Annotated in this window: 53 protein-coding genes (2 of these 53 only partly in view); 34 read left to right on the top strand and 19 right to left on the bottom strand. The window is 32.7% G+C overall.

Annotated features, from left to right (window positions below; all coding sequences use genetic code 11):
- A protein-coding gene (locus tag AC1Q5Z_RS01175) for a PhzF family phenazine biosynthesis protein (protein WP_492443455.1) crosses the window boundary here: on the bottom strand, positions 1 to 155 show its beginning. The gene continues 709 nt to the left of window position 1, outside the view; 155 of the gene's 864 nt are visible here — the first part of the coding sequence; it begins with the start codon at positions 153 to 155; its stop codon lies off the left edge, out of view.
- A gap of 92 nt (positions 156 to 247) precedes the next feature.
- Positions 248 to 3,262 (bottom strand): tetratricopeptide repeat protein, encoded by a 3,015-nt coding sequence (locus tag AC1Q5Z_RS01170; protein ID WP_492443453.1) that lies wholly within the window; start codon positions 3,260 to 3,262, stop codon positions 248 to 250.
- Between the two features lie 330 nt (positions 3,263 to 3,592).
- Here AC1Q5Z_RS01170 and AC1Q5Z_RS01165 point away from each other — a divergent pair, with 330 nt between their 5' ends.
- The gene (locus AC1Q5Z_RS01165; RefSeq protein ID WP_198857229.1) at positions 3,593 to 4,276 is read left to right on the top strand and encodes a cell division ATP-binding protein FtsE; all 684 of its coding nucleotides are present in this window, start codon (positions 3,593 to 3,595) and stop codon (positions 4,274 to 4,276) included.
- A gap of 1 nt (position 4,277) precedes the next feature.
- Here AC1Q5Z_RS01165 and AC1Q5Z_RS01160 read toward each other — a convergent pair whose 3' ends face one another.
- The gene (locus tag AC1Q5Z_RS01160; RefSeq protein WP_492443451.1) at positions 4,278 to 5,120 is read right to left on the bottom strand and encodes a class I SAM-dependent methyltransferase; all 843 of its coding nucleotides are present in this window, start codon (positions 5,118 to 5,120) and stop codon (positions 4,278 to 4,280) included.
- Positions 5,121 to 5,212: 92 nt separating this feature from the next.
- Between AC1Q5Z_RS01160 and AC1Q5Z_RS01155 the strand changes: the two genes are divergently transcribed.
- Positions 5,213 to 6,094, top strand: a complete 882-nt coding sequence (locus AC1Q5Z_RS01155; RefSeq protein WP_492443449.1) for a glycosyltransferase family 2 protein — start codon at positions 5,213 to 5,215, stop codon at positions 6,092 to 6,094.
- Here AC1Q5Z_RS01155 and AC1Q5Z_RS01150 read toward each other — a convergent pair.
- Both AC1Q5Z_RS01150 and AC1Q5Z_RS01145 read right to left on the bottom strand, forming a co-directional pair.
- A complete protein-coding gene (locus AC1Q5Z_RS01150) occupies positions 6,081 to 7,169 on the bottom strand; it encodes a glycosyltransferase (protein WP_343588468.1) in 1,089 nt (362 codons plus the stop codon). The genes AC1Q5Z_RS01155 and AC1Q5Z_RS01150 overlap by 14 nt on opposite strands.
- Positions 7,166 to 7,573, bottom strand: coding sequence for a sugar 3,4-ketoisomerase (locus AC1Q5Z_RS01145; RefSeq protein ID WP_198856883.1), 408 nt, complete (start codon positions 7,571 to 7,573; stop codon positions 7,166 to 7,168). Before AC1Q5Z_RS01145 ends, AC1Q5Z_RS01150 begins: the two co-directional genes overlap by 4 nt.
- Positions 7,574 to 7,677: 104 nt before the next feature.
- Here AC1Q5Z_RS01145 and AC1Q5Z_RS01140 point away from each other — a divergent pair, with 104 nt between their 5' ends.
- Positions 7,678 to 8,817, top strand: a complete 1,140-nt coding sequence (locus AC1Q5Z_RS01140) for a glycosyltransferase (protein ID WP_198856882.1) — start codon at positions 7,678 to 7,680, stop codon at positions 8,815 to 8,817.
- Positions 8,818 to 8,856: 39 nt separating this feature from the next.
- Here AC1Q5Z_RS01140 and AC1Q5Z_RS01135 read toward each other — a convergent pair whose 3' ends face one another.
- From AC1Q5Z_RS01135 to AC1Q5Z_RS01110, 6 genes are all read right to left on the bottom strand, one after another.
- Positions 8,857 to 10,134, bottom strand: a complete 1,278-nt coding sequence (locus AC1Q5Z_RS01135) for an O-antigen translocase (protein ID WP_343588470.1) — start codon at positions 10,132 to 10,134, stop codon at positions 8,857 to 8,859.
- A gap of 1 nt (position 10,135) precedes the next feature.
- Positions 10,136 to 11,236: a DegT/DnrJ/EryC1/StrS family aminotransferase gene (locus AC1Q5Z_RS01130; protein WP_492443445.1), complete on the bottom strand. Its 1,101-nt coding sequence runs from the start codon at positions 11,234 to 11,236 to the stop codon at positions 10,136 to 10,138.
- Between the two features lie 13 nt (positions 11,237 to 11,249).
- Positions 11,250 to 12,227: a GNAT family N-acetyltransferase gene (locus tag AC1Q5Z_RS01125; protein ID WP_343588472.1), complete on the bottom strand. Its 978-nt coding sequence runs from the start codon at positions 12,225 to 12,227 to the stop codon at positions 11,250 to 11,252.
- Positions 12,228 to 12,233: 6 nt separating this feature from the next.
- A complete protein-coding gene (locus tag AC1Q5Z_RS01120; protein ID WP_198856879.1) occupies positions 12,234 to 12,836 on the bottom strand; it encodes a trimeric intracellular cation channel family protein in 603 nt (200 codons plus the stop codon).
- Positions 12,837 to 12,922: 86 nt separating this feature from the next.
- Entirely contained in the window at positions 12,923 to 13,777 is an 855-nt protein-coding gene (locus tag AC1Q5Z_RS01115) for a hypothetical protein (protein ID WP_343588473.1), read from the bottom strand.
- 108 nt (positions 13,778 to 13,885) lie between these two features.
- Positions 13,886 to 14,629, bottom strand: coding sequence for an RDD family protein (locus tag AC1Q5Z_RS01110; RefSeq protein WP_343588474.1), 744 nt, complete (start codon positions 14,627 to 14,629; stop codon positions 13,886 to 13,888).
- 20 nt (positions 14,630 to 14,649) lie between these two features.
- Here AC1Q5Z_RS01110 and AC1Q5Z_RS01105 point away from each other — a divergent pair, with 20 nt between their 5' ends.
- From AC1Q5Z_RS01105 to AC1Q5Z_RS01010, 20 genes are all read left to right on the top strand, one after another.
- Positions 14,650 to 15,627 carry a stage II sporulation protein M gene (locus AC1Q5Z_RS01105; protein ID WP_343588475.1) on the top strand — a complete coding sequence of 326 codons (978 nt, stop codon included), beginning with the start codon at positions 14,650 to 14,652 and terminating at the stop codon, positions 15,625 to 15,627.
- The gene (locus AC1Q5Z_RS01100; protein ID WP_492443441.1) at positions 15,627 to 16,583 is read left to right on the top strand and encodes a hypothetical protein; all 957 of its coding nucleotides are present in this window, start codon (positions 15,627 to 15,629) and stop codon (positions 16,581 to 16,583) included. Before AC1Q5Z_RS01105 ends, AC1Q5Z_RS01100 begins: the two co-directional genes overlap by 1 nt.
- A complete protein-coding gene (locus AC1Q5Z_RS01095; protein WP_492443439.1) occupies positions 16,576 to 17,349 on the top strand; it encodes a DUF4129 domain-containing protein in 774 nt (257 codons plus the stop codon). Before AC1Q5Z_RS01100 ends, AC1Q5Z_RS01095 begins: the two co-directional genes overlap by 8 nt.
- Entirely contained in the window at positions 17,342 to 18,544 is a 1,203-nt protein-coding gene (locus tag AC1Q5Z_RS01090; protein ID WP_492443437.1) for a DUF4350 domain-containing protein, read from the top strand. Before AC1Q5Z_RS01095 ends, AC1Q5Z_RS01090 begins: the two co-directional genes overlap by 8 nt.
- A 97-nt stretch (positions 18,545 to 18,641) precedes the next feature.
- The gene (locus AC1Q5Z_RS01085) at positions 18,642 to 19,655 is read left to right on the top strand and encodes an AAA family ATPase (protein WP_198856872.1); all 1,014 of its coding nucleotides are present in this window, start codon (positions 18,642 to 18,644) and stop codon (positions 19,653 to 19,655) included.
- A gap of 119 nt (positions 19,656 to 19,774) precedes the next feature.
- Positions 19,775 to 21,106 (top strand): DUF58 domain-containing protein, encoded by a 1,332-nt coding sequence (locus AC1Q5Z_RS01080; protein ID WP_492443435.1) that lies wholly within the window; start codon positions 19,775 to 19,777, stop codon positions 21,104 to 21,106.
- Positions 21,107 to 21,153: 47 nt separating this feature from the next.
- A complete protein-coding gene (locus AC1Q5Z_RS01075; RefSeq protein ID WP_492443433.1) occupies positions 21,154 to 22,023 on the top strand; it encodes a transglutaminase domain-containing protein in 870 nt (289 codons plus the stop codon).
- Positions 22,007 to 22,300 carry a hypothetical protein gene (locus AC1Q5Z_RS01070; RefSeq protein WP_492443431.1) on the top strand — a complete coding sequence of 98 codons (294 nt, stop codon included), beginning with the start codon at positions 22,007 to 22,009 and terminating at the stop codon, positions 22,298 to 22,300. The genes AC1Q5Z_RS01075 and AC1Q5Z_RS01070 overlap by 17 nt, the downstream gene beginning before the upstream one ends.
- A gap of 190 nt (positions 22,301 to 22,490) precedes the next feature.
- On the top strand, positions 22,491 to 23,588 hold the full coding sequence (locus AC1Q5Z_RS01065; protein WP_492443429.1) for a phosphoglyceromutase: 1,098 nt from the start codon (positions 22,491 to 22,493) through the stop codon (positions 23,586 to 23,588).
- 29 nt (positions 23,589 to 23,617) lie between these two features.
- Entirely contained in the window at positions 23,618 to 24,547 is a 930-nt protein-coding gene (locus tag AC1Q5Z_RS01060) for a DUF2167 domain-containing protein (RefSeq protein ID WP_492443427.1), read from the top strand.
- A 183-nt stretch (positions 24,548 to 24,730) separates the two neighbouring features.
- On the top strand, positions 24,731 to 25,519 hold the full coding sequence (locus AC1Q5Z_RS01055; RefSeq protein WP_492443425.1) for a TrmH family RNA methyltransferase: 789 nt from the start codon (positions 24,731 to 24,733) through the stop codon (positions 25,517 to 25,519).
- A gap of 245 nt (positions 25,520 to 25,764) precedes the next feature.
- The gene (locus tag AC1Q5Z_RS01050; RefSeq protein ID WP_198856867.1) at positions 25,765 to 27,984 is read left to right on the top strand and encodes a RelA/SpoT family protein; all 2,220 of its coding nucleotides are present in this window, start codon (positions 25,765 to 25,767) and stop codon (positions 27,982 to 27,984) included.
- 20 nt (positions 27,985 to 28,004) lie between these two features.
- On the top strand, positions 28,005 to 28,547 hold the full coding sequence (locus tag AC1Q5Z_RS01045) for a hypothetical protein (protein ID WP_198856866.1): 543 nt from the start codon (positions 28,005 to 28,007) through the stop codon (positions 28,545 to 28,547).
- A gap of 183 nt (positions 28,548 to 28,730) precedes the next feature.
- Positions 28,731 to 29,195 carry a Fur family transcriptional regulator gene (locus tag AC1Q5Z_RS01040; protein ID WP_008462215.1) on the top strand — a complete coding sequence of 155 codons (465 nt, stop codon included), beginning with the start codon at positions 28,731 to 28,733 and terminating at the stop codon, positions 29,193 to 29,195.
- Positions 29,196 to 29,292: 97 nt separating this feature from the next.
- Complete coding sequence (locus AC1Q5Z_RS01035) at positions 29,293 to 30,564, top strand: adenylosuccinate synthase (protein WP_198856865.1); 1,272 nt, start codon at positions 29,293 to 29,295, stop codon at positions 30,562 to 30,564.
- Between the two features lie 52 nt (positions 30,565 to 30,616).
- Positions 30,617 to 31,201, top strand: coding sequence for an NUDIX domain-containing protein (locus AC1Q5Z_RS01030; RefSeq protein WP_492443421.1), 585 nt, complete (start codon positions 30,617 to 30,619; stop codon positions 31,199 to 31,201).
- Between the two features lie 39 nt (positions 31,202 to 31,240).
- On the top strand, positions 31,241 to 32,734 hold the full coding sequence (locus tag AC1Q5Z_RS01025; protein WP_492443419.1) for a S41 family peptidase: 1,494 nt from the start codon (positions 31,241 to 31,243) through the stop codon (positions 32,732 to 32,734).
- A gap of 112 nt (positions 32,735 to 32,846) precedes the next feature.
- Positions 32,847 to 33,731: a L,D-transpeptidase gene (locus AC1Q5Z_RS01020; RefSeq protein WP_492443417.1), complete on the top strand. Its 885-nt coding sequence runs from the start codon at positions 32,847 to 32,849 to the stop codon at positions 33,729 to 33,731.
- Between the two features lie 304 nt (positions 33,732 to 34,035).
- Entirely contained in the window at positions 34,036 to 34,626 is a 591-nt protein-coding gene (locus AC1Q5Z_RS01015) for a TetR/AcrR family transcriptional regulator (protein ID WP_492443415.1), read from the top strand.
- 64 nt (positions 34,627 to 34,690) lie between these two features.
- A complete protein-coding gene (locus AC1Q5Z_RS01010) occupies positions 34,691 to 35,833 on the top strand; it encodes an FAD-dependent oxidoreductase (RefSeq protein WP_492443413.1) in 1,143 nt (380 codons plus the stop codon).
- Between the two features lie 311 nt (positions 35,834 to 36,144).
- Here AC1Q5Z_RS01010 and guaB read toward each other — a convergent pair whose 3' ends face one another.
- From guaB to AC1Q5Z_RS00990, 4 genes are all read right to left on the bottom strand, one after another.
- Positions 36,145 to 37,617 (bottom strand): IMP dehydrogenase, encoded by a 1,473-nt coding sequence (gene guaB / locus AC1Q5Z_RS01005; protein WP_198856859.1) that lies wholly within the window; start codon positions 37,615 to 37,617, stop codon positions 36,145 to 36,147.
- Positions 37,618 to 37,815: 198 nt separating this feature from the next.
- Complete coding sequence (locus AC1Q5Z_RS01000; protein ID WP_343589279.1) at positions 37,816 to 39,144, bottom strand: DUF5723 family protein; 1,329 nt, start codon at positions 39,142 to 39,144, stop codon at positions 37,816 to 37,818.
- A gap of 62 nt (positions 39,145 to 39,206) precedes the next feature.
- The gene (locus AC1Q5Z_RS00995; protein ID WP_343589281.1) at positions 39,207 to 39,758 is read right to left on the bottom strand and encodes a hypothetical protein; all 552 of its coding nucleotides are present in this window, start codon (positions 39,756 to 39,758) and stop codon (positions 39,207 to 39,209) included.
- A 78-nt stretch (positions 39,759 to 39,836) separates the two neighbouring features.
- Entirely contained in the window at positions 39,837 to 40,703 is an 867-nt protein-coding gene (locus AC1Q5Z_RS00990; RefSeq protein ID WP_198856856.1) for a hydroxymethylglutaryl-CoA lyase-like TIM-barrel protein, read from the bottom strand.
- Positions 40,704 to 40,913: 210 nt separating this feature from the next.
- Between AC1Q5Z_RS00990 and AC1Q5Z_RS00985 the strand changes: the two genes are divergently transcribed.
- Together AC1Q5Z_RS00985 and AC1Q5Z_RS00980 are read left to right on the top strand one after the other, a co-directional pair.
- Entirely contained in the window at positions 40,914 to 41,528 is a 615-nt protein-coding gene (locus tag AC1Q5Z_RS00985; protein ID WP_492443409.1) for a hypothetical protein, read from the top strand.
- A complete protein-coding gene (locus AC1Q5Z_RS00980) occupies positions 41,525 to 42,241 on the top strand; it encodes a DUF3307 domain-containing protein (protein ID WP_343589286.1) in 717 nt (238 codons plus the stop codon). Before AC1Q5Z_RS00985 ends, AC1Q5Z_RS00980 begins: the two co-directional genes overlap by 4 nt.
- On the opposite strand, the gene AC1Q5Z_RS00975 is transcribed toward AC1Q5Z_RS00980, so the two are convergent.
- A complete protein-coding gene (locus AC1Q5Z_RS00975; RefSeq protein WP_492443407.1) occupies positions 42,227 to 43,261 on the bottom strand; it encodes a quinone-dependent dihydroorotate dehydrogenase in 1,035 nt (344 codons plus the stop codon). The genes AC1Q5Z_RS00980 and AC1Q5Z_RS00975 overlap by 15 nt on opposite strands.
- Positions 43,262 to 43,640: 379 nt before the next feature.
- On the opposite strand from AC1Q5Z_RS00975, the gene AC1Q5Z_RS00970 reads away from it, so the two are divergent.
- The 7 genes from AC1Q5Z_RS00970 (at position 43,641) to AC1Q5Z_RS00940 (ending at position 52,330) form a co-directional block, all read left to right on the top strand.
- Positions 43,641 to 46,079: an arylsulfatase gene (locus tag AC1Q5Z_RS00970; RefSeq protein ID WP_492443405.1), complete on the top strand. Its 2,439-nt coding sequence runs from the start codon at positions 43,641 to 43,643 to the stop codon at positions 46,077 to 46,079.
- A 120-nt stretch (positions 46,080 to 46,199) separates the two neighbouring features.
- The gene (locus tag AC1Q5Z_RS00965) at positions 46,200 to 46,784 is read left to right on the top strand and encodes a hypothetical protein (RefSeq protein WP_492443403.1); all 585 of its coding nucleotides are present in this window, start codon (positions 46,200 to 46,202) and stop codon (positions 46,782 to 46,784) included.
- 22 nt (positions 46,785 to 46,806) lie between these two features.
- Positions 46,807 to 48,027 carry an OprO/OprP family phosphate-selective porin gene (locus AC1Q5Z_RS00960; RefSeq protein ID WP_343589294.1) on the top strand — a complete coding sequence of 407 codons (1,221 nt, stop codon included), beginning with the start codon at positions 46,807 to 46,809 and terminating at the stop codon, positions 48,025 to 48,027.
- Positions 48,028 to 48,099: 72 nt separating this feature from the next.
- Positions 48,100 to 49,107, top strand: coding sequence for a DUF6515 family protein (locus AC1Q5Z_RS00955; protein WP_492443400.1), 1,008 nt, complete (start codon positions 48,100 to 48,102; stop codon positions 49,105 to 49,107).
- A 104-nt stretch (positions 49,108 to 49,211) separates the two neighbouring features.
- Complete coding sequence (locus AC1Q5Z_RS00950) at positions 49,212 to 50,345, top strand: formylglycine-generating enzyme family protein (protein ID WP_492443398.1); 1,134 nt, start codon at positions 49,212 to 49,214, stop codon at positions 50,343 to 50,345.
- A 118-nt stretch (positions 50,346 to 50,463) separates the two neighbouring features.
- The gene (gene pepT / locus AC1Q5Z_RS00945) at positions 50,464 to 51,741 is read left to right on the top strand and encodes a peptidase T (RefSeq protein WP_198856847.1); all 1,278 of its coding nucleotides are present in this window, start codon (positions 50,464 to 50,466) and stop codon (positions 51,739 to 51,741) included.
- A 1-nt stretch (position 51,742) separates the two neighbouring features.
- The gene (locus tag AC1Q5Z_RS00940; RefSeq protein WP_492443396.1) at positions 51,743 to 52,330 is read left to right on the top strand and encodes a YdeI/OmpD-associated family protein; all 588 of its coding nucleotides are present in this window, start codon (positions 51,743 to 51,745) and stop codon (positions 52,328 to 52,330) included.
- A gap of 332 nt (positions 52,331 to 52,662) precedes the next feature.
- Here AC1Q5Z_RS00940 and yajC read toward each other — a convergent pair whose 3' ends face one another.
- The 3 genes from yajC to AC1Q5Z_RS00925 form a co-directional block, all read right to left on the bottom strand.
- A complete protein-coding gene (gene yajC, locus AC1Q5Z_RS00935) occupies positions 52,663 to 52,938 on the bottom strand; it encodes a preprotein translocase subunit YajC (RefSeq protein WP_012024270.1) in 276 nt (91 codons plus the stop codon).
- A 113-nt stretch (positions 52,939 to 53,051) separates the two neighbouring features.
- Positions 53,052 to 53,963: a transcription antitermination factor NusB gene (nusB, locus tag AC1Q5Z_RS00930; RefSeq protein WP_198856845.1), complete on the bottom strand. Its 912-nt coding sequence runs from the start codon at positions 53,961 to 53,963 to the stop codon at positions 53,052 to 53,054.
- A gap of 236 nt (positions 53,964 to 54,199) precedes the next feature.
- Positions 54,200 to 55,306 carry a Glu/Leu/Phe/Val family dehydrogenase gene (locus AC1Q5Z_RS00925; RefSeq protein WP_492443393.1) on the bottom strand — a complete coding sequence of 369 codons (1,107 nt, stop codon included), beginning with the start codon at positions 55,304 to 55,306 and terminating at the stop codon, positions 54,200 to 54,202.
- 204 nt (positions 55,307 to 55,510) lie between these two features.
- On the opposite strand from AC1Q5Z_RS00925, the gene AC1Q5Z_RS00920 reads away from it, so the two are divergent.
- Positions 55,511 to 57,289 carry an ABC transporter ATP-binding protein gene (locus tag AC1Q5Z_RS00920; protein ID WP_492443391.1) on the top strand — a complete coding sequence of 593 codons (1,779 nt, stop codon included), beginning with the start codon at positions 55,511 to 55,513 and terminating at the stop codon, positions 57,287 to 57,289.
- Positions 57,290 to 57,357: 68 nt separating this feature from the next.
- A protein-coding gene (locus AC1Q5Z_RS00915) for a PUR family DNA/RNA-binding protein (RefSeq protein ID WP_095931384.1) crosses the window boundary here: on the top strand, positions 57,358 to 57,671 show its 5' portion. 55 nt of this gene lie beyond the right edge of the window; the window shows 314 of its 369 coding nt (coding positions 1-314); its start codon is at positions 57,358 to 57,360; the stop codon falls past the right edge of the window.

Genomic DNA, 57,671 nt, shown 5'->3' with positions numbered 1-57,671 from the left:
TTGGTTACAAATGTGCTTTCTGCAAAATTAATCTCGCGTGCAATTTGTTGCATTTGTTCTGTGCTTAGATTTTCTGCATCCATAAAAACCGCCAGCTGATTTCCAGCATATTTTTTATCGGCAAAAACATCAACTATATAAAAAGGTAAACTCATTATTTTTTCTTGTAAAATGTGATTTGTGAGATGTAAAATGTTTTTCGTTATTTTCTATTTCACAAAAAACATTTCACTTTTCACTATTTAAACTATCTATTAATCGACGAATTTGTTTTTGATTCTTCCGATTTAATTGCTGCTAATTCTTTTTTCGCTTCTTCCACAACATCTGGATAATCTGTAAAGTTGTTAATTACGTTATCCAAAATATAAGTTGCTTGATAGCTGTCTTTCAATCCGTAGAAATTTTTCGCCATTAACACCAAACCTTTCGCTCCATAATATTTATAAGCAGAATAGCTTTTTGCCAGTTTTTGAACTGCCGTATTTGAAGCTTCATATTTCCCCTCTTTTGTTTTGAAATACGCATCATAATACAAAGCTTCTGCTGCTAATTCTCCTTTTGAAGTAGCTGAAAGTTTTGCATAAGCCGCTTTTGCTTTATCTTCATTTCCTGTTTGCATTGCTGCACGCGCTACAATAATTTGTGCATCTGCTTTTACGCCTGCATCCGATTTCGGATTTTCTAATACTTTTTCAGCTGCAACTACAGAACGATCATAATCTTTTTTGTCGTAATAACATTTCATTAAGTTGGCTTGCGCAAAAGTTTTATTCTGAGGGTAATCGGCTTCACTTTCTAATCTTGTTAGAACCGGAATTGCTTTATCACAATCTTTGGTTTTCAAATAAATCTGAGCCAATCTGTTTAAAGCTTGCTCTGTAAACTCGTTTCTAGGCTGATCAATTACAAACTGATAATTTGCAATAGATTTCGTTTCAGAACCCTCTGCATAAGTAAGCTGAGCTAAATAGAAATTAGCTTCCAGCGCGTGCATTCCGTTCGGGAATTTAGAAACGTAACCCACGAAACCAGTAATTGCTTGTTTCGAATTATTTTGACTGTATTGTTTAAAAGCTGCATCGTAAGTATCATTATCCAATTCGGCATCTGTAACTGCTACGAAATCTAATGTACGAACCCAAGTTGCATATTCATCTACTTTTCCAGAGTCTACATAAATTAATCGTGCCGTCGCTACTGCTTCTAAAGCTTCTGGGGTTTTCGGGAATTCGGCTGCAACTTTTTTAAATTTTGTTAAAGCCTGTTGATCACGATCTGAATTATAATAAATCAAACCTTGTTTTAAAATTGCTTTTGAAGTAAAAGACCCGTTATTAAATTCAGAAATCAATTGATCATAAGTTTTAATTGCTTGATCGTTTTTCTTTTCAGCAACATAAGTATTTCCTAATTCAAACAAAGCATCGTCACGGTAAGATGACTTTTTGTACATCTGAAGGAAATTATTTAACTCATCGACTTTCTTATCATTTTTAGACATAAATCCATAAGAAAGTGCTTTTTGGAATTGAGCATAATCTGCGTCTACGCCTTTTGCAGCAATTGCTTTTGCGTAAGCTTCGTTTGCTGCGCTATATTTTGAAGTTACAAAACGGCAATCTCCCAAACGTAAATAAGAATCGTTTAAACGAACTTTGTCTGAAGGCGAATTATCAATTTGAGCCTGAAAAGAGTTTGCTGCCTGATCGTAATCTTTCAGTTTAAAATAGGTGTAGCCAATATTATAATTAATGTTCTTATATTCGTCTGTAGATTTTGCGGCAGCCATTCCAGCAAACTGTTTATACGTTAGAAGAGCATTTTGCATATCATCATTTAGATATTCTGTTTCTGCTTTCCAGAAAGTGGCACGCGCTGTAAACTCAGGAGTTTTTTGTTCGCTGATAGCACTTTTGAACATTTTACCCGCTTCTTGGTAATTATTTTCGTTGTACAATTCTAATCCGCGGTAAAAAAGCACTTTTTGGTATGCTGCTTTATTTTCTGCACTTCTATTTTTTTCTAATAAAGTCAAAGCTTCTTTGTAGTTTTTAGAAGAAATATAAGAATCAACCAATAGTTTTTCTACTTCTGAACGACTTGAATTGTTTGGATATTTTTTAAGGAAATCTAATAAAATACCAGGAACAGCCTGATAAGCGTTTCCGATATCATAACTCAATTTAGCATAATTTAAAGCCGCATCTTCTTGAATTTGAGCATTAAAATCCATTTCGGAAGCATTTTTAAAGGCGTTTAAAGCTTCTTGCTTTTTACCTGTATTTAAATAACTTAATCCTAAATGATAGTAAGCATTTTGAGCCACAAAATCTTTTCCTTCAATAATTTTATTGAATTGAGAAATGGCTTTTTCATACTCTTTCTGCTCATAATACGCATAACCTAATTGGTAGAAATCGGTATTGTTCCATTTTCCTTTTTTACCCGCATATTGTTCTAAATACGGAATTGCTTTTCCGTATTGCTTCAAGTTGAAATAACTTTCTCCAATAATTTTATTCAGTTCCGATTTTTCAATATCGTTCGATTTGTTCATGGCTACCAATCCTAAATCAATGGCTTTTTGGAAATTTCCAAGTTTGAAATTCATATCAGCTTGGTAGTATGACAACTTCTCTTTATACTTTTCTTCGCCTGAAACCTCATCAAAATATTTTGTAGCTTCTTTATAATCGTCGCCTTCATATGCCATAAATCCTAAATAATATTTGGCTTGAGAACCATATTCTTTAGAATTTACCACTTTATTAAAATAGTTCGTTGCTTCTTTTTTCTTTTTAGCATTAAAATAGCTATACCCTTTCATGAAGTTAAACTTATCCGATTCTGTTTTACTCATGTAGCTTTCGTCAACTTTATCAAACCACTGCAAAGCTTTTGGATAATTTCCTTGTTCGAAGAAATATTGTGCAGCCTCAATATAAGCCTGATTCTGTTTGGTACTAGTCGGATAATCATTTACAAATTGCTCTACCAAAGCATCGGCATTTGCTTTATTGGTTCTAATGGCAGAATTAGCAATATAGAAAGCACAGTCAGACTGTACTTCTTCATTTGTAGTATTGTTTTTTACTTTTTCAAAAATCAATTGTGCCGAAGCATATTGTTTGTCGTTATATAAAGCCAGTGCTTTGTCAAAATCCTTTAATTCGTACGTATAAATAGCCGATTTTTGTGCCGAAGCTATAGACGAGGCAAGGAAAATTTGGAATAAAAAGAACCTGGAAAGTTTACGCATTTTAGTAATATTTAGTATTCAAATGTATCATTTTATACGGGTTATAACGAAACGTTTTGAGGTTTTATTATGAACAAATTACGAAACTGTTGCTATTTTACGCTTTAAAAAACTTCAAATTATTGGTTCTCAAACTTTCTAAAACAAATAATAAAAACCCACTAAATGCCATTGGATATTTTAAGCGTAAGAAAACTTTCCTGCTATTTATCAAATGAACTTATATTGATTATACAGTTTGGTTTTTAAACTTTTTCCTAAGAAATGATTCAAAATTATTTTGAATACAAGCGTTATCTTATTACTTTTACCATTCAAACCAATTTTATTATGTCACAAACCGTACTATCTCTTAAAGAAGTCACTATATATCAAGAAGGAAGAAAAATTATATCTCACATTAACTTAGATGTTAATCATGGTGAGTTCATCTACATTATCGGGAAAACCGGTTCTGGAAAAAGTAGTTTTCTTAAAACTTTGTATGCTGATCTACCGTTAATTGAAGGTGAAGGACATATTGTTGAATTTGATTTGGCTACTTTAAAAGAAAACGACATTCCTTATTTAAGACGTAAAATTGGTATTGTATTCCAAGACTTCAAACTGCTTCCAGACCGTTCTATTAAAGACAACATGCTTTTTGTTTTGAGAGCTACAGGATGGACTGAAAAAGAAGCTATGCAACACAAAATTGATGAAGTTTTGGATAAAGTAGGCATGAAAGACTTTATGAACAAAATGCCCCATCAGCTTTCTGGAGGAGAGCAGCAGCGTGTTGCAATTGCAAGAGCGCTTCTTAATGATCCAGAATTTATTTTAGCCGATGAGCCAACAGGAAATCTTGATCCTCAAACTAGTTCTGAAGTTTTAGAAGTTTTAAAAGCGATCAATGCCGCAGGTAAAACTGTGATTATGGCGACTCATGATTATGCTTTATTGATGAAATTTCCATCTAAAACCTTAAAATGCGAAGATGAAAGAATCTTCGAAGTGGTGCAAAGAAGCGTATAATCTAAACTCTACTTTTTTCAAAAATCAGGATATCCTGAAAATCGTGCAAACCTTTCTGTGATTGGCCTGCCCATGTTCCGTATATCTTATTTTCTAATTTTAGACTGCTATTTTTAAGCATTTGAGCAAGAAATTCTTCTTTAAAAGCAATATTCGCTGATGGAACTTTTTCACTCATAAGCCTATATCCTTCTCTTCCATAAGAAAAACAAAAACTTTTATTTACATTCGAAATATAGTTTTCATTTTCATCATTGTAGAGAAAAAAAGTAGATAGACATCTGCCTCCTGGTTTCAAAACTCGGTAAATTTCATTTAGATAATTTTGGACTTCCTTTGGTTGCATGTGTGTAAAAACTGAAAACAAGAAAACGCTGTCAAAAGAATTGTCTTCATAAGGAAATATGAAATCTTCTGCTTTTTGATCTGTTAAAGAGTACAAATCATTATTCAACGAAACATGCTTAAATGTGAAGTTTGGAAAATCTGTGGTGATCTGATTTTGGCACCAGTCAATTCCTTTTTTTACAACGTCAAAACCCTCATAACTTCCCTCTTTTGACAAATATTGCGTCAATGCAACTGCAGCACGACCAATTCCACAACCTACATCAAGCACTGTATCGTCAGGCTTTAACGAAACATATTCTTTTAAAAGCTGCAAATGGTGTTTTCCTTGCAAAATAAAATCACCTGAACCTATAAAAATATCTCCTTTTTTAGGAACATATTTATTTTTTTTGCCCTTTACTATATCCCAAAAATCTGTTGGAGCGTAATAAATTTTACGAACAAGTAATCTTGAATTTGGTGAAATAGAATAATAAAGCGACCTTAAATTCATTTTAAATTTATCTTTTTTAAAATTTAATCAACTTAATAGAATAGTAAAATAAAAAGCATTTCCTTTACAAATATATTTTAAAAAGGTTATTAATGCTTTCCATTTTAATTCCAATTTACAATTGTAATGTTTTACCGCTTGTAAGTGAACTTGTAAAGCAATGCACTTCTTGTGGAATTATTTTTGAAATTCTTTGCTTTGACGATGCCTCAAGTCTTTTTACAATTGAAAATCAAAAAATTGATCAATTTCAAAATTGCTCTTTTGTTGTTTTAGAGAAAAATATTGGGAGAAGTGCTATTCGAAATTTATTAGCTAAAAAAGCCTTTTACGAAAATTTACTTTTTCTGGATGCCGATACGATGCCAATAGGAAAAGATTTTATTTCAAACTACATTTCTTATATCGATAATGAAGAAAAAATAGTCTACGGAGGAATTTTATATGAAAGTTCTAAACCTTTAAAAAGTGAACTTTTAAGATGGTTTTACGGAAAAGAAAGAGAAGCTCTACCAGTTTCTGAACGCATAAAAAATCCGTATCTTTCTTTCTTGACTTTAAACTTTCTCATTAAAAAAAGCATTTTTTCTAAAGTAAGATTTAACGAAGAAATTCCAAATCTGAGACACGAAGACACCTTGTTCTCTTTTGATCTAAAACAAAATCAAATTAAGGTTATTCATATTGATAATCCGGTTTTTCATCTTGGTTTAGAAGACAGCAAAACATTTTTGAGAAAATCTGAAGAAGCTATCTTAGGTTTAAAAAATTTAGTCGATTCGAATTTAATTTCACCAGATTACGTCAAACTGTCTGATTATTTTCAGATCATTAAAAAATATCATCTTACGGCTTTAATCGCTGTCGGTTTTAAGATTTTTAGACCTTTATTGGAAAAACAATTATTAAGTAAAAAGCCTTCGCTTTTTCTTTTTGATATTTATCGTCTTGGATACTATTCTACTTTAAATTAGTTTTTACAATTTCTTCAAAGAAATTTTTCCATTGTTGCATTATAATATCAATATCATACTTTTGAACACTTTCTTGGGCTTTTACTCCCATTTTTTTTCGTAACATTTCGTCTTCGATTAATAAACTTAATTTTTCAATGAAAGACGTTTCATCATCTTCTTCAATAAGAAAACCATTCTCATTATTTCTAATAATGGCTTTTGGACCTACAGGGCAATCATAAGCCACACAAGGAAGACCAATAGCCATAGCTTCAATTAACACCATTGGCAACGCTTCATTTCGAGAAGTCATTACCAATATTGAAGCCGATTGATAGGTTTCCTGAATATTATGCACCGGATTAGAGAATGTAATATTTTTATCACTCTGCTGCTTTTCAAGCTGAAGTGTTTTATTTGATTTTCCAAAAATTTCCAATTTCCATTCTGGATATTTCTGTACTATCAATGGCCACATTTTCAATATTCTGTCAATTCCTTTTTCATAAGAATGTCTGGCGACCATTATAATTTTCTTTTCTTCCAATTCTGCAGTTTGGATCATTTTAAACCATAACGGATTAGAAATTACTCTTCCGTTTTTAATAGACCATTCTTCTAAACTTTCTTTTGATAATGCAACGAAAAATAAAAATTTAGAAGCACAGTAGTTCCGATATTCATATTTTAATTTACCCGTAAATCTCCCAAAAAATGTTTTTCTATATTCATTAAATCTTGAGCCATGAGCTTCAAATATAATAGGAACGTCTGTTTTTAAAAATAATGGAATTGAAAATGATTTTAATGCAAAGTCAGAGATGATTATGCAATGAGGTTGTAATAGGCTAATGTATTTTTGAAGTTGTTTTTTATATTCAATCAAATTCAAAAGTTTCCCTTTTTTTAATGAAATATCGTAAAAACTTATTGCTTTATTAAATTCGAAAAACACATCTGAATCCCCATCATTCTGTGTGATGATAGAAATTTGATAATTCCATTTTTTTATTAAATAATCTGTTTTTACAGAAAGTACGCGCTGAACGCCTCCTTCTTCATTAATTCTTTGGGTGATGTATAATAATCTCATTTTTTAAACATCAAAAATTTGTCATAATCTCTTATGTAATCATCTTCATCAAAAACGTCTGATGCTAAAACAAGACATACAGCTCCAGAAGAAAAATCTTCAAGTTCACGCCACAATCCATTGACTAAATGCAATCCCACATCCGGCTTATTTAGTAAAATTTTAGTTTTTTGAAAACCATCATCCAATGTAACATAAAAACTGCCACTAAGCGCCACTAAAATTTCATGCTGTTCTATATGCGAATGGCCTCCTCGAAAAGCATTGCTCGGGATATCAAAAAGGTAATAAATTCGCTTAAACTCAAAAGGTAAAATATCATTTTGTATAAAAGCCAAATTACCTCTAACATCCTCTACTACCGGAAATTTTATGTATTGAATATCATTAATTGTCGTTTCCATATTACTATTTTAAAACATTCCTCAAAATGCTTGTTAATGATATATGCCTTTAGATCGCAAATATTAATTATTGATTTCTTAATTTCGTATCAAATATAACATTAATGAGGGTTTTACTTGTTGGCGAATACAGTCTTTTGCATAATTCTTTAAAAGAAGGATTGCTTGAACTTGGTCATGAAGTTGTTTTAATTGGAAATAAAGACGGCTTTAGAAAATATCCTCTTGATTATAATTACGAACCTAAGTATCTTAATTTTAAGGTTCTTACTATTCCTCGAAAAATAATTTATCGCTTATTTAAATTTGATTTTGCTGGATTAGAAACTGGATTTCGTTTTTTTCTTTTTCTACCCAAATTACAAAACTTTGATGTAGTTCAGTTTATTAATGAAGCTTCTGTAAAAACGACTTCAGGTTTTGAGCTTTATCTTATGAAAAAGCTTTGTTCTGCAAACAAAAAAGCTTTCATGCTATCTACTGGAATTGATTATTCTACACTCACATATTACATTGAAAATCCATCTAAAAAATCAATTCTTCAGCCTTATTTTACGAATCCTAAAGAAGACAAAGAATTTAAAGCTTTCTATGCTTATCTTAGCAAAAGCCATTCTAAAATACACGATTTTATTAAAGCAAAATTTAATGGAATCATTGCAACTGATTTTGATTATGTTGAGGCAAATAGTAAAAATCCAAAATACTCAGGATTTATTCCCTGTCCTGTCAATACCAAAAAACTAATTTCTGAAGAACTTGTTATAGCCGAAAAGATTATTATTTTTCTCGGAATAAGCAAATGGAGTTACCATCAAAAAGGCATTCTGTTTTTTGAAAAAGCTTTAGATATAATTCAAAAAAAGTACTCTGACAAAGTCGAAATAATAATCGCAAATACAATTCCTTATCCTGTTTATATTGAACTGTATAACAAAGCACATATCTTATTAGATCAAGCTTATTCCTGTGATCAAGGATATAATGCACTCGAAGCAATGGCAAAAGGGAAAGTAGTGTTTACAGGTGCTGAATCTGAATTTATGGAGTATTACAAAATATCCGAAAGAGTGTGTATTAATGCTCTTCCTGATGTTGATTATCTTGTTGACGAACTATCTTTTCTTATAGAAAATCCGACTGAGATTACGGCAATAGGAAAACGCGCAAGAGCGTTTATTGAAAAGGAACATGATTATATCAAAGTTGCACAGCAATATCTTGATGTCTGGAAAAATTTCTAACTCTATTTTAACTTTAGATAAATTTGAGCAACCTAAAAATCATTGTTTAAAAACAGATCTAAAGTAGAAAAACAATACAAGAAAGTAAATAAAATTATCCAACGCATACCCTATAACAACTCCTTCAATTCCATAAATTCGAATAAAGTACAAACTAAAAAAGTACAATATTACAAGCGAAAACAACTCGCTTAAAATGAATGCAGAAGTCTTTTTTTTGGCAAACAATTGATAACCTAAAATAAGCGAAGTAATTTTAAAAATATCTCCTAATAGCTGCCAGAAAAACAAATCGGTAACAGGCAAAAATTCTTTTGTAAAAAGCAGTCGAATAATAAAAAATCTCGTTAGATAAATCACCGTTAATCCACAAACAAAAACAGGTAAAATGTATTTATAATACTGCAAGAAAATGTTTTTGGTTTCTAAACCATTTTGAGCTTTAGATAATTTCGGCAAAAAATAAACACTTAAAATTGTACTGGCAAACATCAAATAATAAGTAGAAATTCTTGTCATAGTTTCCCAATATCCTGCTTGTTCTATTCCTAAATCATGAATAATATGATTTCGAATAGATAGAAATACAAAAGGTCCAAAAACAGATGAAACCACAGCCATTAAGGAATAAGAAGAAAGGTTTTTTAGAATTCGGAAATCGAACAAATGAAATCTTATGATTTGAAAAAACTGAATCTCTTTCTGAATCAGATAAAAAGTGACAAAAAATAATAATGCAGGAGTAATTACAATTGACATTAAAGCTCCAATAGTTTTAAACTGCGTAATCAGAAAAAGAGAGGCCATTAAACCCATAATATTTCCGACAATATTAATTGAGATTACTTTTTTGAATTTACCCAAGCCATTAATTATTGCTATAAAAAAAACAGAAAGTCCATATCCGGGTAAAACCAATGCCAAAACTTTAAAAACAATAAGATATTCTAGATTGTCTCCAAAAATTTTATTATTCCAATAAGAAGCTGTTAGAAATAAGAAAATGCTTAAAAGCCCCGCAATAAGCAATAGAGTGATAAAAACGGTTGTGATTATCTTTTGAAGTTCTATCCTACTCTTTTCGTTTTCGGCTGTATATTTTACAATTCCGTTTTGAAAACCTAAAACAGAAATGGTCTCCAGAGAAGTTAAAAAATTACGAAGATTTCCAACTAGCGCCATTCCGTTTGGACCTACAAAAACAGCCAATATTTTTGATGTAATCAATCCGATTCCTATTTTCAGCGCAACGCTCAAACTGTTCAAAGAAGTAACCTTAAACAAACCCGTTTGAACTATTTTTTTATAAAAATTCAAATTAGTATCGATTTAGAGTTTCTACAATAAAATCAACCTCAGCGTGCGTTAAAACTGGACTCATAGGCAGACTCAGAACTTCATTATGAATTTTCTCGGTAATTGGAAACGAAAGATTATTCAACTCAGAAAAAGCTTTTTGCTTATGTGGCGGAATTGGATAATGAATGACGGTTTGAATAGTATGTTGAGCTAGATATTCTTGCAAATGTGCTCTATTTTCTGTTCGAATGACAAATAAGTGAAAAACATGATTGGCTGAAAAATCCCAGAACGGAAGCACTATCTTATCGTTTTTAATTTCTGAAAGATATCGCTTTGCAATGGTTCTTCTTTTCTCATTATCCGAATTTAAATTGGGTAATTTCAGATTTAAAAAACCAGCCTGTATTTCATCTAATCGTGAATTCAAACCTACATAATCATTATAATATTTTCTCTCCGAACCATAATTTCGAAGCGAAAAAAGCACTTTTGCCAGCGCTGCATTATTTGTAGTAATAGCTCCACCATCGCCTAAACATCCTAAGTTTTTTCCTGGATAAAAACTGTAAGCGCAAGCCAAATTTAGATTATTATTTGTTAAATATTGGTTGTCAATTGATCCGTGCGATTGTGCGCAATCTTCTACAATAACCAAATTATGCTTTTCTGCAATTTTCGTTATTCTTTCCATTTCAGCTATTTGCCCGTATAAATGAACAGCCAAAATAGCTCTAGTTTTTGGAGTTATTTTCTCCGCGATCAAATCTGGATTTATATTATAAGTATCTAATCTTGGTTCAACCAAAACAGGAACTAAATCTGCTTGCAAAATGGCTAAAATACTTGCAATATAGGTATTTGCAGGAACAATAACTTCGTCTCCTTTTTTGAGTTTCTTGAGTTCGATATAACCTTTAAAAATAAGAACCAAAGCATCAAATCCGTTTCCTACTCCAACACAATATTTAGATTGGCAATATTCAGCAAAAGCCTTTTCAAATGTTTCTACTTCTTTCCCTAAAATATACCAGCCATTTTCTAAAACCGATTTCAGTTTTTCTTGAAAAGCAGTTTCATAAGGTTCGTTTATTTTTTTAAGATCAAGAAAAGATATCATTGATGTTGTGTTTTTAAATAAGAATGTCTTCTAGTTTAGTATAATTGGCGGTGTTAACTTCATAAAAATCATGCACAATTGTACTTGCGCCAAAACTTTCCTTCCAATAAGTTAGTCCTTCGTTTAGTTTTTTCCCTTGATTTTCATTTGAAATTCCAAAATCAAAAAAGCGTTTTTCAAAAAAACGTTCATGAATCAGATAATGAAAAAGATAATCTAAACTTCCTAAATCTTCTTGGTCTGGTTTTTTTGAAATATACTGGCAATGTGCCACATTTTTTGTTTCAAAAATTGTTGTTCCGCCCACAATCTCATCATTTTTGTAAACATTAAATTGATGAATGTTTTCCGGAAAAAGCGATTTCAGTTTATTTATTTCCTCAATTGAATGAACTGGTACGGCATTATGTGTTTTTTCTAAATTCGGAATAAGAATTTTGCTCCAAAACAATTCAAAATCATTATCTTCTTTAATAATCAATTTATTGGAAATTGCTTTTTTAAGTCCTCTTTTTCTAATTTTCGACATTGTTTTCTCCTGCTGCAAATCAATTACAGAAAGAGAGTCTCTTCTAACCAGCTTTGCTTCTGCCAAAAACAAACCGTATAAAATTTCTTCAGCCGGTTTTAGCTGATAAATTGAAGGAAGAGTTTTAAGATGTAATGTATCAAAATTATTTTCATTCAGAAAAAACAAAATATCTCTCAGCATTTCAATAACTGCTTTTTGTTTGGTTTGCTCATTATAAACAAGTCCGCCATAAGTTAAACCTTGATGAGAATATAGTGCTTTTCCTTTTTTATTGGCTGGAAGAATAGCATACAATTTTTCATCTTCAAATACTAAAAGCGAAAAATCTTCGAATCGATCTTTATGGTATTCCATAAAATCGCGATGAAATAAAAACGTGGCATTTTTGGCCTGAGCGACAAAATCGTTCCAAACTAAATAATCATTCTGATCGTATTTTTTAATGGTAAATTTCGTCATACTCAATTACATATGATCAAATGCCTTTAAATGCCATTTGTATTTTACTGCCAACAATCTAATCACAATAATAACAAGAGAGGTAACCAGATATAAGATATCGTCATTGAGATTTAGTTTTCGCAATCCAAAAAATACAAGTCCACCAAAAATACAGATCGTTGCATAGATTTCTTCTCTAAAAACGTTTGGAATTTCGTTACACAAAATATCACGAATTACACCCCCAAAGCAGGCAGTCATTGTTCCTAACGCAATACAAATTGCAGGATGAAGTCCTGTTATAAGGCCTCTTTCAAGTCCTATTAAAGTAAAAACTCCGAGCCCAATTGTATCAAAAAGAAACAATGAGGTACGAAGTTTATCGAAGCTTTTTCTGAAAAGAATTGCTAGAAAAAATCCTAAAATGATCACATATACGTATTGCATGTCACGCATCCAGCCAACAGGAGTTCTTCCAATTAAGACATCACGAAGCGTTCCGCCTCCAACCGCGGTTACAAATGCAATAATAAAAACTCCAAACGGATCTAATTTTTTATGCATTGCAGTTAGGGCGCCAGACATGGCAAATGCCATTGTCCCAATAATATCAAGTAAGTGAAACATTTTTTTTGAGTTACAAAGATGCAAAGCGTCAAAGTTACAAAGTTGTAAGGAATAATCTTAGCAAATGTAACTCCTAAAAACATTTATCATTTTTTTACGTAAATCGGACTTCTTTTCAATAAATAGGAAATAGAATCCATCCATCCATCTTTTACCGCCAACAAAGGTTTACGGGTTTGAGAATAGATTTTATCTGTATTTCTGTACATGTCAAAATAAACCGTATAGTAATAATACTTTTGGTCATTTGCTGTTGTTGTAGAAATATCGTTTGTTGTTACTTTTTTATTGTTATTGCTCACTTTTGCATTTCCGCTGTTGTAAGTCGTAGCGGTAGTTCCTGTTCCAATTGTATAAGAAACTTTTGCAGCAACAATATTATCAACTCCAAGTATTTTTTCAAGATCTTCTATTGGTGTTTCATCAATATTATTGTGGTCAATACCAGCTTTGTGCAATAAACTGTTTGTTGTTCTTAAATCTTGAACTGTTAACGGAAAAATATTTGATGATTTATCTAACAGCTTGTTGTACAAATCGTTTTGTGCAAATTTTGCCATATCTTCAGAACCTTGCTGATTGTCTGCATTTATGTAAGGAACTGGCAATACGGCAATTGTATTGTGCTGTTTATCTGCAATTGCTATGTTTTGAGATGATGCACTTTGAGCGGTATTATTTGCGTTTGAAGAAACGTCAAAAGTTTGAGATCTTCCGCTTGCAAAATCAATTTTGGCAATTTGTGAAACGTCTAATGAAATCTGGATTGTCTCGCCTGGAAGCGAATATTCTACGGTTTTATCAGACATTTTAGAAATCGTACATTCTATTATCTGATAATCTCTTTTTATAATTTTATCTAATTTTTTTCCACTTTGGGCAAAACTTACACAAGCAGATAATAGCATTAACAATACGAGAAAAGGCTTTGTAATTTTCATTTGTTTGGAAATTTATGAATTAATTATCTATATATAAATTTACGAAGAAATTTTAAAAAATTATCATTAAAACTCAGAAAACCCCATTAATTATTCAAAGAAAAAAAACTACATATTTTGTGTGTAAAAATTATAATCTTTTAAAATCACACGAATAAAATCACTATTATTTCCAGATTGATTTTTAATTCCAGTCACGCTTTCGATTTTAGATACCAATTTGTAAATAACCTCATGATCGTTTTTAGCTGCAGCTTTTTGATAAGTTTCTTTAATAATACGCATATCATTGTCTGAAAGCTTAATCACCAAAGGATATGTAGGTACATAAGCCTCACCGATTTCTTCTAAAATGGTATGGCTTATATTAATTTTATTCTTCAAAGTAATTACTGCTGTTCCTGCTGCCATGTCTCCCAATCTTTGAGATTTCTGACTGGTAATAACCGAAATGAGTCCAGGAAGTCCGAAAAAAGTAAAAAAGTCAATTACTCTAAAAAACCATCTAATTAAATAATCTCCAAAACCTGCTTGATAGCCATCAATTTTTACGACTTTAATTTTCAGTATTTTTTTGCCAAGTGACTGTCCTTCAAAAACACTTTCTAAAACCAATGAGTAAATTATGACCGGAGAATATAATATTAAAAAAATAGCGCCGCGTGACCAGCCATCCAAATTTACCATCAATCGATCTAGCTGCAGCCAATCAAAAAGAACTATAGAAAGAACTGTTATATAGCAGATTACAATAAACAAATCGATAAAAAAAGCACCTAGTCTTTCGCCTACAGAAGCTGCGATAAAATTTATTTTGACATTTTGTGTCGTATTAATAGATAATTCTGACATATTTCATATTTTAGCCTACAATGAGAGAAATCGCCTTTATAAAACAAAACAGAGAAAAATGGCTCGAGTTTGAGCTGGCAATTTTTGGTAAAGCTAAAAAAAATCCTGATGAATTAGCTAATTTGTACATTCAAATGATGAATGATTTGTCGTATGCTCAAACGTATTATCCTAAAAGTAAAACGGTTGTTTACCTTAATCATCTTGCTTCTCAGATTTATCAAAAGATTTACAAAACAAAACGCACAGACCAGAATCGGGTTGTAGATTTCTTTAAAATTGAAGTTCCGTTATTAGTTTACGAGTACAGAAGATATTTGGCTTACGCATTTATTTTGTTTTTCGTTACTGTTTCAATTGGTGTTCTTTCTGCTCGTTACGATCGTGATTTTGTTCGGCTAATTTTAGGCGACGAATACGTAAATATGACTTTAGAAAATATTAAAAAAGGCAATCCGATGGCCGTATATGGTTCGGGAAGCAATTGGGGAAGTTTTATCGGCATTACTGCAAATAACCTCTTTGTAGGCGCAAAATGTTATTTCTACGGTATTTTTGCCGGAATCGGAACTTTCAATGTTTTTCTTCAAAACTGTATTATGTTGGGCTCTTTCCAATATTTCTTCTACGAACAAGGTGTTTTCTGGAAAAGCGTGCGAGGAATCTGGATTCATGGTTCTATGGAAATTTTTGCAATTGTAATCGAAACAACTGCTGGATTCATTCTTGGCGCTTCTATCCTATTTCCTAAAACGTTCTCAAGATTAAATTCTTTTAAAATTGGCTTTAAGAACAGCTTCAAGATATTCTTAAGCACTTTTCCCTTCACAATTAGTGCAGGATTTTTAGAAGGTTTTATTACACGATATTCAATCGATATGCCCAATTGGTTAAGCAGTTTTATAATCTTATTTACGCTTGCAATAATTTCGTTTTATTACTTGGTATATCCTTTTATTGTACATAAAAAATTAACTTCAAAATCAATTAATTTATAATGTTTGAGCTTTATAAAAAAAGACAATTAGGCGATAATCTAGGTGACACTTTTACTTTTTTCAAAGACTTCGGAAAAAACTTTTTTAAGATCTTTTTTATCGTAAATGGAGCTTTTTTACTTCTATTGGCAATTATAATTTACACTTTAATTAAAGTTAATTTTGATGCTATAAAAAATTCTGGTTTAGAAAACAATCAGTTAAAGAGCGACCTTATAGGTTATTTCGATAATAACGAAGGACTTACATTAACTTTAGTATTAATCTGCATTGTTCTATTTTTGATTTTCTCCTTGTTCAACTATGCTTACCCTGTTCTGTATTTAAAAATGCTAGAAAATGGCAAAAAGGACTTTGATCTAAATGCTGTATTGTCTAGTTTTTTTAAGGTTTTCTCTAAACTAGTAAAATTTAGCATAGGAGCCTTGATTATTGTTTTTCCGGTTTTATTAATTGCATTAATAATCATGTTTTTTCTATGCTTTATAATTATCGGAATTCCATTAATTCTGGTTGCAATTCCAACGTTTTTTACTTTTTTCAATCTTTGGTTTTATAGTTATCTAACAGATGGAAAACGTTTTTTTGAATCGTTACAACATGCCTATTACCTAACAAAAGAAGATTTTTGGAATACAATTGGAACAACATTTATTATGATGATCATCATGCAGTTTATTCAGGCTGCCATAACAATGTTTTTTTATTTTGTGGGCATATTTATCTCGATTGCCTACTTTATAGGAAACTCTGATTCAAATGGTCCAAAATCACTAGAACCTTCACCTCTTTTAATAGGTTTTATTACGGTTATTGTACTTTCGCTTATTATATTAGGCAATATTTTTAATAATGTAATTGTAATTAATCAAGGAATGATTTATTATAGTTTAGAGTCAGGAAATAGACAGGAATCCAAATCAATTGATTTAATCGGAGATCATACCAATGAATAGATTTTTAATTATTTTATATTTTATTTCCTGCTTGAGCATAGCAAATGCTCAAGATACTTTGGTTAAAGAAGATCCTCCAAAAATTACTACCGTTAAATATACTGAAAAAGACATTCAAGTAGATTCTGGAACGGTAGAAGCTAAACATTTTGAAAAGGATTTCAAGACAAAATATACCGACAAAGAATTTGTCTATGAATACAAAGCTCCCGAAAAAAACTGGTGGGATAATTTTAAGAATTGGCTGGCTAGACAGATTTTTAATTTATTCAATTTCAGCAGTGTAAAAACGTCTTTCGACTTTATTTCTTTTTTATTTAGAATAATTGCGGTTTTGGTCGTTGTTGTTTTAATTTATTTTATTGCAAAAGCTTTAATCAAAAAAGAAGGAAGATGGATTTTTGGAAAAAATGCCAATAAAGGCACCTTATTTTATTCTGATGCCGAGAAAAATATTCACCTTTTAGATTTTGAAAAACTTATTAAAGAAAGTATCGAAACCGGCGAAAGAAGAATCGCGGTTCGATATTATTATTTATGGCTTTTAAAAGTAATGGCACAACATCATTATATTGAATGGGACATCGAAAAAACAAACTCCGATTATTTGTACGAATTGCACAATCCTACTCATAAAGAAGAGTTTACCTATCTTTCATACCTGTACAATTATATTTGGTACGGCGAATTTGAAATTGATGATGCAACATTCAGAAAGACTGAAAACAGATTTAAAAAAGCATTAAAAACTTTTGGTAATGGATAATAAAGTAAAAATATACATTGCTGTTCTGGTTTTAATTTTCGGAATAACATTATTAGTAGACAAAGGACAGCCAAAACCTATTGACTGGACTCCTACGTATTCTGTTGATGATAAAATTCCATTTGGATTATACATTTTTGATCACGAAGCAGATCGTCTCTTTAATCAGAAAGTAGAACGAATTTCAACGCAGACTCCTTACGAATATCTGGATTCTCAATATGATTCAAGAGAGAATATAGAAACCTATAAAATTAAAGGAACTTTTATCAATATTTCTGAGGTAAACAACATTGATGATTCATCGATGAAAGAGATTTTATATTTTGTCTCTCACGGCAATAATGCTTTTTTAAGTATGAAGGTATTCCCTAAAGTATTGCTGGATTCTTTAAAAATTGAATTAAACACCGATTTTTTACCAAATGACAGCATTACAGCTTGGATGGCAAATAAAAAAGTAAGTTTAAAAAAATATACTTTAGGCACTGGATTAAGTAATTATTTTTCAAAAATAGACACTTTAAATACAAAAGTTCTAGGATATCAAACCAGTCGTAAAAATAAAAGACAAATCAATTTTATTGAAGTTCCTTATAAAAACGGCCATCTCTATCTGCACACGCAGCCAGTAGCTTTTACCAATTATAATTTGCTTAAAAAAGATCATTATCAGTATGCCGAAAACTTGGTTTCTTATATACCAAAAGGAAACATTTTTTGGCACAATAAAATTTTTAACGACCAACGTATTTCAAGTTCTCCAATGCGATATATCTTTAGTCAGCCTGCTTTAAAATCGGCTTGGTATTTAGGTTTATTGGGAATTTTGATTTTTATGATCTTCAATGCAAAAAGAAAACAGCGCATTGTACCAATCATAAAACCTTTGCAAAATTTAACGGTTGAATTTACCAAAACAGTTGGAAATTTATATTATCAGGAAGGAGATCACACCAACATTATCGATAAAAAGATCATTTACTTTTTAGAAAAAATAAGAACAGATTATTTATTGGATACCAGCAAACTAGATGATGATTTTATAAACAAATTGCACTATAAAACAGGAAAAGACAAAAAAGATATTAGCGACTTAGTTCAATTAATTAATGATCACCGCAAAAGTTATCACGGAAGTCTAGAAGAAGACCTCATCAAAATAAATACAGCAATAGAAAAGATTTTACATTAACTAAATATTTGCCACAGATTAAAAGGATTAAAATGATTTTATAAAAAATAATCTGTGTTAATCCTTTTAATCTGTGGCAAAAAAAACATACCAAATTATGGACGATATCAATACAACATCAGGAGAAATCACAAATGAAAATGTGAATTTTGAGACAAGAATTAATTTAACGCCTCTTTTAGATCATGTAAATACGATTAAGAAAGAGATTGAAACGGTAATTGTAGGGCAACACAAAATGGTTGATCAGCTTTTGGTAGCTATTTTATCAAACGGTCACGTTCTTTTAGAAGGTGTTCCTGGAGTTGCCAAAACAATTTCAGCTAAATTATTGGCCAAAACTTTAAATATTGGTTTCAGCAGAATTCAGTTTACACCAGATTTAATGCCTTCTGATATTTTAGGAACCTCAATTTTTAATTTGAAGAATTCAGAATTTGAGTTTAAAAAAGGTCCCATTTTCTCCAATTTGATTTTGATTGATGAGATTAACCGTGCTCCTGCAAAAACACAAGCCGCGCTTTTTGAAGTAATGGAAGAACGTCAAATTACAATAGATGGTACTGCTTATCAATTAGAGGCTCCATTTTTGGTTATTGCAACACAAAATCCAGTGGAGCAAGAAGGAACATATCGTTTGCCTGAAGCACAATTGGATCGTTTTCTTTTTAAAATCACAATTGATTATCCAAAATTGAATGAAGAGATTTTAATCATCCAAAGAGAACATACATTACAAGATCATGGAAAATTAGATGCTATTCAAACGATTCTTTCTGCTGAAGAAATCAAAGAATATCAAGGTCTGGTAAAACAAATTAGAGTAGAACAAAACTTATTAGAATACATTGCCAGAATCGTAGTAAATACGCGCGAAAATGCTTTTTTATATTTAGGCGCTTCTCCTCGTGCTTCAATCGCCATTTTGAATGCTTCAAAAGGTTTTGCTGCAATACGCGGACGCGATTTTGTTACTCCAGAAGATATTAAAGAAGCTGCAATTCCTGTTTTACAACATCGTGTTATTGTTGCACCAGAAAGAGAAATGGAAGGAATTACAAGTTCAGAAATCATTAAACAGATTATCGAAACCGTGGAAATTCCAAGGTAATTTTATACAATCCTGCGAGGTTTTCAAAACCTTGTAGGCATTATTTTTTTCACACAAAGTAATCTACACCTCCAAAGTTTGAAAATCTTGAAGGAAGAACTAAAAAAAAAACGAAAAACTTGAAATTCATAAAAAGTCTATATCTGAATAATTTCTTTTTCTATGTGCTTATAGGCATTATAGGATTGTTTGTCTGTGCCTTTATTTTTCCGAATATGTACAATGCAGTTTGGCTGCTTGTTTTAGGTTTAGTTACTTTTTTAGTGCTTGACATTTTGCTTTTGTATTTTGCTCGAACAGGTCTAGAAGCAGAAAGAATTACACCAGAAAAGTTATCAAACGGAGATTTAAATCCAATAAAACTACATCTAAAAAATCATTATACTTTTCCTATTTCGGTTAAGATTATTGATGAGATTCCGTTTCAATTTCAAGTTCGCGATTTTAAAATCGTAAAAACAGTAAAAGCAGCTTCACAAAAAGAAATTGGTTACGATCTTCGTCCAACAGAACGCGGAGAATACCATTTTGGATCTCTAAACATCTATGTTTCTTCTCCGTTACGACTTATTTCGAGAAGATTTTCTTTTGATAATGATCAAATGGTTCCAACATATCCTTCTTTTATTCAGTTAAGAAAATATGATTTGATTGCTTTTTCAAACAATTTATTTCAATACGGAATCAAAAAAATACGCCGAATTGGTCACACAATGGAATTTGAGCAGATAAAAGAATATGTTCAAGGCGATGATTTGAGAACGCTGAATTGGAAAGCGACTGCAAAAAGAAACTCTTTGATGGTCAATCAGTTTCAGGACGAAAAATCACAGTCGGTTTATATGGCAATCGACAAAGGGCGCGTAATGCAAATGCCTTTTGATGGATTAAGTTTGCTGGATTACGCCATTAATTCGGCTTTGGTTTTATCTAATGTGATTTTGAAAAAACAAGATAAAGCAGGTCTTTTTTCTTTTTCTAAAAAAGTAGAAAACAGAGTTTTTGCAGAAAGAAGAGGTTCGCAGATGCAAAAAATCTTAGAAGCTTTATATAATGTAAAAACAGATTTTTTTGAAAGCGATTATAGCAGATTGTATGTTGATATTAAAAAGAACATCAACCAGAGAAGTTTGATTATTCTGTATACCAATTTTGAAACTATGGATGGTTTAAATCGTCAATTACCTTATTTAAAAGGAATTGCAAAAAACCATTTGTTGGTCGTTGTTTTCTTTAGCAATACCGAATTAAACAGCATTATCAACAAAAAAACAACTACCATTCAAGAAGTTTACGACAAAGTTATTGCTGAGAAATTCATGTTCGAAAAACGACTAATTGTAAACGAATTAAAGAAATACGGAATACATTCTGTCTTAACACAGCCCGAAAATCTGACTTTAGATGCCATTAACAAATATCTAGAAATTAAGTCTAGAGGGATTTTATAGTTAATTTAGTACCTAGTTCGTTTCATCTCAATTTTTTAAATCAAATAATGAAATTAAAAATCAGTCTTTTTATATTTTTCGCCTTTTTTGCACAACTGGCTACAAGTCAAAAAAATATTCCAACAATAAAAGCACTATCAAAAAAACTTGATATTAGAGATGGCAATACATACAAAAAACAATCTTGGAACATTTCTCCCGAAATAAATCCAGATGTATATGAAACATCATCTTTAGGGAAAAAAGTCACTTTTATTACTGATAAAGATTCTATTTCAATAAAAATTAAAAAAAATACTCAATTTGATTTTGTGATTTTACTTAATGACTCTGTAAAAGCTTACACACAGATCAAATATAAAGCCACTACATCTCGTTTAGAAATACTAAAAAAAGCAGGTAAGTATAATTACTCTGATAATAGATTTATTCCCGAATTCAATTATCAACCAATGGAAAATCCAAATCTAGTGAAAATTAGAAAAGATCTAAAACTAGATTCAATTGTGGGAACTGGAAGTGAAACTTCTCAAATTCTTAATTTACTTCATTGGGTACATAAAACAATTAGACATGATGGTGCCAGCTATAATCCAGAGTTAAAAAATGCAATTGATTTAATAAAAATATGCAAAACCGAAAATCGAGGTCTTAACTGCAGAATGATGGCAACAATTCTTAATGAATGTTATTTAGCTCTGGGCATAAAATCCAGATACATTACATGCATGCCAAAAGAAACTGATTTTGATGATTGCCATGTAATTAACATGGTGTATAGCAACGAATTTAAAAAATGGATTTGGATTGATCCTACTTTTGATGCTTATGTCATGAATGAGAAAGGAGAATTGCTTGGAATTCAAGAAGTGAGAGAAAAGATTAATTACAGGCAAAACATTGATTTTAAATCCTGAAGCAAATTGGAATAATAAAGCAACACAAACAAAAGAAAACTATTTAGAAATTTACATGGCTAAAAATCTATATAGACTAAAATCTCCTGTTTATAGCGAATATGATACTGAAACAGCCAAAAATGGTAAAGAAATTGCCTACGTTGAACTACTGCCACTAGATGGAATTGAACAAACTCCACAAAAAGCAGAGTTTACTAATACTAAAACAAATGTAAAAACTACCAATTACAAGACAAATAATCCAAATTTGTTTTGGGCTAAACCAACAAAATAAAAGGATTTTATAAAAATGATATATTCTAGAAAAATGTAAAATTGGTCATTAGGAACCTTTTCTACATCATACTCTCTATTAGCGTTTTTATTTTTTATTAATTTATAGTTACGTTACGTCATTCCGTAAAAATTGATTAATTAAATTAATTAGTTTTGAAGCAATTAATGTAATTTCAAATTAATAGAAAATGAAAAAAGCGATCTTAATTCTGTTCATTTTATTAAGCATTCAAACTCAAGCTCAAAAAACAGAAAATATCATCATAATTACTACAGATGGTTTTAGGTGGCAGGAAGTTTTTAAAGGAATCGATCCTGCGATTGCCAATGACAAAAAATTCAATCAAGGAGACAGCGCTTATATTTATAAGAAGTTTGCAGATTCTGACACCAAAGAAGCACGCAAAAAACTAATGCCTTTTTTCTGGTCTGAAATTGCTACTAAAGGTCAAATTTATGGCAATAGAGATTTAGGAAACAAAGTTGATGTTGCCAATCCGTATTGGTTTAGCTATCCAGGTTATAGCGAAATCATGACTGGAAATGTTGATCTAAAAGTCAATTCAAATGGCTATAAAGCCAATCCGAATGTAAATGTTTTGGAATTCCTAAATCAGCAGTCTAAACTAAAAGGAAAAGTTGCCGCTTTTGGCGCTTGGGATGCTTTTGACAGAATTTTAAACGAAGAAAGAAGCGGTTTTCCTGTCATTTCTGCTTTTGATAAAGTTGGAGGAAACAAACCAACAGCATCTCAAAAATTGCTTAATGAAATGCGTGATAATTCATTTAAACCTTTTCATGAAGATGAATGTCTTGATGTTTTTACACATTACCAAGCCATGGATGAGTTGAAAACTAAAAAGCCAAAAGTACTTTACATTGCTTACGGAGAAACCGACGAATGGGCACATCATGCGCAATATCGTTCGTATTTAGATGCTGCAAATCAAGTTGACAAATGGATTCAGGAAATTTGGAATTTTGTTCAAAATGATCCGCAATACAAAAACAAAACAACTTTATTTATAACAGTCGATCACGGACGCGGCGATAAAGTAAAAGCACAATGGACAGATCATGGCGCCGATGTTCCTGGAGCATCTGAAATTTGGTTTGCTGTAATGGGACCAGAAATTGCTTCAAAAGGAGAAATCAAAACCGAATCTCAATTTTATCAAAAACAATTTGCTCAAACTCTAGCAAAAATTATGGGTTACGATTTTAAAACGTCGCATCCTGTTGAAAAAGAAATTTCAGAATTATTTCAAAGTAACCAAAAACCATAAATATTAACATTAAACCAAAACCAACCCAAATGAAAAAAACTGTTTTATTTCTTTTATTATGGACGATTTCAATTACCAAAATGATCGCCCACGAACCTGATACTCTCAACGCTTATTACGACAAAATTGAAAAGTCTTTTAACTACGAATCTGGAAAAATTAAACTTACCCAAGGTGAAGGAACTTTAAATGTTCCAAAAGGATTTAAATTTTTAAATGGAGAACAAACCCAAAATATCTTAAGTAATTTATGGGGAAATCCAGAAGATAAATCGATTCTGGGTTCGCTTGTTCCAGACGGAAAAGGTGTTACACATTCAGACAGCTGGATGTTTGTTATAAGCTATCAAGGAGATGGTTATGTAAAAGATAATGATGCTGGCGATATTGATTATGATGATCTTCTTAAAACCATGAAAGAAGATGTTAAGGCTGAAAACGCAGAAAGAAAAAAAGCAGGATATTCTGAAGTTCAACTAATTGGATGGGCTTCTACGCCATTTTATGATAATAATTTAAAAGTACTTCATTGGGCAAAAGAATTGCAGTTTGGTCAAGATAAAGAACACACATTAAATTACGATTTAAGAGTTTTAGGAAGAAAAGGAATGTACAATATTTCTGCTGTTGCTGGCATAGATCAGTTAGAAGAGGTCAAAGCGAGTATTCCAGGAATCATTAAAAGCGTAGAATTTAACGAAGGCCACAAATACTTAGATTTTGATGCTGATACCGATACCGTTGCCGCATGGACAATTGGCGGATTAGTTGCTGGAAAAGTATTGGCAAAAGTTGGTTTCTTTGCTATTTTAGCAAAATTTGGAAAGTTTATCGTAATAGGAATTATAGCCGCTTTTGCAGCCGTAAAGAAATTTCTATTTGGAGACAAAAACCAAATAGTGACCAAACCTGCCGAAGAAACAGCGCTTTTAGAAGAAAACAATTCTACTGAAGAATAAAGGTTTTTATTTGCCACGAATTTCACCAATTTTCACGAATTGTTTTTCTTTTTTACTGTGTGGAAAAATTCTTGAAAATTGGTAAAATTCGTGGCAAACCTTTTTTAGTAAAGGTTTTAAAACCCTTGCAGGAAGAAAAAAACTCAGTACCTTAGCGCCTTAGAATCTTAGTCGCTTAAAAAAATGAAACAAATCACTTCAATTCAAAATCCGTTTATCAAATCTTTGGTTTTACTTCAAGAAAAATCCAAAGCCAGAAAACAAACCGGAACATTTTTGATTGAAGGTTTAAGAGAGATTTCATTAGCCATAAAGGGCGGTTACGAAATCGAAACGGTTTTGTTTCTACCAGAATTAGTTTCAGAATCAGAAATTAATAAACTGATTCAAAATCCTTTTCAAATCATTGAAATCAATAAAGAGGTTTACCAAAAATTGGCGTATCGCGATACTACAGAAGGAATTCTAACCGTTGCCAAAAGCAAATCTCTAAAATTATCTGATTTAAAATTATCTGAAAACCCATTAATTCTAGTTGTAGAATCTCTAGAAAAACCTGGAAATATTGGCGCCGTTTTACGTACAGCAGATGCTGCCAATTTAGACGCTGTTTTAATTGCCAATCCAAAAAGCGATTTATACAATCCGAATATTGTGCGATCTAGCGTTGGATGCCTTTTTACCAACCAAATCGCAACTGGAACATCAGAAGAAATTATTGCTTTTTTGAAAGAGAAAAAAATCAATTTCTACAGCGCCACTTTACAGAATTCAACTTCATATCATACACAAAACTTTACTACTCCAACTGCTTTGGTCGTAGGCACAGAAGCAACTGGCCTAACTCAACAATGGCGTGACGAAGCAACTCAAAACATCATTATCCCAATGCAGGGAGAAATTGACAGCATGAATGTTTCTGTCGCTGCTGCGATTTTAATTTTTGAAGCAAAAAGACAAAGAGGTTTCTGATTTTAGATTTTAGATTTTCTAAAAGTCGATTTGCTCCTTTTTGGAATTTGGGATTTAAAAATTGTAATTTATTTTTAATCCCCTTTTCGCTTGTCAGGCTGAGCGAAGTCGAAGCCCTTTTTTACAAGCAAAAATCTAAAAATTACACCCTAAAAAATCTAAAATCTGCACTCTTAAATCTACAATGGCAAAGCCTTGCGTATGTTCAAACTAATTCTTATTTTTAGTACTTGAACTATGCCGTTATGACAGAAATAGATATTGAAAAAGAAAATAAAGCTATTGCGCAGGAATACAAAGAATTACTACGAATAAGTTACCAAACTTTAAGCCCAACTGACAAAAAATTAATTCGAAAAGCATTTGATGTTGCAGTTGATGCTCATAAAGAGCAGAGACGTAAATCGGGCGAAGCGTATATCTTTCATCCTATTGCAGTTGCAAAAATTGTTGCCTCAGAGATTGGCCTGGGAGCGACCTCTATCGCCGCGGCCTTATTACACGATGTTGTTGAAGACACTCCGATTACAGTAGAAGATATTGAACGCTTGTTTAATCCAAAAGTGGCACAATTAGTCGAAGGTCTTACCAAGATTTCTCTAGTTCAAAAAGATTTAAATGCTTCAATGCAGGCGGAGAATTTCAGAAAAATGATTCTAACCCTGAATGATGACGTTCGCGTAATTTTGATCAAATTGGCCGACCGTTTGCATAATATGCAAACCATGGATTCGATGGCCGAATACAAACAAACCAAAATCGCGTCTGAAACTCTGTACATTTATGCTCCTCTAGCCCACCGTTTAGGACTTTACAACATTAAAACCAAACTCGAAGATTTAGGATTAAAATATACTGAACCTGCTGTTTACAATGACATTGTAAGTAAAATTCGCGAAACTAAAGAACAGCAAGATGCTTACATCAAAGATATTTCAGATGTTTTAAAGAAATCTTTAGACAGCGAAGGAATCGATTATATCATCAAAGGACGTCCAAAATCTATTTATTCTATTCGTCGAAAAATGCGTGCGCAAAACGTAACTTTTGATGAAGTTTATGACAAGTTCGCTCTTCGAATTGTATACAAAGCCGATCCGCATGAAGAAAAATTCATTGCGTGGAAAATATATTCTATCGTAACCGATCATTATCGTCCAAGTCCAAGCCGTCTGCGTGACTGGATTTCATCGCCAAAATCGACTGGTTATGAAGCCTTGCATATTACCGTTATGGGACCAAAAGGTCGTTGGGTCGAAGTTCAGGTTCGAAGCGAACGTATGGACGAAATTGCAGAAAAAGGTTATGCTGCACATTACAAATACAAAAATGGAGCAAGCGAAGAAAGTGGTTTAGATGTTTGGTTGAATTTACTTCGTGAAGCATTAGAAAACCCAGAAACTAATGCAGTTGATTTTGTGGAAGATTTCAAAATGAATTTGTACTCTAAAGAAATCTTCATCTTTACACCAAAAGGAGAAATCAAATCGCTGCCTAAAGGCGCCACTTCTCTTGATTTTGCTTTCAGCATTCACTCTGAAATCGGAATTAAAACACGTGGTACTCGTGTAAATGGACGATTAGTTCCTTTAAATTATGAATTAAAAAGCGGTGACCAAGTTGAAGTTATTACTTCTCCAAACCAGAAACCAACTGTAAACTGGTTAGAATATGTAACGACTTCAAGAGCAAAAAATAAAATTAAAAACGTTCTTAACGAGAACACTAAAAAAATTGCAGAAGAAGGAAAAGAATTACTTGTTAGAAAATTAAAACACCTAAAAGTTACTTTTAACGAACAGGTTACAAATGAGTTAGTTAATTTCTTTAAACTAAAAACAAGTTTAGATTTATTTTACAGAGTTGGAATTGGTGCAATTGAGAATCAGCAACTAAAAGATTTTGCTGCCCAGAAAAGCAATTCGTTTATCAATTTCTTCAAAAATAAAATCAAACGAACTAAAGATACTGCTGATGAAGACATTCATAAACCAGTCATTAGCAGCAACTATGACATGCTGGTTTTTGGAACCGAACATGACAAGTTAGATTATAAGCTTTCGCAATGTTGCAATCCAATTCCTGGTGACGATGTTTTTGGTTTTGTTACCATTAATGAAGGAATTAAAGTGCATAAAAAAGATTGTCCGAACGCGATCGGAATGCAATCGAATTATGCATATCGAATTATGAGTGCAAAATGGATTGACTCTTCTCAAGAAGAATTCAAAGCCATTATCAATATCACCGGAATGGACGTTTTAGGACTTACCAACCAATTGACAAAGGTAATTTCAAACAATATGAGCGTTAATATTCAAAGTATTTCGCTTAGCACCGATGCTGGAATTTTCCATGGACAAGTTGCCGTAATTGTTAAAAACAATACGATTTTGAAAAAAATGATTAGCGCCATCAAGAAAATAGACGGAGTTGATAAGGTTACTAGAGAGTATAGAACTTAAACTAATTCATAAATTTAATCATGGAAAACCAATCCTTAGAAATTCCCAAAGTAATATTTGATGAAAATGGAGAACTTTTAATTACTGCATCTGAATCTTCATCAAAAGACGATTTTGATTTTTTTCAAGGAAAATCTGTTATTCGTAACAGAAAATTAAAATCCAGATTAACGAATTGCGATGAGTGGATTGAATTTCCTTCGACACAGGAAATGTATAAGATTCTAAACGGAATTGGAAATATTGATAATTTTCTAGCCACTTTCGATGGAGAACCTTTTGAAGGCATGACAGTAAGATTATTTAATCCGATAACAAAATTGTGGAGCATTTACTGGTCTGATTCTAACACAGGAACATTAGACAAACCTGTGGTTGGTTCTTTTGAAAACAAAGTTGGGCATTTTTTTTCTAAAGATGTTTTTGATGAAAAACCAGTTATTCAAGTATTCCGATGGGATGCCCGAGACGAAAAGAATCCTGTTTGGAGCCAGGCAATGTCTGATGACAAAGGAAAAACTTGGGAATGGAACTGGTACATGTATATGTCGAAATCAAGTTAACCATTGTTAGTTTTTTCATAAATTAAAAAAATTATGTTAATTAAGCTAAATTAAGCTTTCAAAATATTTTTAGCGTAAAAGCCTGTATTTAGTGCATTATAACTAACCAAAAACAAGTTTAAACGTTAAACTTTAAACCCGAAACTTTTATTCATTAAAAATAAAAAATTATCTTTGCCAGATATGACACTTATTTCAACTGACAACACTAAGAATCAAGAAATTGTAAAAAATGTTTTTACACTATATCTTGAACAAAAAGGGCATCGCAAAACTCCTGAGCGTTATGCTATACTTCAGGAAATTTACGATAGCGAGGAGCATTTTGATATAGAGAACCTTTACATCAAAATGAAAAACAAAAACTATCGTGTAAGTAGAGCTACTTTATACAACACGATCGAGTTATTGTTGGACTGCGCTTTGGTTAGAAAACATCAATTTGGACAAAATCAGGCTTACTACGAAAAATCATATTTTGATAAACAGCACGATCACATCATTATGACAGATTCTGGTGAGGTAATCGAATTTTGTGATCCAAGAATTCAAACCATCAAAAAGACTATCGAAGAAATTTTTGATATCGAAATTACAAATCACTCGCTTTATTTCTACGGAAACAAAAAGCAAAATTCAAATTCATAGTCTTTTAGATTAGACTTTTCAAAAAAAATTAAAAAAAGAAAATTAACTACATAATCAGTAGGGCAACTTAGATTGTCTCAACGCAAATTAAAACAGAATGACCGTAGATTTATTACTAGGATTACAATGGGGAGATGAAGGTAAAGGAAAAATTGTAGACGTACTTACCTCAAATTATGATATTATTGCACGTTTTCAAGGAGGACCAAATGCAGGACATACATTAGAATTTGACGGAATTAAGCACGTACTAAGAACGATTCCTTCTGGAATTTTTCATAAAAACTCAGTAAATATCATCGGAAATGGAGTTGTAATTGATCCTGTAGTTTTTCAAAAAGAAATTGAAGGTTTAGAGAAATTTAACCTTGATATTAAAAGCAAATTAATCATTTCAAGAAAAGCACACTTAATTTTACCAACGCACCGTTTGCTTGACGCAGCTTCTGAAGCTTCTAAAGGAAAAGCAAAAATTGGTTCTACTCTTAAAGGAATTGGACCAACTTACATGGACAAAACAGGTAGAAATGGTTTACGTGTTGGAGATATCGAATTAGAAGATTTCAAAGAACGTTACAGAGCTTTAGCAGACAAACATGAAGCAATGATTGCTTTTTATGATGTTGCTATTCAATACAATTTAGCTGAATTAGAAAAAGAATTCTTTGAAGCTATTGAAGAATTAAAGAAATTAGATTTTATTGACAGTGAAGAATACATGCACCAAGCTCAAAAAGCTGGAAAATCTATTCTTTGTGAAGGTGCTCAAGGATCTTTATTAGATGTTGATTTTGGAACTTATCCTTTCGTAACTTCATCAAATACTACTGCTGCTGGAGCTTGTACAGGTTTAGGAATTGCTCCTAACAAAATCAAAGAAGTTTACGGAATTTTTAAAGCTTACGTTACACGTGTAGGTAGCGGACCTTTCCCAACTGAACTTTTTGACGAAGTTGGTGCTACAATGGCAAAAGTAGGTAACGAATTTGGTTCTGTAACAGGAAGACAAAGACGTTGCGGATGGTTAGACCTTGTTGCTTTAAAATATGCAGTTCAAGTTAATGGAGTTACTCAGTTAATGATGATGAAAGGTGATGTTCTTTCTGGTTTCGAAACTTTAAAAGTTTGTACAGAGTACAACTACAAAGGACAAAACATTTCTCATTTCCCTTACAACATTGAACCAGAAAACGTTACTCCTGTTTACAAAGAGTTTAAAGGATGGAAACAAGATTTAACTGGATTAACAACTTACGATCAGTTGCCAATTGAGCTAAAAGAATATATTGAGTTTATTGAAAAAGAAATCGAAGTGCCAATCAAAATCGTATCGGTTGGACCAGATAGAAAACAAACAATAACAAAATAATACATTTAAACGCTCTGATAATCAGAGCGTTTTTTTTTTGAAAAATAGTTTTATGAGAAAAAATCCTGAAATTGAAATAACAGAAACCAAATTATTATCTGATAATTGGTATCTGCTAAACAAAGTAACTTTTAATTATAAAAAAGAAAATCAGCCTGTTGAATCGCACATTCGTGAAGTATACGATCGCGGAAATGGCGCTGGAATATTATTATACAATACTGCTAAGAAAAAAGTTGTATTAACAAGACAATTTCGTTTGCCGACTTATCTTAACGGAAATAAATCTGGAATGATGATTGAAGTTTGCGCTGGACTTTTAGACAAAGACAATGCAGAGCAAGCTATAATTCGCGAAACAGAAGAAGAAACTGGTTATCGTTTAAGCAAAGTTCAAAAAGTAATTGAAACTTATATGTCGCCAGGTTCTGTAACAGAAATTCTATATCTTTTTGTTGGCGAATACGACGAAAATATGAAAGTAAGCGAAGGCGGCGGACTTGATGCTGAACAAGAAAATATTGAGGTTTTAGAATTTACTTTTGATAAAGCTTACGCTATGATCGAATCTGGAGAAATTTCAGACGCTAAAACTATTATGTTATTGCACCATGCGAGAATAAAAGGTTTGATTTAAAAGTTTTTGAGTATTTTAGATTCCCTAAAAAAATCTAAAATGCTCAAACTAAAAATCGTATTTTTTTTCTGCTTTCCGATTTTACTATTCTCTCAAAAAGAAAAATTATCAGTCGAAAAACTAAAGCAAGACCTTGTTATTTTTAGAGAAATAAGAGAAAAAGCCAATTCAGGCCTTTATAAATACCGAACAAAACAGCAGATCGACAGTATTTATTCTTGGGCGTTTTCGCAAATTAGCAAACCCAAAGAACTCATAGACTTCTACAAAATAATTCTTCAAATAACCGATTTTGAAGGAAGTCTGCACAATGACACAACACTTCCCATTGATTTTGAAAAGAAATATTCATCAGGAAATATTTTCTTTCCGTATCCTGTAAAACTCATAGAGAATCGATTGATTCTTAATTTTGAAAACTCAGAAATTCCACTGGGCTCTCAAATATTTAGCATTAATAATATTGAAACCAAAAAACTGCTTTCTTCTCTCTACAAATATTATACAACCGACGGTTATAATATTACAGGAAAATCAATCGGAATTAACGGTTCATTTGCTAAATATTTTGAAATGGAATACGGTCCGCAAAAGAAATTTACGGTAGAATATTCACTTCCAAATCAAACCAAAAAAAATAAAAAAACTATTTCTGCTGTCTCAAACGAAATTCGAAAAGAGAATTTTAAAAAACGACATTCTCTTCCTATTGATAGTTTGCAATACAATAGCGCAAAGGACAAATATTCTTTTAAAGTAATTTCTCAAAATACAGCACTACTTTCTGTTCATACCTTTGTAATTGGACGAAATGCCAAAGACAAACAGCATATTGCTTACAAGAAATACTTGGACAGCTGTTTTCAATATCTTTCTAATCATTCTGAAATCAAAAACTTAATTGTCGATGTTAGAAACAATGGCGGCGGCACCGATCCTAATGATATTGTAACTTTCTCTTATTTGACACAAAAAGCTTTTCGTGAAAATAAATCTGCATATGTCAATTTTCAGGAAATTCCATTTGCTGAATATTTAGTTTACGAAGAAACAGAACTGCAGAAAAAACAAGAAGAGAAAAAGGATTTTGAAGATGAATTAAAAGAAGAATTTCCAAAGTTGGAAAACGGAAAATACATTCAAGACGAGAGATTCAATTCATTATTAGAGCCAGAAAAAAACAGTTTTAAAGGTCAGATTTATTTATTGATAAGCTCTAGAATTGCTTCTGCCGGATCACTATTTGCTTCATTAGTTGCAGGAAATACAAATGCCATTGTAATTGGCGAAGAAACTATGGGTGGCTATTTTGGACACAACGGCCACACTCCTATCGAATACGAGTTACCGAACACAAAAATTAAAACACAGTTTTCTATTGTAAATCTGGAACAGGATGTTCCTAAAAAATCAAATCAAATTTTTGGAAGAGGAGTAATTCCTGATTATGAAATTTCACAGACATTTGAGGATTTTATACAAAATAGAGACACACAATATATGCATACAATAAAATTAATCAATCAAGAATAAAGTTACTGTTTACTAACATTTACAAAATGAAAATCCCGAAACCTATTTCAAAAATTATGTAACCCTTTTCAGCTATCAGATGTATAACTTTATATTCATAAAAATTCGACGTATGAAAAAGTTATATTACACAGCAAACGTACTACTAATCCTGATGTTGGTTTTATTAGGTTCTTGCAAAAAAACCGATACCATCACGCTGACTGAAAATAAAAAAGAGAAAAAGAAGGTAATTGAATATAAAAAACCTGAAACGGTTTCTTATCAAATCGAGAAAACCAAAGATTGGCTCAAACTTAATGAAGCTGACAGTTCTAAAATGGATATTGTTTATGCTTTGAATAGAACCGATAAAGCCAATTTTAAAAAACTGGATTCTGTAGTTATTCCAGCAGATTTTAGCGGAGATTTGGTTTATTATCTTCCTTTTCCATTGCATGTTTCGGCTTTAGAAGAAGTTTCAAAAATTATCCTTTTTTCATATCCAACGCAAGCTTTTGCTGTTTACGAAAACGGTGAATTGGTTCGTACAGGTCCAACCAATATGGGAAGAAAAAAAGACCCTACTCCTACTGGATTGTTTTTCACCAATTGGAAAGCTGAACAAACTACAAGCACATTTAATGACGAATGGGATTTAAAATGGAATTTTAACATTGAAAATAAATTAGGAGTTGGTTTTCACGAATATGCATTGCCTGGGTATCCTGCGTCACATTCTTGCTTACGACTATTAGAAAAAGACGCTAAATATCTTTATAAATTTGCTGATGAATGGATTTTGAAGGATAAAGAAAACGTAAAAGTAAAAGGAACTCCTGTGGTTGTTTTTGGAAGTTACAATTTTGATGGCCCAAAACCGTGGCTTAAACTAGCCTCAGATCCAGAAGCTTTAAATATTTCTGAAGGCGATATTGAAAACACAGTAACCCCATACTTAAAAGAAATCTTAGAAAATCAGAACCTAAGAGAAGCCGAGCCAACAAAAACTCTGTAAAAATATATTCTAAATACATAATCAGCTGAAATGATACAATATCGTTTCAGCTTTTTTTGTTTGCTTTTAAACATAAAATTTGGCTAAAGCCTCTCTCTTTGTCCATTTTTCAACCTCCAGCTAAAGCTGGAGGCAATTCATTTCCAAACCTTAAAAACTTTTGTCTCTTTGAACCTTTGAACCTTTGAACCTAAAAACCTCAGAACCTTAGAACCTTAGAATCTTAGAACCTTTAAAAAAACATAAATAAGCGATCGTTCATTTATTATTTTTTTATATCTTTGTACCATAATCAAGTACAATTATGAGAACTAGAGATACCAATAAAGAAGAAATTGTAAAACAAAAAGCAATTGAAATGATCGTTACACAAGGCATAGAAGGTTTTGGAATGAATCGTCTTGCTAAAGAATGCGGTATTTCTGTTGCAACACTTTATATCTATTATTCAGACAAAGAAGATTTAATTAAAAAAATCGGAATTGAAATTGGTAAAAACTTCTTCGAAAAGATGTTTGATGGATTTTCTGCAGACATGTCTTTCAAAGATGGATTGCGTAATCAATGGGAGAATCGTATCTATTTCAATATAAACTTTACACAGCAAGCAACTTGTCTAGAGCTTTTAAAACATTCTACTTATGGAGATGCGATTATAGCAGAAATAACAGGCGATTATAAACAAATGATGACAGAATTTATGCTTGCTGCAATTGAAAGAAATGAACTTATTTCTATTCCTTACGAAATTTTTTGGAGTATTGTTTATGGTCCGCTTTATTCTCTTCTAGAGTTTCATAGAGAAGGAAAATCGATGTCTGGAAAACCCTTTGCTCTTACAGATGAAATGAAAGACAGCGCTTTTAATCTCGTTCTAAAAGCACTTACTCCTTGAGGATAAATTCAATTTTAAAACCATATCAACAACAAAATTTAAATACAATATAATTTTCAATAAAATGAAAACTTCGATTATAGAAAATAAAAAGATCGCCATTATTGGCGGTGGACCAGTTGGATTAACAACTGCAAGAATTTTACAAATTAATGGCGCCAATGTTACGGTTTACGAAAGAGATCTTAACTCACAAGCAAGAACATCTGGCGGAACTTTAGACATTCATTCCGACTCAGGGCAATATGCAATTCAGAAAGCGGGATTAATGGATGAATTCTATAAATACGCACGCCCAACTGGCGAAAAAATGGCTGATATAGACGGAAATATTACTTCTGACGAAATGCCTAATGAAACCAATGCTTTTTCTCGCCCAGAAATTGATCGCAATGATTTAAGAAAAATTATGTTAGAGAATCTTAAAGAAAACACTGTTGTTTGGGATAGCCAACTAATCAACATTGATAAATCTGAAAATCAATACATTTTGGAATTCAAAAACGGTACAAAAACAACCGCAGATTTTGTTATTGTAGCAAATGGAGGAAGATCAAACGCTAGAAAATTTGTAAGCGACCAAGAGCCTCAGCTTTCTGGGACATATATTATTCAGGGAGAAATTGCAAATCCGGATCAAGATTATCCTGAATTTAAACCGAAATACGGAAACGGAAATGTTATGGCAATGGGCGAACATAAAATGTTTTACACACATACTATGCGTGATGGTTCTGTTCACTTTGGAGTTTCTTTTAAAGCAAGTGAAGAGTGGATTTCAAACCACGGAATTAATTTTGAAGACGATCAATCTGTAATTTCTTTTTTAAACGAAACTTTTGAGAACTGGGGAGACGATTACAAAAAATTCTTTGCTGTTTCTACTGAATTTTCTGGTTTGCCTTTGAGATTGTTTTCTTTAGAAGAACCTTGGAAAGAACATTCAAATATTACGCTTGTTGGCGACGCAGCTCACTTAATGCCTCCGTTTGCCGGCGAAGGTGTCAATATGGGATTATTTGATGCTTTTCATTTAACCGAAAATCTAACTAACGGAAAATTTGAAACCATTGACGAAGCAATTGCTGATTATGAGAAAAAAATGTTCGGCTATGCTCTAGAAGCGCAACGTATGACAAAGAAAATGGAAGATTTACTGCATTCCGATATTGTTGCTGAGGATATTTTGAGTAGTCGTGGCATGTGATTTTTTTTCACCATGTAAGTGATATAAGTTCTTTTATATAACGTTTGTTATTCTGAGGACCGAAGAATCACACGCAGGATTCGATAAAGACATAACACAATCTTGTCATTTCGAACGAAGAGAGAAATCTTCACTAGTGGCTCGCCAAAGATTGATGATATGCTTTACGGAGTTTCTTACGAAGATTTCTCGTTCCTCGAAATGACAAAATTGTGGAGAACTTTGACAAAGTTTTTTTTTAAATCTGAACAAATAAAAAAGGCGTAAGAATTAAATCTTACGCCTTTTATTTTTATAATGGAAACCAAAAATTATCTAGAATAATTTGGAGCTTCTTTTGTAATTGTTACGTTGTGTGGGTGACTTTCAGTGATTCCGCTAGAAGTGATTCTAACAAAACGTCCAGTTTCTTGCAAAGTAGGAATATCTTTTGAACCACAGTATCCCATACCTGCACGAAGACCTCCAATAAACTGAAGCATACTTTCGTTTAATTCTCCTTTGTAAGGAACACGTCCAACGATTCCTTCTGGAACTAATTTTTTAACGTCGTCTTCAACATCTTGGAAATAACGATCTTTAGAGCCAGTTTGCATTGCTTCAACAGATCCCATTCCGCGGTAAGATTTGAATTTTCTTCCTTCAAAAATGATTGTTTCTCCTGGAGACTCTTTTGTTCCTGCTAATAATGAACCTAACATTACACAGTCAGCACCTGCAGCGATAGCTTTAGGAATATCTCCTGTATAACGAATTCCACCATCGGCAATAACCGGAACTCCAGTTCCTTTGATAGCCGCGGCAACTTCTAAAACTGCCGAGAATTGAGGAAAACCAACACCTGCAACGATACGAGTTGTACAGATAGAACCAGGTCCGATTCCAACTTTTACTCCATCCGCACCATTTTCTACTAAATATTTAGCAGCTTCTGGAGTTGCGATGTTTCCAACAATTACATCTATTTGAGGGAATTTTGATTTTACTTCTTTTAAAGTATTCACAACACCTTCTGTATGTCCGTGAGCAGTATCGATAATGATTGCATCTACACCAGCAGCAACTAAAGCTTCAGCTCTTAGAACTGCATCTCCAGTAACTCCAATTGCAGCAGCAACTCTTAAACGACCAAAAGAATCTTTATTAGCGATTGGTTTTTGAGTCAGTTTTGTAATATCTCTAAACGTAATTAAACCAACTAATTCATTTTGAGCATTTACAACTGGTAATTTTTCGATTTTATGACCTTGCAAAACTACTTCTGCTTGTTCTAAAGAAGTTCCTTCTGCAACTGTTACTAAGTTTTGACTTGTCATAACCTCAGCAATTGGTCTTGCACCGTTTTTCTCAAAACGCAAATCACGGTTTGTAACGATACCTTTTAGGATTTTATTTTCGTCAACGATTGGAATACCACCGATGCCAAATTCTTTCATAGCGTTTTTTGCATCTGCAATAGTAGAGTTCATTGGTAATGTTACCGGATCGATAATCATACCTGCTTCTGCGCGTTTTACTTTTCGAACTTTTCCTGCTTGTTGTTCGATAGTCATATTTTTATGTAAAACACCAATACCTCCTTCTTGTGCCATAGCGATTGCCATTGCACTTTCTGTAACTGTATCCATAGCAGCAGATACAATTGGAACGTTTAATGTAATGTTTCTTGAGAATTTTGATTTAATGCTCACTTCGCGAGGAAGCACATTCGAGTAGTTAGGTACTAATAATACATCGTCGTAAGTTAAACCTTCGCCGATAATCTTGGAGTTGTGTGCTATCATGGTGCAATTTCTAGTTGAATTGCGTGCAAATATAGTGAATAAATTGGTAACTTGAATACTAAGTTATTCATAAATTTGCATTTACACGAATCATCTTACAAAACAATACACCCAAGCCCAGATGGAAATGGAGAGCCCGAAAAGCCAAAAAGCTTTTTTTCTGATTTAAAAAAGCGACTACTAATAATATAAATAAAATTAATCTTCTCTGTCTTGAAAAACGAAATTGATTCCGAGTTGGAAAGCGGCACTACTGGCTTTGGAAATGTCTTTATATTCTAAGACATTATTGACTAAAGCATAAATATTTACTGGGCCAATTGCCCCTGAAAGGCCTAGACCAATATTTTTATTCGAAAAAGTATCTAAGGTATAAGTTGCTTTAAGATCTAATTTTCTAAAAATATTTCTTCTGTAAAAAGCAGTCAAAGCAACCAAAGGTTCGCGGGGAGCAGACATTCCGAAAACCTGAAGTCCAGCTGCATTTTTATAAAATTTTTCGACATTGCCATGACAATTACACTCATCTGAACGTTTCTCTCCGAAAGAGTATTGAATAGAAGAATAAATTTTTGTTGGACGCCAAGTAGTATATTTATTATGAAGTGTATCTCTTGGTATTGCACGATCAAATTCGTCAAAGACATTTTCTGGATCATCTGAACCTAAAAAGTCAGGATTTGCTCCATTGTATTGGTAAGTTCCTTTATAGGTAAGCGTTTCAATGTCTTTGGTCTGTCTCACAAAACCTAAATCGACAACGCTTGCTGTAAACTGCAAATTGTCTTTTATATAATAGGTAATTCCTGCATCTACACCAAAACCAAGACTTCCATTAAAAAAGGTATTATGGGCAATGTCACGAATTACATTTCCTTCGTATTCATCTTTTGTAAAACGGGCTAGTCCAGAAGTTTTTAATTCTAAATTGGAAGAAATGATCTGGTTATAAAGATTTGGAGTTCCTGGCTGCTCACCTGTATAAATGTAACCTGAGTTTTTGGTAGAAGTTGCATTTGCACCGCTTGAATAAATTTTGGCACGTCCACCATAAACAAATTTATCATTTACTTTTTTATGAAAACCAACATGAAAAACAGAAAGCACTTCGGCTTTCATATTCAAATCGCCTAGATTAAACGATTTTCCGATATAATCTCGATTTCCGTTTAAGGCCAGTAAAGCCAGATCTTTTGGAACAAACATGAAAAAATCGAATTCCTGGTACAATCCAAACGAAATGTAAGAACGACTTTCTCTGCCTCCAATTCTAAATCCGCCAGAAAATATCTCTAACTGTTGGTTGGTCACTACCTTGTCTTTACTAGAAGATTTATTGATAACATCTCTAACTTTTTGATTAAAATCGACTCCATCATTTGAAAATAAATCATAGGCCGAAAAACTGCTAGAACCCACATTCGCTGAAATTCCAGATAAGACCGGAAATCCAAAGTAATATTTATACGAAACATCGGCTCCAGGATTTACAAGCGAAGACTGCGGAATTGAAGTAAAATTATACAACAGCTCTCTGTTTTGAGCAAAACAAGAAAGATGAAAAAACAAACAAAGTATTAGCGTTTTTCTCATTCGATTACTAGATAAGCCGTTGCACTGGATCTTAATCTTAAATTTCCTTCACTGTTAGCATTTAAAGGAGGTCCAGCAGCAATTAATACAACAAAACCAATTTTTTGGGTTTGTTTTAAAAGGTCTAATCGCGTGTTTTCAAAAATTTCTGTGGGATATTTTACAACATTTGGCGTTCCTTTATAGGATGGAACATTAAAAGATATTGTTTCTAAGACTTGATTGTCTTTGTCAAGCAAAAGCATATTTAAGACAAAAGTACGCTCGATATTATTTTCGACTTCAAAATCAAATTCAGCTTTCTTAAGGCGTTCTGTAAAAAACTTATTTTTAAAAACATCAAAATCTCTTACGTCGTATATAATATTGGTTCCACCATCATCTATAAGTCTATTTGCAGGAACATTAAAATATGCTAAGTTGGCAACAAAAACAGGCTCAATCTTAAAATCGTTGACCTGATCGAAATTTAAATCGCTAGAGCAGGAAAATAATAAAAAAACTGAAAATAGTAAACTTAAAATTTTACTTAATAATCTTGATCTCATGATAATAATTATATCAATAATAAATGTAACGCATTATTTCTGCAATCATTATCTAAAGTAAGAAAATATAACTATTTTTTAATGAAACTTTCCAAACAATTTTGAAGCTTCATTATATGCACTTTCAAAACTAAGAGAATTAAGTCCTGTTATTTTTTTATTGGCAGTAAAATAAGAAACCAATTTTTCTGTCGGCATATTTCCTGTTAGCTTATCGGTCGCCATTGGGCAGCCACCAAAACCTTGAATAGCTCCATCAAAACGAATACAGCCTGCTTTTGCGGCAGCATCAATTTTTTCGAACCAGCTTTCTGGTGTTGTATGAAGATGAGCACCAAACTCAATTTGAGGATATTTCGGAATTAAATCTGAAAACAAATAGGTTATTACTTCTGGCGTAGAAGTTCCGACTGTATCTGAAAGTGATAGAATCTTTACTCCCATTCCAGCCAATTTCTCAGTCCATTCGGCTACGATTTCAACATTCCATGGATCACCATACGGATTTCCGAATCCCATTGAAAGATACGTTACTACTTCTTTGTTTTTCTTATTGGCAACTTCTAGAATTTCTTCTAAAGTGACCAAAGATTCTGCGATAGTTTTGTGCGTGTTACGCATCTGAAAGTTCTCTGAAATGGAAAAAGGAAAACCTAAATATTGAATCTGCTCATATTCTGAAGCCGTGATTGCACCTTGCGTATTGGCAATAATAGATAACAATTTGCTTGTTGTTTGAGATAAATCAAGCTGTTCTAAAACGGCGGCAGTATCCTGCATTTGCGGAATAGCTTTTGGAGAAACAAAACTTCCAAAATCGATGGTATCAAAGCCAACTCGCAACAAAGCTTGTATGTAAGTAACTTTATTTTTTGTTGGAATAAAATCCTTAATGCCTTGCATGGCATCTCGAGGGCATTCGATGATTTTGATTTCTTTGTTCAAAGCGTATTCTTTTCTAAAGGCTAAGTTAGTTTCTTTTTTAATGAAATAAAAGAGAATTTTATGTGAAGTCTATTATTACACAAAACAAGCATACATCAAAAAATTACCAAAAAACGTAATAATATACAATATTACCAAAAAACGTAATAATTAATTTTATTACGTATATTTGTAATAGAAAGTTTATAATTTTTTAATTATATTTGATTTATGACTAGTGTAATTACAGGTGATATAATTGGTTCAAGACAACAGAAATCAGAACATTGGGTTGAAGATTTAAAGAAAATCTTGGCTCCGTTTGGCAAAGCGCCAAACCAATGGGAAGTCTATCGAGGAGACGAATTTCAAATTGAAGTTAGTAATCCCGAAGATGCACTGTTAGCCGCTATTTTGATAAAAGCACATTTAAGAACTATAAAGTCTGATGCTCGTATGAGCATCGGATTTGGAGATAAAACCCACACTGCCGAAAGAATATCTGAAAGCAATGGTTCTGCGTTTATTAATTCGGGAGAACTTTTTGAAACTTTAAAGAAACAAAAAGTAACTTTAGCCATGCGAACAGGAGATTTAGATTTTGATGAAAAACTGAATTTAATGCTGCAATTGGCTTTAACTTTTATGGACAACTGGCTCGTGCAATCAGCAGAATTTGTTGCCGTTGCTATTGAAAATCCAAAATTGTCTCAAGACGAATTGGGCCAAAAACTAGGTATAAATCAGGCTGCCGTTAGCCGAAGACAAAAGCGCGCTCAGTTTGATCTGGTTCTTAATTTAGATCGATATTTTAGAAAACAAATAAAACAATTTACAGCCTCATGATCTTATTTATAAAATTGTTTCTCGCCCATTTATTAGGAGATTTTATTTGGCAACCTAATTCTTGGGTCACCGATAAAGAAGCTAAAAAACATAAAAGCATTTACTTATATATCCATATTTTACTTCATGGAGTTTTAGCCGCAATTCTAGCAGGAGAAATCAGTTTTATACCATATGCTGTTTTAATTGCCGTTACTCATGGCATCATCGATTTAATCAAATTAAATTTCCAAAAAAAGAAAACCAAACGCACTTGGTTTGTTGTCGACCAAGCTGCGCATATTCTTGTTTTAATTGGTGTCGTTCTTACATATGAAAACAAAACGATAATCAATTTCTGGCAAGATAATGCGTTCTGGATTTTACTTACCGGAATTTTACTGATAACTAAACCAACTTCTATTTTTATCAAAACCATAATTTCGATATGGGCTCCTGAAAGCAAAAACAGCCATCAGGATAATTCTCTGATAGCTGCTGGAAATTATATTGGTATTTTAGAACGCTTATTTGTTTTCGGTTTTATCATAACCGGACATTTTGAAGCGATTGGTTTTCTACTAGCCGCCAAATCTATTTTTAGGTTTGGAGATTTAAAAGAAGCCAAAGACCGAAAATTGACAGAATATGTAATGATCGGAACTTTAATTAGTTTTGGTATTGCAATACTTGCAGGCCTTTTAGTTCAGGCACTTCTTTTACAACTGCCCTAAAACCTTTTTGTTAATTGCTTTTATCAAAGCTGGGCCTTCGTAAATAAAACCTGTATACAATTGCACTAAGCTTGCTCCAGCATTTAGTTTTTCAATCGCATCATCTGCAGAATGAATTCCGCCTACCCCAATAATTGGGAATGCTTTATTGCTTTTTCCTGAAAGAAAACGAATTACTTCTGTAGAACGTTTTGTTAATGGTTTTCCAGATAATCCTCCTGTCTCTGTTTGGTTTTCAGATTGCAAGCCTTCTCTAGAAATAGTTGTATTTGTTGCAATAACTCCTGCAATTTGAGTTGTTTTTACAATATCAATAATATCCAACAACTGCTCATCTGTTAAGTCTGGAGCAATTTTTAAAAGAATTGGTTTTACTTTTTGAGTGCTTGTTTTTTGCTTTTCGACATTTCGGTTCTGCAAAGTCTGTAGTAAAGCCGTTAATGGTTCTTTATCTTGCAGAGCTCTCAAGTTTGGTGTATTTGGAGAACTTACATTCACAACAAAATAATCTACATGATTAAACAAAGCGTCGAAACAAATGATATAATCTTTTACTGCATCTTCATTATCGGTTACTTTATTTTTTCCGATATTTCCTCCAATCAAAACACTCGAATTCTTTTTCAAACGTTCTACAGCTTCTAGAACACCGCCATTATTAAACCCCATTCGGTTAATAATCGCTTGGTCTTCTTTTAAACGGAACAAACGTTTCTTCGGATTTCCTTCCTGTCCAACTGGCGTTACAGTTCCTATTTCGATAAAACCAAAACCAAAATTACCAAGTTCTTTGTACAGCTTTGCGTCTTTGTCAAAACCAGCCGCAAGTCCAACTGGATTTTTAAATTTAATTCCGAAAACTTCTCTTTCTAATCGAGCATCTTTTACTTCATAAATTGATCTTATAATTGCAGAGACTCCTGGGATTTTTGAAATGAATTTTACAAAAGAAAAAGTAAAATAATGCACTTTTTCAGGATCAAAACAAAAAAGAATCGGACGAATTATCAATTTATACATAAGAGTTGTGTTGTTATTTTTTTTGGATGCAAATTTAAATATTATAGTTTAAAAAGGTGTCTTTTTACGAAAACAAATAATTTTCTTTTTGTTTGATTTTTCTGCTCATAAATAAAACTATTCTTAAAAACATCTGTCATTCTTTCTTCTAAAACTTGTTTTTTATGTTGCAAATTATAAAATGAAACAAGTTGAATGCCCTTAAAATATCCATTTGACTTAAGAATCTCTAATTTTGAGATATTCATTCCAAATCTTAAGAATCTAAACGCCGATTAAACATCTTAATTCTGAGATAAATAATACTTTTTTTCAGAGTGCACTTATACCCATGTTCAAAAAATACCTTCACAAAAATTATTAATTAATAACTTCAACCATGAAAGTCAGTAAACAATTAATTCTAAAAAGTATTTTCACACTTCTATTTTGTCTTTCTTTGGGTTTATCAACTAAATTATTTGCACAAGCAGATCCTCAGCAGGTAACCAAAGAAACTTTTAAAGGAAAAATAGCATTAGATGTACGTGATTCAAAAGAAGACTGGGCACCATATTCTCCTAAAAAAGCTCCTGCAGGATCTCCAAACATCTTATTTATTTTATATGATGATACCGGACTTGCCGCTTGGTCACCTTATGGTGGAGCTATCAATATGCCTACCATGCAAAGACTAGCCGATAACGGAATCACCTATTCACAATGGCATACTACAGCCTTGTGTTCTCCAACAAGATCGACATTGCTAACAGGAAGAAATCATCATCTTAATGGTATGGCTGCTATTACAGAAGCTGCTGCTGGTTTTCCTGGCGGAAGCGGAAGACTGCCAAAACAGGCCGCTACAATTGGTCAGGTACTGCAAGACAACGGATGGAGTACTTTTTGGATAGGAAAAGATCATAACGTTCCTGAGCAAGATGTAGCCGCAGGAGGCGATCGAAGCACTTGGCCTTTGCAAATGGGATTTGATCGTTTTTACGGATTCCTTGGCGGAGAAACCAATCAATGGTATCCTGACTTAACCGAAGACAACCATTTTGTTGAACCACCTGCAACGCCAGAAGAAGGCTATCATTTATCTAAAGATTTAGCAGACCATGCATTAGAGTTCCTTAAAGATCAAAAAGCGACAAACCCTTCTAAACCTTGGTATATGTGGTATTGTCCAGGTGCCAATCATGCACCTCATCAGGCTCCTGAGGAATATATCGCAAAATATAAAGGTAAATTTGATGACGGTTATGATGCTTACCGTAAATGGGTATTGCCACGTATGATTGCTAAAGGTATAATTCCGAAAGGCACGAATTATGCAAATTTCAATCCGCTTCCTCCAGGAGTTTCAAATCCAGGTGATGAAGTTTTAGATTGGAATAAATTAAGTGCAGACGAGAAGAAGTTATTTTCTAGATTAGCTGAAGTTTATGCTGGTTTCTCTGAATATACCGATGCTCAAGTTGGCCGTATAATTGACTATTTGGAACAAACAGGTCAATTAGAAAATACTGTAGTTATTTACGCTGCCGATAATGGAGCTTCAGGCGAAGGTTCACCAACAGGATCTGTAAACGAGAATAAATTCTTTAACGGCTATCCTGATGAATTAAAAGAGAACTTAAAATATATTGACAAATTAGGAAGTCCAGACACTTACGAACATTATCCTACTGGTTGGGCTGCTGCATTTTCTACCCCTTTTAAAATGTTCAAAAGATACAGTGAATATGCTGGAGGAACTTGTGATCCATTAGTAATTTCTTGGCCAAAAGGAATAAAAGCTAAAGGTGAAATTCGTGACCAATTTCATCATTCAACCGATATTGTTCCAACTATCCTAGATATTTGCGGTCTGGAAATGCCAAAAGTATACCGTGGTGTTGCTCAATACCCTTTATCTGGAGTTTCTATGCGCTATACATTTGATGCAGCTCCGAATACAAAAACACAAAAACACATTCAGTACTTTGCCATGTTAGGAAGCCGTGCTTTATGGAAAGATGGTTGGAAAGCTGTTGCTTTACACGCACCTCTGACTGGAAAAGGGAATTTTGATAAAGATGAATGGGAATTATATAATACGGATGTGGATCGTGCTGAAGTAAATAATTTAGCTAAAAAATATCCAGACAAATTAAAAGAATTAATTAAAGATTGGAATGACGAAGCTGCCAAAAATCTAGTATTACCTCTAGATGACCGTACTGCCGTTGAGCAACTAGGAATTGAAAGACCTTCTTCTGAAGCTCCTCGCGATCTTTACAAATATTACCCAGGAACTTCAGCAGTACCAGAAGGAGTTGCAGTGAATGTTCGCGGACGCTCTTATAAAATTTTGGCAGATGTTGATGTTAAAGATGCTAAAGCTTCAGGCGTACTTTTTGCCCATGGATCTCGTTTTGGAGGACATACTTTATTTATAAAAGATGGTAAGCTAAACTATGTCTACAATTTCTTAGGAATTGCTCCTGAACAAAAATTCACTTCAAATGTGCCTATCACAACAGGAAAACATGTTTTTGGAATGGAATTCACACGTGAAAAAGCAGGACCAAATGGCGAATCTCTTGGAACAATGAAATTGTATATAGACGGAAAAGAAGTAGCATCTGGACCAATGAGAACACAATCTGGTAAATTTACACTTGCTGGAGACGGACTTTGTGTCGGATTTGACAGCGGAGATTCTGTGAGTAAAGAATACAAAACTCCAGGTACTTTTAAAGGCGGTGAAATTGTTGGTGTCGGAATTAGTGTTGGAAAACTCGAATATTCGGACTTAAACAACGAAGCAAAAAGAGCTTTAGGAAGAGATTAATAAATTAAAGAGAAATTTAAAAGAGGTATCTAATGAACATAATAATGGACAGTAATACCTCTTTTTCCTTTATAATTAACGCAAGACAATAAAAGAATGTTTCTTTAAGGATAAATCAAAATGTTCGATAACAATTATTATAAAAAAAGCTTCCTTGTAATTCTAATTTCTTTAATCAGCTGCTTTTTTTCGACTAAAATTAAAGCTCAAGAACATGAGGAAAAAACTTTTAGCCCGCATCATCAAATCGGAATTTCTATTAATCATGTTCATGTTTTTGAAGGCCGAGATGAAGAAGGAAATCGTGAAACCTTAACTCTTCCAGCGTGGGGAATTGATTATACTTATCAATTTCATGAAAAATGGGCCATTGGTCTACATACCGATTTTATTGTTGAGAAATTCAAAGTAGAAAAAGTGTATGAAAGCGGAAATGACAAAGAAACCGTAGAAAGAAGCTACCCTATTGCTCCTGCTCTTATGGGAATTTATAAACCAAACGAACATTGGAGTTTTCTCTTAGGTTTTGGCTGTGAATTTGCCAAAGAAGAAGATTTTTTCTTAACTCGTGTAGGCGTTGAGTATGGATATGAACTTCCTAAAGGATGGGAAATTTTCGGCACTGCGAGTTACGACTTTAAATGGAACGCATACGATAGCTGGGGAATTGGTTTAGGAATCGCAAAAAACTTTGGAGGAAAATAATTTACACCAACCTATTGATCTTATGTACAGCACAAATAAACCAAATCGCATTTCTAAATATTCCCTCTTAGTTTTTCTTTTACTAATTGGTTTCAAAGGATTTTCGCAGCAAGAAAAGGACACTACCAAACTAATGAATGTTCGTTATGGAAGTAAAGGAATTGAATTAGAAACTCGAGACAAAAAATTTCTATTCCAATTGGCAAGCCGACTTCAATTTCGTTTTTCAACACCAAATGACACAGACCCTTTAACCTATGATGATTATAGTCAAGATGCTAAAACGACTTTCAAAATAAACCGTGCCAGATTAAAAATTGGCGGTCATGCTTTTGAACCTTGGCTTAAATATTATTGGGAATACGAATTAAGCCAATCCAATTTATTGGATTTTAGAATTATGATTGAGAAATGGGATTTTCTGAGCTTTAAAGTTGGACAATGGAAAACGGAATTTACGCGAGAACGCTTTATTAGCAGCGGTGAACAGCAAATGGTAGATCGTTCACTAATTAACCGTCCCTTTACTGTAGACCGACAATTAGGAGTTGAAGTTTATGGGCATTTAAAAGGCGCTGGAATTGCAGACTTTAACTATTGGGCCGCAGCTTTGACAGGTACAGGACGAGGAAGCACTGCTAATGACGATAATCATTTAATGTATTTTGGAAGAGCACAATGGAATTTTTTAGGTAGATTCCTTGATTTTGAAGGTTGTGATTTAGAATTTCATGAAAAACCAACTCCAATCGTAGCTTTCTCAGCAATAACAAACCGAAGCCCTTACACTCGTTTCTCGCAAGCAGGAGGAGGTTCTTTAGACGGATTTGAAGATGGTCTGCCAGGACAGTACAGAGTCAATCAGTGGAATTTTGAAACTGCTTTTATGTATCGAGGCTTTTCTTGGCAAAGCGAATTACATACCAAAGAAATCATTGATAAATACGATAACAACAATATGACTGTTTTGAGGGGTTACTATGTTCAAGCTGGATATTTCTTTCATAATGTTTTTGATTGGTGGCCAAAACACTTAGAAATGGCAGGCCGTCATGCAGGATATAGACCTGATAATTCAATAAAAGAAAACCGACAGAATGAATCCACATTGGCTTTTAACTGGTTTTTTAAAGGTCATAAAAATAAATTGACTTCGGAAGTAAGTTATTTCAGTTTTCAAGACAAAACACTTCCATTAGAACAAGGGTGGCGCTTTAGAATACAATGGGATATTTCATTGTGATTTAAACTTTTAGCTCATTAACACAAATCAAACATTTTTTTTCATAACTTTAAATCACATAAATTATTGAATATGAAAAACATATCCAAAACAGTAAAAAGACCAGCTCTTTTAGCTTTCTTAATCGGAACTCTTTTCTTTATTTCAATTGATAGTTTAGCGCAACGTCATGGAGGCGGAGTTCGCGGTGGAGGAGCACGCGGAGGCGGTGGAGCAACTCATACTAGACAAGCAAGACCTGCAACTCAATCTAGACCAAATGTAACAAGGCCAAGTACAACTAGACCCGCAGCGACGACTAGACCTTCAACAACTAGACCTGGAGCCAACAAATCTGGGACTCAAATTACAAGGCCGTCAAATAATTCCAACAGAAATAATACTGCAAACAGAAACAACACAGTAAATAGAAATAATACTGTAAATAAAAACAATGTTGGCAATAGAAACACAAATATTAGTGGCAATACCGTTAATAGAAACAGAAATAATGTAAATATTAATGTTAATAACAGCGTGCATGTTCGTAACAATCGTAATACAGTTGTAAGACCTGGTCCACGACCTTACGTGCGTCCTCCTTATGTATATGGTGGTTATAGATACAATTGCTACCATCCATATTATCCACGTCCTTACCGACCATTTTATTGGGGGCCTGTTTGGCATCCGTGGGGATTTTTTGTAGCTACTTTAGCTGTTACAGCAATTGTTGTTAGTGTAGAAAGTACACAGTACCATTACGATCAGGGAGTTTGGTATACCTCATCCAACGGCGGCTATACGGCAGTTCCTGCACCTGTCGGCGGGACTGTAAACAATATTCCAAGCGGAGCAGAAACCGTAAATACTGGAACCGTAAATAATTACTATTATGGAGGTACTTATTACGAGAAAGATGGAGGCAAATACACTGTTGTAGCTCCTACAGCAGGAACAATAGTTGAGAATTTACCTGAAGGTGGTGAAGAAGTTACTATTGGTGACGCTAAATACGTGAAATTTGGGGAAACGTACTATCAACCTGTACAAGTTGATGGAAAAGACAGGTATGAAGTGGTTCAGGTTGAAAAAGAATAATTAAATTTTATTAATTCTATAAAATTACTATAACTTTAAAAGTTATTTTGCCTAATTTTATGCCCACTATTGACAACCATTATAAGCTCAAAAAATAATAAACCATGAAAAATAAAACCATTTGGATCTTTGCGTTACTCACATTGTCCATTATTTCAATTGCTTACAGTTACACTAAATTCACAAATGATAAAGTAGAAAAAACAGTTGCCGAATGTCACGAAACTCCCACTAATCTAGAATCTGAATTTAAACCAACTGTAGAAAATAAATTTAAACCTTCTGAAAAAACACCAAAAGGCATGGTCTGGATTCCTGGTGGCGAATTCTCAATGGGAACCAATGTTGAAGATGAAAGTTTATGCAGTATTAAAGGCGTGACCAAAGATGCCGCACCTATACACAGAGTGTATGTAGATGGTTATTATATGGATGAAACTGAAGTAACCAACGAAGAATTTGAAAAGTTTGTAAAAGCAACTGGTTATGTTACTGTTGCTGAACAGAAACCAACAAAAGAAGAATTTCCAACCGCAAATGAAGAAGATTTAGTCACTGGTTCTGTTGTCTTTACTCCTACTCCTTCTGCAGTAAATTTAAACAATTTCTTACAGTGGTGGCGTTACGAACCAGGTGCTGATTGGAGACACCCTGAAGGCCCGCAAAGTACCATTATAGGAAAAGAAAAATATCCCGTTGTTCACGTTGTTTACGAAGACGCTGAAGCTTATGCAAAATGGGCAGGAAAAAGACTTCCAACAGAAGCAGAATGGGAGTTTGCTGCACGAGGTGGTAAAACTGGAAATCTTTATGCTTGGGGAAATGATTTAAAACCAAAAGGAAAATTTCAAGCAAATATATACCAAGGACACTTTCCAATTAAAGATGGAGATACTGGAGAAGATGGTTTTAAAGGAATTGCTCCAACAAAACAATACGCTCCAAATGCATACGGCTTGTATGATATTGCTGGAAATGTATGGGAATGGGTACATGATTGGTACAGTGTAGATTACTACAAATCATTAGCAGAAAGCGGAAAAGTAACCAGAAATCCTCAAGGACCAGATGCTTATTACGATCCAAGCGATCCATCTGAAATAAAACGTGTGCATCGTGGCGGTTCGTTTTTATGCACCGATCAATATTGTACTAGATACATGGTTGGAACAAGAGGAAAAGGCGAAATTAGATCTGCTGCAAATCACGTTGGTTTTAGATGTGTAAAAAGCAAATAACAAACCTAAAATACCAGAAAGGGATTCTATATTGAATCCCTTTTTTTATTAATTCAGATATTGAAAGCTAAATTTCTTAGCAGAAAAAATTTTCTATATTTGCTAAAAATTCAAAAAAATGCAACATATCATAGATCGCTTTATCAGTTATGTAACAATTGATACCGAATCGGATCCAAATTCACAAACAACGCCAAGTACGCAGAAACAATGGAATCTTGCCAATAAATTAGTTGACGAACTAAAAGCAATTGGCCTAGAAGATGTAACTATAGATGACAAAGCTTATATCATGGCAACGCTTCCTAGCAATGTTGATCATGAAGTGCCAACAATTGGTTTTGTTTCTCACTTTGATACTTCTCCAGATTTTAGCGGAGCGAATGTAAAACCGCAAATCGTCGAAAACTACGATGGGAAAGATATTATTTTGAATGCTGAGAAAAACATCATTTTATCTCCAGACTACTTTAAAGATTTATTATTATATAAAGGTCAAACCATCATTACAACTGACGGAACGACTTTATTGGGAGCTGATGACAAAGCTGGAATTACAGAAATCGTTTCGGCAATGGAATATCTGATTCAGCATCCTGAAATCAAACACGGAAAAATCAGAATCGGCTTTACTCCAGATGAAGAAATCGGACGTGGCGCACATCATTTTGATGTTGAAAAATTCGGAGCACAATGGGCTTATACCATGGACGGAAGCCAAATTGGTGAATTAGAATATGAAAATTTTAATGCCGCTGGAGCTAAAATCATTTTTAAAGGAAAAAGCGTTCACCCAGGTTATGCTAAAGGAAAAATGATCAATTCTATGCTTTTGGCAAATGATTTTATCAATGAACTTCCGAAAGGCGAAACTCCACAAGAAACTAGAGGTTACGAAGGTTTCTTTCACGTTCACCACATAAAAGGGAATATCGAAGAAACCGTTTTAGAATTAATTATTCGCGATCATAACAGAAAGAAATTCGAAAAAAGAAAAGAATTGATTCATAAGCTGGCGAAACAATTCAATAAAAAATTCGCAAAGAAATTTGGCGAAGATATTGTAATTGCCGAAGTAAAAGATCAATATTACAATATGAAAGAAAAAGTTCTTCCTGTAAAATACATTGTAGATATTGCTGAAAAAGCGATGAGAGAATTGAACATCAAACCGATCATTAAACCAATTCGTGGCGGAACTGATGGTTCTCAATTATCATTTATGGGATTGCCTTGTCCGAACATTTTTGCAGGCGGACATAATTTCCACGGAAAATACGAATATGTTCCAGCAGAAAGTATTCAGAAAGCTACTGATGTTATTGTGAAAATTGCTGAATTAACAGCAATTCCTGGAATTTTTGATGCACCCGAAAAATCTAAAAGAAAAAGATAAAGTGGAACCGAATTCTGATAAAAAACACGTTTGGGACAAAGTCAATCAATGGGAAGAAGAACTCCTTTTTCTTAAATCAATTATTGACAAAACAGAACTGGTCGAAACCATAAAATGGGGAGGACCTATTTATGTTTACAACAAAAAAAATGTTATCGGAATTGGAGGTTTTAAAAATTATTTTGCCATTTGGTTTCTAAACGGTGTTTTTCTAAAAGACGAAAAAAAGAGACTAATAAACGCTCAAGAAGATAAAACAAAATCGATGCGTCAATGGCGTTTTACTTCAAAAGAGGAAGTAAACGAAAAGGAAGTTTTAGAATACATATGCGAAGCGATTGAAAACGAAAAGCAAGGAAAAGTTATTAAACCTTCTAAAAAAGAAGCTATTGTATCTGAACTTTTAGAAAAAGAAATGACTCAAAATCCAGCTTTAAAAGAAGCTTTTGAAAAGTTTTCTCCTTACAAACAATATGAGTTTTTAGAATATATTGAAACGGCTAAACAGGAAAAAACTAAGATCTCTAGAATCGAAAAAGTGATTCCAATGATTTTGGCGAATGTTGGACTGAATGATAAATACAGGTAATTTAATTTTCAATATTTAAATTCCAAATTCCAATCCATACAAAGAAACCTTTGTCAAAGTTTAAAACTTTGATAAAGGTTTTCTTTTTTTGTCATCCTGACGAAGGAAGGATCAAAAGATTCCTTCACAAAGTTTGTCATTTCGAGGAACGAGACCCGAGCGATAGCGAATAGGCGAAGCAAATCTCCGCAAGAGACTCTACAAAGATTTTCCTCCATGCTTTGAGGAGCTATTTGCGAAGATTTCTCGTTCCTCGAAATGACAATACAAGGCAAAAAAAATCCCAAACTTCTATTTGGAATTTGGGATTTTGAATATTGTAATTTAGAAAATTAAGCTTTCTTATTCAAAGCAGCGCTTAATTCTAAAGAAATAGCAGAACGCTCTAATTTTAATTTTCCAGACATAGTTTCGATTACAACAGTAGTTTCTGCTAATTCAGCGATTTTACCGTGGAAACCACTTTTTGTAACTATTTTGTCGCCTACTTTTAGGCTGCTTTCAAATTCTTTTTCGTTTTTAGCTCTTTTTTGTTGTGGTCTAATCATGAAGAAATAGATTACCACGAACATTAAAAGGAATGGCGCAAATTGAGATAATTGTCCCATAATTTAAATTTGTTTTTGATTTATATTTAATATTCTTTTTTTAGCTCTTCGACTTCGCTCAGAGAGACAAAGCAGTTGGAATTTGAAATTTTAAAATTGCTTATTTCAAACTTTTACATTAACCCTCTTCCAACTTTTACCATTTTTTTATTGGCAGTAAGTTCCTTAACAAGATTATCTAAAATTCCGTTGATAAAAATACTACTTTTTGGTGTAGAATACTCTTTTGCAATTTCTAAATATTCGTTAAGAGTTACTTTTACTGGAATTGAAGGGAATTTAACAAACTCGCAAATTGCCATTTTTAAGATAATCGTATCAATTTCGGCAATACGATCACTGTCCCAATTTGGCGTTTTATCTTCGTATTCTTTTGCAAAAGCTGTTTCGTTTAGAATTGTTCTTCTAAATAAATCTTTTGCAAAATCTTTGTCTTCAACATCTTTATACAATTTTGGCACTCTAAAATCATCCGGATCTTCCGTTTTGATTGCTTTCAATTGTTTTACAATATGAGTATTTACAACCGGAATATCATCAACCCACGTTAATTTATCATCCTCTAAATACTCGTATAATTTTTCATTAGGAACAATAACATTTTCAAACAAATCAATAATAAATTGTCTGTCTTCTTCAAACGTATTTACGTTATTACTCATGTATTTTTTGTAAATATCGCTTGCTTTAACATCATTTAAAAGCAAAATGATATAATCGTCGTTTAAAGACCAGTTATTGATTTTACGATTTTCTAAAGCGATACTAAGAGAATTGCTTTCGGCAAGAAGTTGAAAAATTTTGTTTTTGATAAATTTTTCATTTGGGTTACGTTCTGCTGCAGTAGCAAGGTGTTTTTTACTAGAAAGATGTAAATAGACAGCTTCTTTTTTACAAATTTCTATCAATGAAGAAAGCATTATAAGGTATAAGTCCTGAATATTATCAATGCTATAAAAAAGGAATTTCTCCTCTTTTTCCATGTTATCAGAACCGCTTTGATGCATTGCATAAATGGATTGCATTACTTTAACGCGTATGTGTCTTCTATTTACCACCGTGTAAGAACATTTAAAAATTAGTCTGCAAAAGTAAAACTTTTGATGCGTATTTTAAAATTAATTCGCAAAAAAGTGACAGTTTTTGGTCTCATTTTTATTTAGTTCTCAGTCCCAATCATAGTTTTCAGCATTAAGCAAAAACAAAAAGTCTCAGTTTCCAGTAGATCTGAAAACTGAGACTGAGACTGTAAACTTAAAAATTACTTAGAAGCGTTCTCGATTCTTCTTTGATCGATACGGTTTTGAGCAATTGTAAGCGCCGCTTTATGAGTTGTAATATTATTTTTAGCAGCGAAATCTATAATTTCTAAAGTTGTATTGTAGATATTTTCTGTTTTAGTCATGATTTCAGCTTTACCGTAGTTAGCTAATTCAGCATAAACATTGATAATTCCACCAGCGTTGATTAAGAAATCTGGAGCATATAAAATTCCTCTTTCTTGTAATCTTGCACCATGAACATTCTCATCTGCTAATTGATTGTTGGCAGCACCAGCAATAACTTTAGCCTTAATTTTATCTACTGTATTATCATTAATTGTTGCTCCCATCGCACATGGCGCATAGATATCAACATCTGCAGTATACAAATCTTCACCAGTATAAATTGAAGCATTATATTTTGAAGCTACTTGATATAATTTTTCTTCATTAATATCAGTAATCGTTACTTGCGCTCCTTCTTTAGTTAAATAATCAACCAAAGTTTCACCGACGTGTCCAATTCCTTGTACCAAAACTTTTTTACCATCCAAAACATCAGTTCCAAACTGACTTTTAGCAGCCGCTTTCATACCAAGATAAACTCCGTAAGCAGTTACAGGCGAAGGATTTCCAGAACCACCTCTTTCTTCAGAAATACCCGTAACATAAGGCGTTACATCTCTTACAGTATCCATGTCTTTAGTTTCCATTCCAACATCTTCTGCAGTGATATATCTTCCGCTTAAAGAGTGAACGAATTCACCAAACTTACGCATTAACTCAGGAGTTTTTTGTGTTTTAGCATCACCAATAATTACTGCTTTACCTCCACCAATATTAAGTCCAGTAATGGCAGATTTAAACGTCATACCTCTCGAAAGACGTAAAACATCATTTAAAGCTTCCCATTCTGTGTTATAATTCCACATTCTGGTTCCTCCCAAAGCTGGTCCCATAACCGAATTATGAATACCAATAATTGCTTTTAAACCTGTATCTTTGTCATTGCAAAATACAATTTGTTCGTGATCGTCAAAAGATAACTGTCCAAAAACAGGATCCATTTTTTGAAGTTCCTTTCCAGTTGCGAAAGTTGCATCCATAGCGCTAGTATTAATTAGGTTAAAATTATGAATTCGTCAAAAAGACTTCTCAAACATAATTAAAAAATACATATGTGTTAATTTTTTATCTTTAAAATAACAATTTTACAATATAATTGTTTTGATTAAATCGCAGATTATTATAATTTTATTTAATAATAATTCTTAAATACAAATCAATTCAATATTAGATTTCTTAAAAAAATGAAAGAATTAAGCTATTTAAATAAATATTTCATCAAATATAAATATAGTTTTTCAGCAGGTATTTTAATAACCATAATCGCACAAATATTTTCTTTATTTACTCCAAAGCTCATCAGTAAGTCTTTAAATGCTATTGAAAACTTTGACAAACTTTCTGTTGCTGAACAAAAATCGGAAATAGTAATCGCAACTTTTCGTCAGGACCTCATTCATAATGTACTGCTAATCATAGGAACTACGATTGTTGCTGGATTTTTGACATTTTTAATGCGCCAGACTTTAATTGTTATGTCGCGCCATATTGAGTTTGATTTAAAAAATGAAGTTTTCAGACAATATGAGAATCTTTCTCAGAACTTTTATAAACAAAATAGAACTGGCGACTTAATGAATCGCATTAGCGAAGACGTTTCTAAAGTTCGCATGTATGTTGGGCCAGCTGTAATGTATACTATTAATACAGCTATTCGTTTTGCGATCGTTATAATATATATGTATAATGTATCGCCGTTGCTTACTTTATATACGATATTACCATTGCCAATTCTTTCGTATTGTATTTTTAAGCTAAGTTCTGAAATCAATAAACGAAGCACCACTTTTCAGCAATATCTTTCTAAAGTCTCGAGTTTTACTCAGGAAATTTTTTCGGGAATTCGAGTTATAAAAGCGTATTCTTTAGAGAATCAGCACCAAAATAATATGGTTGATTTGGCTGAAGAAAGCAAACGCAAAAGCTTAAGTCTTGCAAGAGTCCAGTCTTTATTCGGTCCGTTGATGATTGCCCTTATCGGAATCAGTAACTTGGTTGTAATTTATTTTGGAGGTGTAATGTATATTAATGGCAGCATTCCAAATATCGGAACCATTGCCGAGTTTATATTATATGTAAACATGCTAACTTGGCCAGTTGCTTCTTTGGGCTGGGTTTCTTCGATGGTTCAGGAAGCAGAAGCTTCTCAAAAACGTTTGAACGAATTTTTGAAAATTGAACCAGAAATTAAAAACAACAACGAAAACCCATCTGATATCGAAGGAAATATTACTTTCAATAATGTTTCTTTTACCTATCAAGACACCAATATTGAAGCATTAAAAAATGTTTCATTTACAGTAAAAAAAGGAGAGACTTTAGCCATTTTAGGAAAAACGGGTTCTGGAAAATCAACCATCCTTTCTTTGATTTCAAGACTTTATGACACTACACAAGGTGAGATTAAAATTGATGAAAACGAAATCAGTACTTTAAACTTAAATGATCTTCGAAATAATATAGGAATCGTTCCTCAAGATGCTTTCTTGTTTTCGGATACTATTAAAAACAATATCAAATTCGGAAATCAAAATGCAACCGATGAAGAGGTAATTAAAGCTGCTAAAAATGCTGTTGTTCACGACAATATTATTGCATTTAACAAACAGTACGACACCATTTTAGGAGAAAGAGGAATCACCCTTTCGGGCGGACAAAAACAACGTGTTTCTATTGCAAGAGCCATTATCAAAAATCCTGCAATCTTACTTTTTGACGATTGTTTATCTGCGGTTGATACTGAAACAGAAGAGTTGATTTTGAATAATTTATTTGAGATTTCTAAAGACAAAACAACCATAATTGTAAGTCATCGAGTATCATCTGCCAAGAATGCAGATAAAATTATTATACTCGAAGACGGTAAGATAATTCAACAAGGCTCTCATAATCAATTAATAAATCAAGAGGGTTATTATGCATCGTTATATTTAAAACAACTTTCGGAAAAAGAATTACTTTAATTGTTGCGTAATAGATAATTTTTTATGATTTTTGAGTACTATTAATTCCAAAAATGATAGAACGTATTATGAGAGAAAATGACATGTTAGAAAAAGAAGAGATTTTTTCTAAAGTATTACGAGCAGGAAGAAGAACTTATTTCTTTGATGTGAGAGCTACCAAAGCTGATGATTATTACATTACTATTACCGAAAGCAAAAAGTTTACTGAGGAAGATGGTTCTTTTCACTTCAAAAAACACAAAATTTACTTATACAAAGAAGATTTTAGTGCTTTCGCCGAAATATTAGAGGAAATGACTTCTTATGTTTTGAACCACAAAGGCGAAGAAGTAATTTCTGAAAGACATCAAAAAGATTTTAAGAAAGAATACAGTTCTGA

The organism is Flavobacterium sp. GW823-FHT06G12 (genome assembly GCF_058794775.1).
This window is presented reverse-complemented; position numbering and strand designations above follow the sequence as displayed.

What these genes read in the sequence shown, in the direction of transcription:
- AC1Q5Z_RS00985 (WP_492443409.1), top strand. Translation starts at nt 40,914, where the DNA reads ATGACTAGTGTAATTACAGGTGATATAATTGGTTCAAGACAACAGAAA.
- AC1Q5Z_RS01100 (WP_492443441.1), top strand. Translation starts at nt 15,627, where the DNA reads ATGTTTGAGCTTTATAAAAAAAGACAATTAGGCGATAATCTAGGTGAC.
- AC1Q5Z_RS01125 (WP_343588472.1), bottom strand. Translation starts at nt 12,227, where the DNA reads ATGACGAAATTTACCATTAAAAAATACGATCAGAATGATTATTTAGTT.
- AC1Q5Z_RS01015 (WP_492443415.1), top strand. Translation starts at nt 34,036, where the DNA reads ATGAGAACTAGAGATACCAATAAAGAAGAAATTGTAAAACAAAAAGCA.
- AC1Q5Z_RS01170 (WP_492443453.1), bottom strand. Translation starts at nt 3,262, where the DNA reads ATGCGTAAACTTTCCAGGTTCTTTTTATTCCAAATTTTCCTTGCCTCG.
- AC1Q5Z_RS00970 (WP_492443405.1), top strand. Translation starts at nt 43,641, where the DNA reads ATGAAAGTCAGTAAACAATTAATTCTAAAAAGTATTTTCACACTTCTA.
- AC1Q5Z_RS01160 (WP_492443451.1), bottom strand. Translation starts at nt 5,120, where the DNA reads ATGAATTTAAGGTCGCTTTATTATTCTATTTCACCAAATTCAAGATTA.
- AC1Q5Z_RS01105 (WP_343588475.1), top strand. Translation starts at nt 14,650, where the DNA reads ATGAGAGAAATCGCCTTTATAAAACAAAACAGAGAAAAATGGCTCGAG.
- AC1Q5Z_RS01090 (WP_492443437.1), top strand. Translation starts at nt 17,342, where the DNA reads ATGGATAATAAAGTAAAAATATACATTGCTGTTCTGGTTTTAATTTTC.
- AC1Q5Z_RS01045 (WP_198856866.1), top strand. Translation starts at nt 28,005, where the DNA reads ATGGAAAACCAATCCTTAGAAATTCCCAAAGTAATATTTGATGAAAAT.
- AC1Q5Z_RS01025 (WP_492443419.1), top strand. Translation starts at nt 31,241, where the DNA reads ATGCTCAAACTAAAAATCGTATTTTTTTTCTGCTTTCCGATTTTACTA.
- AC1Q5Z_RS00955 (WP_492443400.1), top strand. Translation starts at nt 48,100, where the DNA reads ATGAAAAACATATCCAAAACAGTAAAAAGACCAGCTCTTTTAGCTTTC.
- AC1Q5Z_RS01085 (WP_198856872.1), top strand. Translation starts at nt 18,642, where the DNA reads ATGGACGATATCAATACAACATCAGGAGAAATCACAAATGAAAATGTG.
- AC1Q5Z_RS01095 (WP_492443439.1), top strand. Translation starts at nt 16,576, where the DNA reads ATGAATAGATTTTTAATTATTTTATATTTTATTTCCTGCTTGAGCATA.
- AC1Q5Z_RS00950 (WP_492443398.1), top strand. Translation starts at nt 49,212, where the DNA reads ATGAAAAATAAAACCATTTGGATCTTTGCGTTACTCACATTGTCCATT.
- AC1Q5Z_RS01020 (WP_492443417.1), top strand. Translation starts at nt 32,847, where the DNA reads ATGAAAAAGTTATATTACACAGCAAACGTACTACTAATCCTGATGTTG.
- AC1Q5Z_RS01155 (WP_492443449.1), top strand. Translation starts at nt 5,213, where the DNA reads ATGCTTTCCATTTTAATTCCAATTTACAATTGTAATGTTTTACCGCTT.
- AC1Q5Z_RS01035 (WP_198856865.1), top strand. Translation starts at nt 29,293, where the DNA reads ATGACCGTAGATTTATTACTAGGATTACAATGGGGAGATGAAGGTAAA.
- AC1Q5Z_RS01120 (WP_198856879.1), bottom strand. Translation starts at nt 12,836, where the DNA reads ATGTTTCACTTACTTGATATTATTGGGACAATGGCATTTGCCATGTCT.
- AC1Q5Z_RS01140 (WP_198856882.1), top strand. Translation starts at nt 7,678, where the DNA reads ATGAGGGTTTTACTTGTTGGCGAATACAGTCTTTTGCATAATTCTTTA.
- AC1Q5Z_RS01050 (WP_198856867.1), top strand. Translation starts at nt 25,765, where the DNA reads ATGACAGAAATAGATATTGAAAAAGAAAATAAAGCTATTGCGCAGGAA.
- AC1Q5Z_RS01145 (WP_198856883.1), bottom strand. Translation starts at nt 7,573, where the DNA reads ATGGAAACGACAATTAATGATATTCAATACATAAAATTTCCGGTAGTA.
- AC1Q5Z_RS01075 (WP_492443433.1), top strand. Translation starts at nt 21,154, where the DNA reads ATGAAATTAAAAATCAGTCTTTTTATATTTTTCGCCTTTTTTGCACAA.
- AC1Q5Z_RS01165 (WP_198857229.1), top strand. Translation starts at nt 3,593, where the DNA reads ATGTCACAAACCGTACTATCTCTTAAAGAAGTCACTATATATCAAGAA.
- AC1Q5Z_RS01060 (WP_492443427.1), top strand. Translation starts at nt 23,618, where the DNA reads ATGAAAAAAACTGTTTTATTTCTTTTATTATGGACGATTTCAATTACC.
- AC1Q5Z_RS01150 (WP_343588468.1), bottom strand. Translation starts at nt 7,169, where the DNA reads ATGAGATTATTATACATCACCCAAAGAATTAATGAAGAAGGAGGCGTT.
- AC1Q5Z_RS01115 (WP_343588473.1), bottom strand. Translation starts at nt 13,777, where the DNA reads ATGAAAATTACAAAGCCTTTTCTCGTATTGTTAATGCTATTATCTGCT.
- AC1Q5Z_RS00960 (WP_343589294.1), top strand. Translation starts at nt 46,807, where the DNA reads ATGTACAGCACAAATAAACCAAATCGCATTTCTAAATATTCCCTCTTA.
- AC1Q5Z_RS00965 (WP_492443403.1), top strand. Translation starts at nt 46,200, where the DNA reads ATGTTCGATAACAATTATTATAAAAAAAGCTTCCTTGTAATTCTAATT.
- AC1Q5Z_RS01055 (WP_492443425.1), top strand. Translation starts at nt 24,731, where the DNA reads ATGAAACAAATCACTTCAATTCAAAATCCGTTTATCAAATCTTTGGTT.
- AC1Q5Z_RS01030 (WP_492443421.1), top strand. Translation starts at nt 30,617, where the DNA reads ATGAGAAAAAATCCTGAAATTGAAATAACAGAAACCAAATTATTATCT.
- yajC (WP_012024270.1), bottom strand. Translation starts at nt 52,938, where the DNA reads ATGGGACAATTATCTCAATTTGCGCCATTCCTTTTAATGTTCGTGGTA.
- AC1Q5Z_RS00995 (WP_343589281.1), bottom strand. Translation starts at nt 39,758, where the DNA reads ATGAGATCAAGATTATTAAGTAAAATTTTAAGTTTACTATTTTCAGTT.
- AC1Q5Z_RS01010 (WP_492443413.1), top strand. Translation starts at nt 34,691, where the DNA reads ATGAAAACTTCGATTATAGAAAATAAAAAGATCGCCATTATTGGCGGT.
- AC1Q5Z_RS01130 (WP_492443445.1), bottom strand. Translation starts at nt 11,236, where the DNA reads ATGATATCTTTTCTTGATCTTAAAAAAATAAACGAACCTTATGAAACT.
- AC1Q5Z_RS00925 (WP_492443393.1), bottom strand. Translation starts at nt 55,306, where the DNA reads ATGGATGCAACTTTCGCAACTGGAAAGGAACTTCAAAAAATGGATCCT.
- AC1Q5Z_RS01110 (WP_343588474.1), bottom strand. Translation starts at nt 14,629, where the DNA reads ATGTCAGAATTATCTATTAATACGACACAAAATGTCAAAATAAATTTT.
- AC1Q5Z_RS00980 (WP_343589286.1), top strand. Translation starts at nt 41,525, where the DNA reads ATGATCTTATTTATAAAATTGTTTCTCGCCCATTTATTAGGAGATTTT.
- AC1Q5Z_RS00920 (WP_492443391.1), top strand. Translation starts at nt 55,511, where the DNA reads ATGAAAGAATTAAGCTATTTAAATAAATATTTCATCAAATATAAATAT.
- AC1Q5Z_RS01040 (WP_008462215.1), top strand. Translation starts at nt 28,731, where the DNA reads ATGACACTTATTTCAACTGACAACACTAAGAATCAAGAAATTGTAAAA.
- nusB (WP_198856845.1), bottom strand. Translation starts at nt 53,963, where the DNA reads ATGCAATCCATTTATGCAATGCATCAAAGCGGTTCTGATAACATGGAA.
- guaB (WP_198856859.1), bottom strand. Translation starts at nt 37,617, where the DNA reads ATGATAGCACACAACTCCAAGATTATCGGCGAAGGTTTAACTTACGAC.
- pepT (WP_198856847.1), top strand. Translation starts at nt 50,464, where the DNA reads ATGCAACATATCATAGATCGCTTTATCAGTTATGTAACAATTGATACC.
- AC1Q5Z_RS00975 (WP_492443407.1), bottom strand. Translation starts at nt 43,261, where the DNA reads ATGTATAAATTGATAATTCGTCCGATTCTTTTTTGTTTTGATCCTGAA.
- AC1Q5Z_RS01065 (WP_492443429.1), top strand. Translation starts at nt 22,491, where the DNA reads ATGAAAAAAGCGATCTTAATTCTGTTCATTTTATTAAGCATTCAAACT.